This is a genomic window from Pantoea sp. SJZ147 (assembly GCF_007828605.1).
Taxonomy (GTDB): domain Bacteria; phylum Pseudomonadota; class Gammaproteobacteria; order Enterobacterales; family Enterobacteriaceae; genus Pantoea; species Pantoea allii.
In genome coordinates this window covers 29,602-87,272 of the sequence record NZ_VIVB01000005.1, presented here as the reverse complement: position 1 = coordinate 87,272, position 57,671 = coordinate 29,602, and the positions used below count along the sequence as shown (strand labels likewise).

The 57,671-nt window shown below is 53.6% G+C and carries 45 protein-coding genes and 2 pseudogenes (1 of these 47 running past the window's edge); 29 read left to right on the top strand and 18 right to left on the bottom strand.

All coding sequences use genetic code 11. The annotated features are described in order from the left end of the window. From FBY13_RS08985 to FBY13_RS08970, 4 genes are all read right to left on the bottom strand, one after another. Positions 1 to 756, bottom strand: partial view of an ABC transporter permease gene (locus FBY13_RS08985; RefSeq protein ID WP_145394076.1) — the 5' portion only. 69 nt of this gene lie to the left of the window's left edge; the window shows 756 of its 825 coding nt (coding positions 1-756); it begins with the start codon at positions 754 to 756; its stop codon lies off the left edge, out of view. Between the two features lie 10 nt (positions 757 to 766). Then, positions 767 to 2,032 carry an ABC transporter permease gene (locus FBY13_RS08980; protein WP_145393987.1) on the bottom strand — a complete coding sequence of 422 codons (1,266 nt, stop codon included), beginning with the start codon at positions 2,030 to 2,032 and terminating at the stop codon, positions 767 to 769. A 44-nt stretch (positions 2,033 to 2,076) separates the two neighbouring features. After that, entirely contained in the window at positions 2,077 to 3,102 is a 1,026-nt protein-coding gene (locus tag FBY13_RS08975) for a polyamine ABC transporter substrate-binding protein (RefSeq protein ID WP_145393986.1), read from the bottom strand. Between the two features lie 117 nt (positions 3,103 to 3,219). After that, positions 3,220 to 4,482 (bottom strand): 4-aminobutyrate--2-oxoglutarate transaminase, encoded by a 1,263-nt coding sequence (locus tag FBY13_RS08970; RefSeq protein ID WP_063880308.1) that lies wholly within the window; start codon positions 4,480 to 4,482, stop codon positions 3,220 to 3,222. Between the two features lie 118 nt (positions 4,483 to 4,600). Here FBY13_RS08970 and FBY13_RS23895 point away from each other — a divergent pair. After that, positions 4,601 to 4,840, top strand: a pseudogene (locus FBY13_RS23895) (GntR family transcriptional regulator); the annotation flags it as partial. Here the strand turns inward: FBY13_RS23895 and FBY13_RS23890 are convergent. Further along, entirely contained in the window at positions 4,816 to 4,896 is an 81-nt protein-coding gene (locus FBY13_RS23890; protein ID WP_367303086.1) for a chaplin family protein, read from the bottom strand. The pseudogene FBY13_RS23895 and the gene FBY13_RS23890 overlap by 25 nt on opposite strands. 16 nt (positions 4,897 to 4,912) lie before the next feature. Here FBY13_RS23890 and FBY13_RS08965 point away from each other — a divergent pair, with 16 nt between their 5' ends. Both FBY13_RS08965 and FBY13_RS08960 read left to right on the top strand, forming a co-directional pair. Further along, on the top strand, positions 4,913 to 6,094 hold the full coding sequence (locus tag FBY13_RS08965; RefSeq protein WP_370513152.1) for a PLP-dependent aminotransferase family protein: 1,182 nt from the start codon (positions 4,913 to 4,915) through the stop codon (positions 6,092 to 6,094). 264 nt (positions 6,095 to 6,358) lie between these two features. Beyond that, entirely contained in the window at positions 6,359 to 7,444 is a 1,086-nt protein-coding gene (locus tag FBY13_RS08960; RefSeq protein ID WP_063880306.1) for an ABC transporter ATP-binding protein, read from the top strand. A 49-nt stretch (positions 7,445 to 7,493) separates the two neighbouring features. Here the strand turns inward: FBY13_RS08960 and pta are convergent, their stop codons facing one another. Both pta and ackA read right to left on the bottom strand, forming a co-directional pair. Beyond that, the gene (gene pta, locus FBY13_RS08955) at positions 7,494 to 9,623 is read right to left on the bottom strand and encodes a phosphate acetyltransferase (RefSeq protein ID WP_063880305.1); all 2,130 of its coding nucleotides are present in this window, start codon (positions 9,621 to 9,623) and stop codon (positions 7,494 to 7,496) included. A gap of 84 nt (positions 9,624 to 9,707) precedes the next feature. After that, the gene (gene ackA, locus FBY13_RS08950) at positions 9,708 to 10,910 is read right to left on the bottom strand and encodes an acetate kinase (protein WP_063880304.1); all 1,203 of its coding nucleotides are present in this window, start codon (positions 10,908 to 10,910) and stop codon (positions 9,708 to 9,710) included. A gap of 334 nt (positions 10,911 to 11,244) precedes the next feature. Here ackA and yfbV point away from each other — a divergent pair, with 334 nt between their 5' ends. The 3 genes from yfbV (at position 11,245) to FBY13_RS08935 (ending at position 13,006) form a co-directional block, all read left to right on the top strand. Further along, positions 11,245 to 11,694 carry a terminus macrodomain insulation protein YfbV gene (gene yfbV, locus FBY13_RS08945; RefSeq protein WP_063880303.1) on the top strand — a complete coding sequence of 150 codons (450 nt, stop codon included), beginning with the start codon at positions 11,245 to 11,247 and terminating at the stop codon, positions 11,692 to 11,694. A 144-nt stretch (positions 11,695 to 11,838) separates the two neighbouring features. Continuing rightward, the gene (locus FBY13_RS08940; protein WP_096010884.1) at positions 11,839 to 12,333 is read left to right on the top strand and encodes a YfbU family protein; all 495 of its coding nucleotides are present in this window, start codon (positions 11,839 to 11,841) and stop codon (positions 12,331 to 12,333) included. Between the two features lie 13 nt (positions 12,334 to 12,346). Then, a complete protein-coding gene (locus FBY13_RS08935; RefSeq protein ID WP_096010883.1) occupies positions 12,347 to 13,006 on the top strand; it encodes a sugar phosphatase in 660 nt (219 codons plus the stop codon). A 30-nt stretch (positions 13,007 to 13,036) separates the two neighbouring features. On the opposite strand, the gene yfbR is transcribed toward FBY13_RS08935, so the two are convergent. Then, positions 13,037 to 13,636, bottom strand: a complete 600-nt coding sequence (yfbR, locus tag FBY13_RS08930; protein ID WP_096010882.1) for a 5'-deoxynucleotidase — start codon at positions 13,634 to 13,636, stop codon at positions 13,037 to 13,039. Positions 13,637 to 13,706: 70 nt separating this feature from the next. After that, positions 13,707 to 14,924 carry a pyridoxal phosphate-dependent aminotransferase gene (locus FBY13_RS08925; RefSeq protein WP_063880299.1) on the bottom strand — a complete coding sequence of 406 codons (1,218 nt, stop codon included), beginning with the start codon at positions 14,922 to 14,924 and terminating at the stop codon, positions 13,707 to 13,709. Between the two features lie 966 nt (positions 14,925 to 15,890). On the opposite strand from FBY13_RS08925, the gene lrhA reads away from it, so the two are divergent. The 16 genes from lrhA (at position 15,891) to FBY13_RS08845 (ending at position 34,249) form a co-directional block, all read left to right on the top strand. Then, complete coding sequence (lrhA, locus tag FBY13_RS08920; protein ID WP_013026515.1) at positions 15,891 to 16,814, top strand: transcriptional regulator LrhA; 924 nt, start codon at positions 15,891 to 15,893, stop codon at positions 16,812 to 16,814. A 645-nt stretch (positions 16,815 to 17,459) separates the two neighbouring features. Further along, positions 17,460 to 17,897 (top strand): NADH-quinone oxidoreductase subunit A, encoded by a 438-nt coding sequence (locus FBY13_RS08915; RefSeq protein ID WP_063880298.1) that lies wholly within the window; start codon positions 17,460 to 17,462, stop codon positions 17,895 to 17,897. 15 nt (positions 17,898 to 17,912) lie between these two features. Further along, the gene (locus FBY13_RS08910) at positions 17,913 to 18,590 is read left to right on the top strand and encodes an NADH-quinone oxidoreductase subunit B family protein (RefSeq protein WP_063880297.1); all 678 of its coding nucleotides are present in this window, start codon (positions 17,913 to 17,915) and stop codon (positions 18,588 to 18,590) included. Positions 18,591 to 18,707: 117 nt separating this feature from the next. Further along, positions 18,708 to 20,507, top strand: a complete 1,800-nt coding sequence (gene nuoC / locus FBY13_RS08905) for an NADH-quinone oxidoreductase subunit C/D (protein WP_096010881.1) — start codon at positions 18,708 to 18,710, stop codon at positions 20,505 to 20,507. 2 nt (positions 20,508 to 20,509) lie between these two features. Beyond that, positions 20,510 to 21,025 (top strand): NADH-quinone oxidoreductase subunit NuoE, encoded by a 516-nt coding sequence (gene nuoE, locus FBY13_RS08900; RefSeq protein WP_013026512.1) that lies wholly within the window; start codon positions 20,510 to 20,512, stop codon positions 21,023 to 21,025. 2 nt (positions 21,026 to 21,027) lie between these two features. Then, on the top strand, positions 21,028 to 22,368 hold the full coding sequence (gene nuoF / locus FBY13_RS08895) for an NADH-quinone oxidoreductase subunit NuoF (protein ID WP_172823930.1): 1,341 nt from the start codon (positions 21,028 to 21,030) through the stop codon (positions 22,366 to 22,368). 111 nt (positions 22,369 to 22,479) lie between these two features. Beyond that, the gene (nuoG, locus tag FBY13_RS08890) at positions 22,480 to 25,203 is read left to right on the top strand and encodes an NADH-quinone oxidoreductase subunit NuoG (protein ID WP_145393984.1); all 2,724 of its coding nucleotides are present in this window, start codon (positions 22,480 to 22,482) and stop codon (positions 25,201 to 25,203) included. Beyond that, complete coding sequence (gene nuoH, locus FBY13_RS08885) at positions 25,200 to 26,177, top strand: NADH-quinone oxidoreductase subunit NuoH (protein WP_096010880.1); 978 nt, start codon at positions 25,200 to 25,202, stop codon at positions 26,175 to 26,177. The genes nuoG and nuoH overlap by 4 nt, the downstream gene beginning before the upstream one ends. Before the next feature lie 11 nt (positions 26,178 to 26,188). After that, positions 26,189 to 26,731 (top strand): NADH-quinone oxidoreductase subunit NuoI, encoded by a 543-nt coding sequence (nuoI, locus tag FBY13_RS08880; RefSeq protein WP_006120020.1) that lies wholly within the window; start codon positions 26,189 to 26,191, stop codon positions 26,729 to 26,731. Positions 26,732 to 26,741: 10 nt separating this feature from the next. Continuing rightward, positions 26,742 to 27,293 (top strand): NADH-quinone oxidoreductase subunit J, encoded by a 552-nt coding sequence (gene nuoJ, locus FBY13_RS08875; protein WP_063880292.1) that lies wholly within the window; start codon positions 26,742 to 26,744, stop codon positions 27,291 to 27,293. Continuing rightward, positions 27,290 to 27,592: an NADH-quinone oxidoreductase subunit NuoK gene (gene nuoK / locus FBY13_RS08870; RefSeq protein WP_013026506.1), complete on the top strand. Its 303-nt coding sequence runs from the start codon at positions 27,290 to 27,292 to the stop codon at positions 27,590 to 27,592. The genes nuoJ and nuoK overlap by 4 nt, the downstream gene beginning before the upstream one ends. Further along, the gene (gene nuoL / locus FBY13_RS08865) at positions 27,589 to 29,424 is read left to right on the top strand and encodes an NADH-quinone oxidoreductase subunit L (RefSeq protein WP_063880291.1); all 1,836 of its coding nucleotides are present in this window, start codon (positions 27,589 to 27,591) and stop codon (positions 29,422 to 29,424) included. The genes nuoK and nuoL overlap by 4 nt, the downstream gene beginning before the upstream one ends. Before the next feature lie 208 nt (positions 29,425 to 29,632). Beyond that, positions 29,633 to 31,153, top strand: coding sequence for an NADH-quinone oxidoreductase subunit M (nuoM, locus tag FBY13_RS08860; RefSeq protein ID WP_063880290.1), 1,521 nt, complete (start codon positions 29,633 to 29,635; stop codon positions 31,151 to 31,153). A 6-nt stretch (positions 31,154 to 31,159) separates the two neighbouring features. Next, complete coding sequence (gene nuoN / locus FBY13_RS08855; RefSeq protein WP_063880289.1) at positions 31,160 to 32,617, top strand: NADH-quinone oxidoreductase subunit NuoN; 1,458 nt, start codon at positions 31,160 to 31,162, stop codon at positions 32,615 to 32,617. Positions 32,618 to 32,815: 198 nt separating this feature from the next. Further along, complete coding sequence (locus FBY13_RS08850) at positions 32,816 to 33,721, top strand: alpha/beta hydrolase (RefSeq protein ID WP_109717407.1); 906 nt, start codon at positions 32,816 to 32,818, stop codon at positions 33,719 to 33,721. Between the two features lie 60 nt (positions 33,722 to 33,781). Beyond that, positions 33,782 to 34,249, top strand: a complete 468-nt coding sequence (locus tag FBY13_RS08845; protein WP_145393983.1) for a GNAT family N-acetyltransferase — start codon at positions 33,782 to 33,784, stop codon at positions 34,247 to 34,249. Positions 34,250 to 34,398: 149 nt separating this feature from the next. Here the strand turns inward: FBY13_RS08845 and FBY13_RS08840 are convergent, their stop codons facing one another. Continuing rightward, positions 34,399 to 36,057 carry a glucan biosynthesis protein D gene (locus FBY13_RS08840; protein WP_145393982.1) on the bottom strand — a complete coding sequence of 553 codons (1,659 nt, stop codon included), beginning with the start codon at positions 36,055 to 36,057 and terminating at the stop codon, positions 34,399 to 34,401. Between the two features lie 343 nt (positions 36,058 to 36,400). On the opposite strand from FBY13_RS08840, the gene elaB reads away from it, so the two are divergent. Together elaB and FBY13_RS08830 are read left to right on the top strand one after the other, a co-directional pair. Continuing rightward, a complete protein-coding gene (gene elaB / locus FBY13_RS08835) occupies positions 36,401 to 36,712 on the top strand; it encodes a stress response protein ElaB (protein ID WP_063880285.1) in 312 nt (103 codons plus the stop codon). 217 nt (positions 36,713 to 36,929) lie between these two features. Beyond that, positions 36,930 to 38,126: a nicotinamide mononucleotide deamidase-related protein YfaY gene (locus tag FBY13_RS08830; protein WP_145393981.1), complete on the top strand. Its 1,197-nt coding sequence runs from the start codon at positions 36,930 to 36,932 to the stop codon at positions 38,124 to 38,126. 73 nt (positions 38,127 to 38,199) lie between these two features. Here the strand turns inward: FBY13_RS08830 and FBY13_RS08825 are convergent, their stop codons facing one another. Next, positions 38,200 to 38,817: a TetR/AcrR family transcriptional regulator gene (locus FBY13_RS08825; protein ID WP_063880283.1), complete on the bottom strand. Its 618-nt coding sequence runs from the start codon at positions 38,815 to 38,817 to the stop codon at positions 38,200 to 38,202. A gap of 144 nt (positions 38,818 to 38,961) precedes the next feature. Here FBY13_RS08825 and FBY13_RS08820 point away from each other — a divergent pair, with 144 nt between their 5' ends. Continuing rightward, complete coding sequence (locus FBY13_RS08820; RefSeq protein ID WP_063880282.1) at positions 38,962 to 39,351, top strand: RidA family protein; 390 nt, start codon at positions 38,962 to 38,964, stop codon at positions 39,349 to 39,351. A gap of 71 nt (positions 39,352 to 39,422) precedes the next feature. On the opposite strand, the gene yfaE is transcribed toward FBY13_RS08820, so the two are convergent. The 4 genes from yfaE to ubiG form a co-directional block, all read right to left on the bottom strand. Further along, entirely contained in the window at positions 39,423 to 39,683 is a 261-nt protein-coding gene (yfaE, locus tag FBY13_RS08815; protein WP_063880281.1) for a class I ribonucleotide reductase maintenance protein YfaE, read from the bottom strand. Positions 39,684 to 39,685: 2 nt separating this feature from the next. Beyond that, positions 39,686 to 40,816: a class Ia ribonucleoside-diphosphate reductase subunit beta gene (gene nrdB / locus FBY13_RS08810; protein ID WP_063880280.1), complete on the bottom strand. Its 1,131-nt coding sequence runs from the start codon at positions 40,814 to 40,816 to the stop codon at positions 39,686 to 39,688. A gap of 78 nt (positions 40,817 to 40,894) precedes the next feature. Next, positions 40,895 to 43,180: a class 1a ribonucleoside-diphosphate reductase subunit alpha gene (gene nrdA, locus FBY13_RS08805; RefSeq protein ID WP_063880279.1), complete on the bottom strand. Its 2,286-nt coding sequence runs from the start codon at positions 43,178 to 43,180 to the stop codon at positions 40,895 to 40,897. Between the two features lie 454 nt (positions 43,181 to 43,634). Next, positions 43,635 to 44,363, bottom strand: coding sequence for a bifunctional 2-polyprenyl-6-hydroxyphenol methylase/3-demethylubiquinol 3-O-methyltransferase UbiG (gene ubiG / locus FBY13_RS08800; protein WP_145393980.1), 729 nt, complete (start codon positions 44,361 to 44,363; stop codon positions 43,635 to 43,637). Between the two features lie 1,103 nt (positions 44,364 to 45,466). Between ubiG and gyrA the strand changes: the two genes are divergently transcribed. Beyond that, positions 45,467 to 48,109: a DNA topoisomerase (ATP-hydrolyzing) subunit A gene (gene gyrA / locus FBY13_RS08790; protein WP_063880274.1), complete on the top strand. Its 2,643-nt coding sequence runs from the start codon at positions 45,467 to 45,469 to the stop codon at positions 48,107 to 48,109. A 220-nt stretch (positions 48,110 to 48,329) separates the two neighbouring features. Further along, complete coding sequence (gene rcsC / locus FBY13_RS08785) at positions 48,330 to 51,179, top strand: two-component system sensor histidine kinase RcsC (protein ID WP_096010872.1); 2,850 nt, start codon at positions 48,330 to 48,332, stop codon at positions 51,177 to 51,179. A 40-nt stretch (positions 51,180 to 51,219) separates the two neighbouring features. On the opposite strand, the gene rcsB is transcribed toward rcsC, so the two are convergent. The 3 genes and pseudogenes from rcsB to FBY13_RS08770 all read right to left on the bottom strand — a co-directional run bounded on the left by rcsB (position 51,220) and on the right by FBY13_RS08770 (position 55,703). Beyond that, positions 51,220 to 51,870 (bottom strand): response regulator transcription factor RcsB, encoded by a 651-nt coding sequence (gene rcsB, locus FBY13_RS08780; protein WP_014605387.1) that lies wholly within the window; start codon positions 51,868 to 51,870, stop codon positions 51,220 to 51,222. Position 51,871: 1 nt separating this feature from the next. Then, positions 51,872 to 54,530, bottom strand: a pseudogene (gene rcsD / locus FBY13_RS08775) (phosphotransferase RcsD). 18 nt (positions 54,531 to 54,548) lie between these two features. Then, on the bottom strand, positions 54,549 to 55,703 hold the full coding sequence (locus FBY13_RS08770) for an MFS transporter (RefSeq protein ID WP_145393979.1): 1,155 nt from the start codon (positions 55,701 to 55,703) through the stop codon (positions 54,549 to 54,551). Positions 55,704 to 55,808: 105 nt separating this feature from the next. Here FBY13_RS08770 and FBY13_RS23425 point away from each other — a divergent pair, with 105 nt between their 5' ends. Together FBY13_RS23425 and FBY13_RS23710 are read left to right on the top strand one after the other, a co-directional pair. Beyond that, complete coding sequence (locus FBY13_RS23425; protein ID WP_186440805.1) at positions 55,809 to 56,084, top strand: hypothetical protein; 276 nt, start codon at positions 55,809 to 55,811, stop codon at positions 56,082 to 56,084. A gap of 312 nt (positions 56,085 to 56,396) precedes the next feature. Beyond that, the coding region (locus FBY13_RS23710) for an Ig-like domain-containing protein (RefSeq protein WP_255474478.1) at positions 56,397 to 57,671 on the top strand (1,275 nt) is incomplete at its 3' end.

Genomic DNA, 57,671 nt, shown 5'->3' with positions numbered 1-57,671 from the left:
GAGCGAAGCCGCAATCATGATAGTGGCGGCCGCTGCAATGGTGGGATCGAGATTTTCGCGGATACCGGCAAACATCTGAATCGGCAATGTCCGCTGCGTTGGGCTGGCAAGGAATAGCGTCACGACCACTTCATCAAATGAGGTCGCAAACGCGAATAACGCGCCGGAAAATACGCCGGGTGCAATCAGCGGCAGGGTGACTTTACGAAACGCCAGCAGCGGCGAGGCACCGAGGCTGGCGGCGGCCCGCGTCAGATTTGTGTCGTAACTTTTCAGCACGGCAACTACCGTGATCACCACAAAGGGCACGCCCAGCAGCGCATGGGCCAGTACCAGCCCAAGATAGCTGTTCAGCAGTGACAGTTTGGCGAAGAAGAAAAACATGCCAACGGCGATGATCACCACGGGCGCAACCATGGGAGAGATAATGATCGCCATCACCAGGGCTTTTCCGCGAAACTCACCGCGTACCAGGCCCATAGCGGCCAGCACCCCGAGGACGCTGGCCAGCAGCGTCGCCAGTGGGGCAACCAGCAGGCTGTTCATTAGCGCACCGATCCACTCCTTCGAGTGAAAAAAGGCCGCATACCAGCGCAGCGAAAAGCCACTTAGCGGATAGCTCAGAAACGAACTTTCGTTAAATGACAGCGGCACGATGACCAGAACAGGCACAATCAAAAACAGCAGTGCCGCTGCGCCGTAGAAATTAAACAGGTAGCGCCAGACCCGCAGCAACGTTGAACCTTCTTGTCTCATCATTCGCTCCTTAACGCACCGCAACTTCGGATGAAGTCCGGGTGACACGTGAATACACCACATACAGCAACGTCACGATAATCAACAACTGGCTGCCTAAGGCGGCGGCCATGCCCCAGTTCATGGTGCTGTTGGTAAAGAAGGCGACAAAGTAGCTGACCATCTGATCGTCCGGCCCGCCTAACAGGGCAGGTGTCACGTAGTAGCCAATCGCCATCATGAACACCAGCAGCGCACCTGCGGTAATCCCGGCAAACGTCTGTGGCACATAGACGCGCCAGAAGGCCACAAAGGGATGCGCACCCAGCGACACGGCAGCACGAACATAGCTAGGGGAAATGCCTTTCATTACCGCATACAGAGGCAGCACGATGAAGGGCAGTAGGATATGTGTCATTGAGATGTAGACGCCGACCCGGTTAAACACCAGCGTGAGCGGGCTGTCGATGAGACCTGTTGCCATTAAGGTCCGGTTAATTAATCCTCCAGACTGCAGCAACACAATCCAGCTCGCGGTACGCACAATTAATGAGGTCCAGAAGGGCAGCAGCACCATAATCATCAGCAGGTTGGCCCGGTTAGACGGCTGTTTCGCCAGCCAGTAAGCCAGCGGATAGCCCAGGCCGACGCACAATAAGGTGACGACGGTCGCCATCCACAACGTGCGTAGCAGGACATTCACATAAAGCGCCTGGTCGGGCGACTGTGGTGTGATGTCGCCGGTTTTGGCATCGACCTTATGGTCAAACACCGACAGCAGATAATAACTGGTATAAGGTTTGGCGACGCGTTTCAGGGTTTGCCAGGTGGCCAGCTCTCCCCACATCGGCTGCTTGTCGATCAACGTTTGTTTGACGTTCAGGCCATCCTCGGGAGCCTGGCGAGGGACGGCCAGGATCAGCCGACGAAAGGTGCTGTCTTCATAACTTAACCGCTTAGCAATGCCGGAAATCTGGCCCTGTTCACGCGCCGCGCTGACTTCTTTTGCCATAGTGGCAAACAGGCTTTCATCCGGCAGCGCCTTGCCATCCCACTTGGTCAAGGCCTGGCTGGTTTGCGGGAGCCCATCTTTAAGCTCAGGGTTATTCACGCTCATACTGAGAATCGAGCCGATGGGAAATAAAAAACACACCACGACGAAAATCAGTAAAGGGGCAACTAAAAGCAGGGAGCGTTGCGTTTTGATCCAACCAGCCCGGTTGAATTTGTGACGCAGACTGAATGCGCCTTCCGTGCGTCTGACGGGCGCTGAATCCATAACGGGGTTTTGACTCATGCCGACCTCCTCAATGGTGCTGCCGGAGCGGGTCCGGCAGAGGGTTATTTCGCGGCCCAGGCGTTAAAGCGCTGTTCCAGTTCTTCACCATGTTCCAGCCAGAACGTCGCGTTAACCTGAACCGCCTTGGCCATATTGTCAGGCGCGGTGGGCAGTTGGGCTAAACGATCGGCAGCCAGCAGCTTGCCAGCCTGGATATTGGCAGGGCCATAAGGAATATTTTCGGCATAGACCTTTTGGTTTTCCGGCTTCAGCGTGAAGGCAATAAACTTTTCCGCCAGCGCTTTGTGTTTTGAGCCTTTCACAATGGCCCAGTTGTCGAAGTCGTACAGGTTGCCATCCCAGACGATTTTAAAGTTATGGCCTTCTGCCTGGGCGGTGCCGATGCGACCGTTATAGGCCGACGCCAGCGTTACGTCGCCTGAAACCAGCCACTGCAGGGGCTGTGCGCCCGATTCCCACCACTGAATGTTCGGCTTGAGCTGATCCAGCTTCTTAAAAGCACGATCCACGCCCGCCGGGGTTGCCAGCACTTTATAAACGTCTTCGCGCTTCACGCCATCCGCCATCAGCGCAATTTCCAGCGTGTATTTCGCGCTCTTACGCAAGGCGCGTTTGCCCGGGAATTTTTTCACGTCCCAAAAATCCGCCCAACTGGTTGGGGCCGTTTTTAGCTTGTTGCCATCGTAGGTCAGTACGGTAGACCAGACGAAGAAGCCTGCGCCACATTCGCTTACGCTGCCCTTGGCAAAGTCGGCTTTGTTACCCAACTTGCTCCAGTCCAGCGTTTCAAGCAGCCCTTCTTCACAGCCACGTTCCAGTTCCGGAGTTTCGAGCTCGACCACGTCCCAGCCGACCTGTTTGGTTTCGACCATGGCACGGATACGCGCCATCTCACCGTTATATTCACCCGCTTCTATGCCGTCATGACTTGAGGCCATAAAAGGCTTATAAAACGCTTTATCCTGCGCGTCTTTGTTGGTACCACCGAAAGAAACCACCGTAAGGTTTTCGGCCTGCGCCTGGACAGCCACCGCCGCCAGAACCAGTGCCGCTATATTTTTCATCATCCCCGGACTCCTGAATTATTATGTTTGGGCAGAATCCTCTGCCCGGTGTTTGCTTTGCAATCTTAATGCCAGGGTACTGCCACGCTGCGGAACGGGCTGCGTGGCAGAACGCGAAACTCAATACTTGCCCAGAATACGGTTCAGCAGGTTCAGTGCCGTGCGGAACTGCGCGTCCGGGATGGTGAGCGGGTAGAGGAAGCGGATCACGTTGCCGTGCACGCCGCAGGTGAGCAGCAGCAGCCCCTCGTCCAGCGCCTGTTGCTGAATTGCTTTGGCGATGTCCGCACTCGGCTTGCCTGCGCCATCCATGAATTCAGCGGCGATCATTGAACCATGACCGCGCACCTCTGCCAGCGCTTTACAGCCTGCACCTTGCAGGGTTTCAACCAGTTGTCCACCCAGTTGCAGGGCTCGCTCGCTCAGGTTCTCATCGCGAATCACCTCAAGCACGGCCAGCGCGGCGGCAATGGCCGGTGGGCTGCCGGCGTAGGTGCCGCCCAGACCGCCGGGCAGCGGCGCATCCATCACCTCAGCCCGTCCTGATACCGCCGACAGCGGCATACCGCCCGCCAGGCTTTTTGCCATTGTGATCAGGTCTGGCTGCACGTCGGGATAGTACTCACTGGCAAACAGCTTGCCGGTGCGGGCGAAGCCACTTTGAATCTCATCGGCGATGAGCAAAATGCCATGCTGATCGCACAGCTTACGCAGAGCGGTGACGAAGGCGGGCGGTGCCACATTAAAGCCGCCTTCACCCTGAATCGGTTCATAGATAATGGCCGCCACCTGTTGTGGGCTGATATCGCAGCGGAAAATGGCCTGCAAACTTTCCAGTGCATCATCCACGCTGCAGCCATGCAGTGCATTCGGGTAGCGGGCGTGAAATACTGAGCTGGCAAAAGGGCCAAAACCGGTTTTATAGGGGACCACTTTGCCGGTCAGCGACATCGTCATGTTGGTGCGACCGTGGAAAGCCCCGGTAAAGGCGATAACGCCAGGACGGCCCGTGGCGGCGCGTGCAATTTTCACCGCATTCTCAACGGCCTCCGCCCCGGTGGAGAAAAAAGTGGTTTTGGCGGGCCCATTCACCGGCACCAGCGCATTCAGTTTTTCTGCCAGGGCGATGTAGTTTTCGTAGGGCACGACCTGAAACGCGGTATGGGTAAAATGGTCAAGCTGTTCTTTGATGGCGGCGATGACTTTGGGATGGCGATGTCCGGTATTCAGCACGGCAATGCCTGCGCTGAAATCGATAATTTCGCGCCCCTGATGATCCCATAACGTGGCGTTTTCTGCTTTCACCGCATAGAAATCGCACATCACGCCCACGCCGCGCGGCGTAGCATTGAGACGACGAACCTGAACTTCACTGTTACTCATAACGCGACCTCATGGTGTTTGTTGCCATATTGTTACAGTGGAATCTGCCTCCTTGCTTTTTAGCGTTTTCAGGGTTTTATAATCCAGAGCCAGTTTTTTTTATTTTGAGGTACCAATTTTGCGAAGCTTACTCGGTGACCTGCTTGCACAACGTCTGGCCTCGCTTTCCGGCGGTACGCTGAATAAGCGATTGTATGATGTTTTGCAGGCAGCCATTCAGGATGGAGCCATTGCCACCGCGACGCGACTGCCCGCCAGCCGCGACCTTGCTCGTGAACTCGCAGTCTCACGTAACACCGTGCTGGCAGTTTATGAACAGCTTCAGTCTGAGGGTTACTTACAAACCCGTACCGGAAGCGGCACCTTCGTCAGTGCGGTATTACCGGAACAGGCACCGGGAGAGCCGCTGGTCAGGCCGGTAACGCCGCCGATGAAACCCGTCCGGCTGTCGCGACGGGGTTCACGTCTGCTGGCGAACAGCGGTGCCGGGAGCCATCAGTGGGGCGCGTTTATGCCCGGCGTACCGGACGTCAGCCATATGCCGCACGACATCTGGCGAAAAATACAGCTTCGCCTCAGCCGGCGGCTGCCGGTTGAGAATCTGAGCTATGCCAGCCACGGCGGCTGCGTCGAGTTACAACAGGCGCTGGCCGATTACCTGCGGGTGATCCGATCGGTGAACTGCAGCCCCGAGCAGATCCTGGTCACCGCCGGAACGCATCAGTCGCTGGATCTGCTGGCGAAAATGCTCTGCGATCCCGGTGACAGGGCTATCGTGGAAGAGCCGGGATACTGGGGAATTCGTAATGTGCTGGTGGTGAATGGGGTGACGCTGATTCCCACTCAGGTTGACGACCAGGGGCTGGTTTTGCCCCCTGAGCAACCGGACAGCCCGGTACCGCGCCTGATCTGTGTGACACCTTCCCACCAGTACCCACTGGGTGCGGTGATGAGTCTGCAACGGCGCCATGAATTACTGGAGCGCGCGAAAAGCAGCGGCAGTTGGGTGGTGGAAGATGACTACGATGGCGAGTTTCGCTTTACCGGTAGCCCGATCCCGGCGCTACAGGGCCTGGCGGCGGATGCACCGGTGATCTATCTGGGCACCTTCAGCAAAACGCTGTACCCGGGCATCCGGCTCAGCTACATGGTGGTGCCTAAATCCATGGCCGCACGCATGAAAATGGCACACTCAGAGCTGTATCGTGGCGGCTACGGCCTGGTGCAGCTCACCCTGGCGGAGTTTATTCGGGAAGGGCACTATGCGGCCCACGTTCGGCGCATGCGGCAGATTTACAGCCGTCGCCGGGCCGTGCTGGTGGAGGTGATTAGCACCTCGCTGGGCGCTGACTGGATTGTGCACCACAGCAATGCAGGTTTGCATCTGGTGCTCAGGCTGCCCGACAGCATCGACGATGTGGCCTTCAGCGCAGAGTTAGAACAGTGCGGTGTGTTAACGCGTCCGCTTTCATCCTACTACCTGCAAGGGACGCCGCAGCGAGGCTTGCTGCTGGGCTACGCCTGCGTTAACGAGGCAGATATCCCCGCCGCCTTTGCGCCTGTCCTTGCCCGATTGGAACATCATCTGCAAATTGCCTCAGTTTCGCCCTGAGGCACCATCAGCGTGCATCATCCTGGATTGCCTGATTCTGTGAGCAATCTCACGTTAAATTAATGTTAAATATAAAAAGACAATAAAATACAATGGCCTGCAAAGTGATTTTGTAAGCCGTTTCTTTTCCTGTTGTCAAATTCTGCTTGTGCAAATCAAAGGCGTTGTGGTAGTGCTAAAAAAGGCCCGCCAGAATTCGCACGTCAAAAGGATGATGCATGAATCGTGCCGACACCTTTTTTATCCTGTTTACGAGAGTACGCCATGAGAAATTTTGTCAGTTTTCGCAACATCAAAAAGAGCTACGACGGCGACAAGCTGGTGGTGCGCAACCTCAATCTGGATGTGGCAGAAGGGGAGTTTTTGACTCTTTTAGGGCCATCTGGCTCCGGGAAAACCACCAGCCTGATGATGCTGGCCGGATTTGAAACGCCCACCGATGGTGAAATCCTGCTGCGTGATAAACCCCTTCACACCTTGCCGCCGCATCAACGTGATATCGGTATGGTATTCCAAAACTATGCGCTTTTTCCCCACATGACGGTGGCGGAAAATCTGGCGTTTCCGTTGTCGATTCGCCGTTTGAGCAAAGCCGATATCAGTGTGCGGGTTAAGCGGGTGCTGGATATGATTAAACTCACTTCGCTGGCAGACCGCTATCCAGCGCAGATGTCTGGGGGGCAGCAGCAGCGCGTGGCCCTGGCGCGGGCGCTGGTCTTTGAACCCAAACTGATCCTGATGGATGAGCCGCTAGGCGCGCTGGATAAACAACTGCGCGAGCACATGCAGATGGAGATCAAGCAGCTCCACAGCATGCTCGGGCTGACCATTGTCTATGTCACGCATGACCAGAGTGAAGCCATGACCATGTCAGACCGGGTGGCGGTCTTCAATGATGGAATGATCCAGCAAATGGACAGCCCGCATAAACTTTATGAGCAGCCCGATAACGCCTTTGTGGCGCAGTTTATCGGCGAAAATAACAGCCTGTTGGCCACGCAGTCGGGACAGCATGGCGATTATTATCAGGTGACGCTGGATAACGGTGTTCAGCTGGATGCGCTGAAGGTGCGCCCGAGCTCGCCTGGTAAGAAAATACAGCTCAGTATTCGCCCAGAACGCATCAATGTGAACGCCGCCAAACCGGGCGAACAGTCTGTTCAGGCCAGGATACAGCAGTTTATCTATCTGGGGGATCACGTGAGAATGCTCACTGAGGTTGCCGGGCAGGGGAATTTTATGGTGAAAATGGCCGCATCTGAGGTGTCACCCGACTGGAAGGCCGGCAGTGAAGTGAGGCTGTCCTGGCAGCCTCAGCACCTGCGCGCGCTTGACGTTACGCTGCAATAAGCAAAAAAAAGAGCATGCAGTCTGCATGCTCTTATTCAGCCATGGAAACTTAGCCTTCAGCCTGCTGCGACTGAATTGCCGTCAGGGCGATGGTGTAGACAATGTCATCCACCAGCGCGCCACGTGACAGGTCGTTGACCGGTTTACGCATGCCCTGCAGCATTGGCCCGATTGAAATCAGGTCAGCTGAACGCTGTACCGCTTTATAGGTGGTATTACCGGTATTGAGATCCGGGAAGATAAACACCGTTGCGCGCCCGGCAACCTGCGAGTTGGGGGCTTTGGATTTTGCCACGTCTTCCATAATCGCCGCGTCATACTGCAACGGACCATCAATCACCAGATCTGGACGTTTTTCCTGGGCAAGTCGCGTTGCTTCGCGCACTTTCTCCACGTCGCTACCTGCACCTGAGTTACCGGTTGAGTAGGAGATCATCGCGACGCGCGGATCGATGCCGAAGGCTTTGGCGGAATCGGCGGACTGAATGGCAATTTCTGCCAGCTGTTCAGCGGTGGGGTCCGGGTTGATCGCGCAGTCGCCGTAGACCAGCACCTGCTCCGGAAGCAGCATAAAGAACACCGATGAGACCAGCGAACTGTTGGGTGCGGTTTTGATCAGCTGTAACGGCGGACGGATGGTGTTTGCAGTGGTATGTACTGCGCCGGAGACCAGCCCGTCGACTTCACCACTTTCCAGCATCATGGTGCCCAGCACCACGTTATCTTCCAGCTGTTCCTGAGCAACCACTTCGGTCATGCCTTTGCTTTTACGCAGTTCGACCAGACGTGGAACGTAGTTCTGGCGAACCACTTCGGGATCAACAATCTCAATCCCTTTGCCCAGCTCAACGCCCTGAGCTGCCGCAACGCGCTGGATTTCATCCGGATTGCCTAACAGAACACAGGTCGCGATGCCGCGCTCGGCGCAGATGGCTGCCGCTTTGACGGTGCGGGGTTCATCCCCTTCCGGCAGCACAATGCGTTTGCCTGCCTTGCGTGCCAGCTCGGTCAACTGATAGCGGAACGCCGGCGGTGACAGGCGACGGCTGCGTTCAGACGTGGCCGTCAGGGATTCAACCCAGTCAGCATTGATGTAGCTGGCAACGTACTCCTGGACTTTCTCAATACGCTGCGTGTCGTCCACGGGCACTTCAAGGTTGAAGCTTTGCAGGCTGAGCGAGGTTTGCCAGGTATTGGTTTTCACCATAAATACCGGCAGGCCGGTCTGGAAGGCACGTTCGCACAGTTTGGCGATGCGCTCATCAATTTCATAGTTACCGGTTAAGAGGATGGCACCAATCTCAATACCGTTCATTGCCGCCAGGCAGGCAGCAACCAGCACATCAGGACGGTCGGCAGAGGTGACCAGCAGCGAGCCTGGACGGAAGTGCTCAAGCATGTGCGGAATGCTGCGTGCGCAGAACGTCACTGATTTTACGCGGCGCGTCTGAAGTTCACCCTCGTTAATGACCCGGGCGTTAAGGTGGCGGCACATATCAATGGCGCGGGTGGCAATCAGGTCGAAGCTCCAGGGCACACAACCCAGGATGGGCAGTGGGCTATTGGCAAACAGCTGGTCAGGATTGATGTTGGCAATGCTGGCCTTTGACGAATCATCGAAAATTTCTGACAGGTCGGGGCGCGTGCGGCCCTGTTCGTCGACCGGCGCGTTCAGTTTGTTAATGATCACGCCAGTGATGTTTTTATTCTTTGACCCGCCAAAGCTGCTTTGCGTCAGTTCAATACGCTCTTTAAGCTGTGCAGGCGAATCGTTACCCAGCGCGGTCACAAAGACGATTTCAGCGTTTAACGTTTTGGCGATTTCGTAGTTCAGAGCGTTGGCAAACTGGTGCTTGCGCGTGGGGACTAAGCCCTCGACCAGGACCACTTCAGCATTCTGGGTATTGGCGTGGTAGCGGGCAATAATCTCTTCCATCAGCACATCTTGCTGATTTGACCCCAACAGCGATTCCACGCGGGACATTGGCAACGGCTCTGCGGCCGGAATGCCTGAACTCTTGCGCACAATGCTGGTGGTCTGGTCTGGTGCATTGCCGCCCGCACGCGGTTGAGCAATGGGTTTGAAAACGCTCAGTCGAACGCCTTTACGTTCCATGGCGCGAATGACGCCAAGGCTAACGCTGGTCAGACCGACGCTGGTGCCGGTCGGAATGAGCATAATTGTACGTGACACGATTGAACCTCTCAGATTTCACTGGGTGTCAAAACAACGCCGTCAGCATGGGCTGACGGCGAAAGGAGATCAGGCGGTAAGACGTGCGGCGTCGCGGGCAATCACTAACTCTTCGTTAGTCGGAATCACCACAGCCGGGCGGGTGCCTTCTTTATTGATAAAACCTGACTTGCCAAAGCGTGCCGCCAGGTTGCGGTCGTGGTCAACCTCAAAGCCAAGCAGCGCCAGTTTATTTAAGGTCAGCTCGCGCACCATTGCCGCATTTTCGCCGATACCACCGGTAAAGATCACACCATCAAGACGGCCGTCCATCAGCGCCGTATAGCTGCCAATGTATTTGGCAAGACGATGGCAGAAGACATCCATCGCGCGTTTGGCATCCGCTTTCGTTGCATAGTTATCTTCGACATAACGGCAGTCGCTGGTGACTTCGGTGAGCCCTAACAGGCCGGACTCTTTGGTCAACATTTTGTTGATGGCGTCAACGCTCATGCCTAAGGTGTCGTGCAGGAAGAAAATAATCGCGGGATCGATGTCGCCACTGCGGGTACCCATCACCAGGCCTTCCAGCGGTGTCAGGCCCATCGAAGTATCCACACATTCGCCGTTGCGAATGGCAGAAACAGACCCACCGTTACCGAGGTGACAGGTAATAATGTTCAGCGTTTCCAGCGGCTTGTTGAGCATTTTTGCCGCTTCGTGGGTCACATAGTAGTGACTGGTGCCGTGCGCGCCATAGCGACGAACGCCATGTTCTTTATAAAGCGCATACGGCAGCGCATAAAGATAGGACTCTTCCGGCATTGTCTGATGGAAAGCCGTGTCGAAAACCGCCACATTCTTGTCGGACAAATGCGGGAAGTTTTTCATGGCTTCATCAATACCGATCAGGCCGGCTGGGTTATGCAGTGGTGCAAAAGATGACGCATCTTTGATACCCTGCACGACAGACTGAGAAATGACCACTGACTGCGTGAGTTTTTCGCCGCCGTGAACAATACGGTGACCTATTGCTGCGATTTGTGCTGAAAGCTCTGGTTTTTGTGCCAGAATTGTTTTAACAATGAAATTCAGCGCTTCGCTGTGGGCAGCGCCAGCACCCAGAGGGGCTTCCTGCTTCTGGCCCTCAAGTTTCCATTTAATCCGCGCTTCGGGAAGGTGGAAGCATTCTGCCAGGCCAGACAGGAATTCTTCACCGCTGGTGGGATTAAGGATGGCAAACTTAAGGGAAGAGCTGCCGCAGTTCAGAACCAGTACTAACTTACTCGACATGGAAGTACCTATTTGTTAAAAGTGGCTAAAAATAACGCAATCAGACTTACAGCGTAGCCCATTGAAGCAGCCAGATTAATGACAGAAGTCATACCCAGGTCAAAATAGTGCGTTTTTACGCAAAAAAATTTGAGTTTTTACGCATAAATTTGAAAATTCGCTTAAAACGGGCCTTGTCGTCTCTGTTACAAGGAAAGTTGCGGCAGGGACGTTGTTAAATCGGCGACAGAATAGCCGGAGTCACCTTTAAAGACAAAAACATTTGAAGGATGTTACGTAAAGTTGTGTCGTTATAATTATTTTTCAAAAAATACAGCATTAGTTGAGGCGAGCCATGGCGAATGAATCCCACACCGGCTGGTTCCGGATGTTTCAACGCGGACAGCATTATATGAAGACCTGGCCCAACGATAAACGCCTGGCGCCAGTCTTTCCTGAAAATCGTGTCTCTTCGGCGACACGGTTTTCAATTCGCTTTATGCCGCCGCTGGCGGTCTTTACGTTAACGTGGCAAATCGCGATGGGTGGCCAACTTGGCCCAGCGGTCGCGACGGCCCTGTTCGCCTGCAGTTTGCCCATGCAGGGTTTATGGTGGTTAGGTAAGCGTTCGGTCACGCCATTGCCGCCCACGCTGCTGCGCTGGTTTCACGAGGTGCGCACGAAACTGGAAGCCGCAGGGCAGGCGATTGCCCCGGTTGAGGGGAAACCCACATACCAGGCACTGGCCGATCTGCTTAAGCGTGCCTTTAAGCAGCTGGACCGGACATTTCTGGACGATCTTTAATCTGCGCCGTGCGGCAAATTATTGCACCCAAACCCGCGCTTAAATCAATGAAAAGCGATGTGGCAACGCCCACATCGTTTCCCCTGTGTAATTATCTTTCCATCGTATAAAACCTGAACGGCCAGCGGGCTTGAGGAAGAGATGATGGAAATGACCCATGCACAACGTTTGATCCTGACAAACCAGTACAAAATCATGGCGATGCTGGAGCCGGAGAACGCCGAACGTTTTCGTCGCTACCAAACCATCATTGAGCGTGGTTACGGCCTGCAGATGCGTGAACTGGATAAAGAATTTGGCAAACTACCCGAAGAAACCTGCCGTACGCTCATCGACATTATGGAGATGCACCATGCGCTGCAGGTTTCCTGGTCAAACCTTAAAGCCGAAGGCGACATCGATCCACGACGTCTGGCGTTCCTGGGTTTTGATGCCGCCACGGAATCGCGTTATCTGGGCTACGTGCGTTTTATGGTGAATACCGAAGGGCGCTATACCCATTTTGATGCCGGCACGCACGGCTTTAATGCGCAAACGCCGATGTGGGAAAAGTATCAACGGATGCTGGCTTTGTGGCAGACTTGTCCTCGCCAATACCATTTAAGCGTAAACGAGATTGCGCAAATCATTAACGCCTGATGAGGAGTGACGCGTGGAGTACAGTGGTTTTTTATTTGATTTAGATGGCACCTTAGTTGATTCACTACCGGCGGTAGAACGCGCCTGGAGCAACTGGGGTGCACGTCATGGCATTGCGGCTGATGAAATTCTGGACTTCATTCACGGTAAGCAGGCTATTACTTCACTGCGCCACTTCATGTCGGGCCAGTCAGAAGAAGCGATACAGGCTGAGTTTCTGGCGCTGGAAAAAACAGAAGCAGAAGACACCGACGGCGTGCAGGCGCTGCCAGGCGCAAAAGCGCTGCTCACGCAACTGGATGCGTTGCAGATCCCCTGGGCGATTGTCACCTCAGGTTCCGTGCCGGTGGCACATGCGCGCCATAAAGCAGCAGGATTACCGCAGCCTGCCGTGTTTATTACGGCTGAGCAGGTGGCAAAGGGCAAACCGGAACCCGATCCTTACTTACTTGGGGCAAAAATGCTGAAACTCTCTCCGGCCGACTGTGTCGTGGTCGAAGACGCGCCTGCTGGTGTGATGTCAGGATTGGCGGCAGGCTGTGCTGTCATTGCCGCCAATGCGCCAGATGATACACCACGCATCGATGAGGTGGCGCTGCGCCTGACCTCACTGACATCGCTGGTGGTCACCCAACAGACGACGGGCAAGTTTGCTTTTCACAGTAAAGACTAAGCAGAACGTGGCGGCGTGAAGCCGCCCGTATCAGAGCGGCGAATCCTGCGAAATTTCATCCAGAGACAGGCTAAAGCTGGGAATAAACACCTCGACGAAATAGCTCATTTCGGGTGAGCGACGTTGGCTCAGGGTTTTTTCCAGCCGCGCCTTTGCTAATAAAAATTCATTGTTGCCGGCCGACAGCTCTTCAAGGCATTTTACGTATGCGCAAAGTGCATCGGCCTGCTTCACCACGGCTTTCTCTTCTTCACTGTGCAGGTGCTCATCAATCAGCGGGCGGTAAATATCCTGCAGTTCTTCCGGCAGCATCTCAATCAACTTCTGCTGCGCAATCTTTTCAATCTTTTTGTATTCGTGGGCTATCTGCGCGTTGTAGTACTTCACCGGCGTCGGTAAATCGCCGGTCAGCACTTCACTGGCATCGTGATACAGCGCCATCATAGCGATGCGCTCGGCATTGAGATTGCCATTGAACTTCTTGTTCTTAATGGCGGCCAGAGCATGGGCAACCATCGCCACCTGCAAACTGTGTTCCGAGACGTTTTCGGTGCGTACGTTACGCATCAGCGGCCAGCGGTTGATCAGTTTGAGACGGGAAAGGTGGGCGAAGAAATGGCTTTGAGTCATGGTGGTTCCTGTTTGCAACAGGGGAGAGGCGAGCTCTCCCCGACATCACATCAGTATAGGCGCAACAGGACTACTGGCGGTAGCCTTGCAGGAAACGGCCAAACTTATTGATCGCCATCTCCAGATCGTCAACGCGTGGCAGCGTGACGATTCGCAGGTGATCGGGCCACGGCCAGTTAAACGCCGTGCCCTGTACCAGCAGGACCTTCTCCTGCAACAGGAAATCCAGCACCATTTTCTGATCGTCGTGAATATTGAATTTTTTAGCATCAATACGCGGGAACATGTAGAGCGCGCCCTGCGGCTTCACACAACTGACGCCGGGGATCTCGTTGATCAGTTCCCAGGCACGTTGGCGCTGCTCATAGAGCCGTCCACCGGGCACAATGAATTCGCTAATGCTTTGGTAGCCACCCAGCGCAGTCTGAATCGCGTGCTGCGCCGGTACATTGGCACACAGGCGCATGGATGCCAGCATTTCCAGGCCTTCGATATAGCCTTTCGCATGCTTTTTAGGTCCGTTCAGCACCATCCAGCCCTGGCGGAAACCCGCGACGCGGTAGGTTTTAGACAGGCCATTAAAGGTGACGGTCAGTAAATCCGGTGCCAGCGCAGCGATAGAATGGTGCTGTGCCGCGTCGTACAGAATTTTGTCGTAGATTTCGTCAGCAAAAATAATCAGGTTATGCTGACGGGCAATCTCAACCACTTCCATTAACAGCTCTTTGCTGTAAACCGCACCGGTGGGGTTATTGGGGTTGATAATCACAATGCCACGGGTGCGCGGCGTGATTTTACTGCGGATATCATCAAGATCCGGGAACCAGCCTGCGGATTCATCACACAGATAGTGCACGGCCTTGCCGCTCGACAGGGAGACGGCGGCGGTCCACAACGGATAGTCGGGCGCAGGCACCAGCATTTCATCACCGCTGTTCAGTAACGCCTGCATAGCCTGGACAATCAGTTCTGACACACCATTGCCGATGTAAATGTCCTCGACCGTAACGTCGCGCATATCGCGCGCCTGGTAGTGCTGCATTATGGCTTTGCGGGCAGAATACAGCCCTTTGGAATCACAGTACCCTTGTGCACTGGGGAGGTTGCGGATGACATCAACCAGAATCTCATCCGGCGCTTCGAAACCAAAAGGTGCCGGATTGCCGATGTTCAACTTAAGAACTTTATTACCTTCTTCTTCAAGGCGTTTAGCCTCTTTTAAAACCGGCCCACGAATGTCGTAACAGACATTGTCCAGTTTGCCGGATTTATCAATTTGAAAAGTCATTGTGGCCGCCTTAATGTGCAGAATCCTTTTGCCTGCCGCTGAAAACAAACCTGCACAATGTACTCTCCTCAGGCCTACAAAAGAAGGGCAAGAAACGGTTTTGGCGTGTTCAGCATCTTTGTCTTCGGGCAGACGACGTAATGCATATTGGTTATCATGCAGTCCGGTTGAAACGTTTGGTTTATAAGGCTTTCCTGGTTTATTGTTCTGTGAGTAAAAGTTGAGCGCTGGGTAATGTCTGCTTTTATTATGCCGATAATGAACCTGAAGGCCGTGACACAATCTGAGTATGCGCAATGCGTCATGAGCGAAATAGTTTAATTATGCTTTATTAATGCATAAAATTTGCGCGGCTTTGACCGCAGTTAATCAGAGTAACCTGAAAAACAACGGTTGCTCTTGATGTTAACGCATTTATATCTAAGGTTTTTTTAACGATTATTAAGGCCGACAGAAATAATGCAGAGCATCTTCAATGCATGTTTCGACAATGAAAAGTCGTATTTACTGTTTTCCGGCAGGTTACGTCCGCTCAGGAGGGACAAGGATGGATGGGATGTAAGATGCGATTTGATCAAAATATGCAATGCTTTTCATAAAAACATTTCCATTTTGCGGTCAAAAATGATTAAGTATAATTTACTATTTGATGAGATTAAACGCTACACACCGTTAGCGTATTCCAGACCTGTTTACCCCTGCTTAACCGCATTTTGGGGGTAGAAAAAAGACAACTACACAGCTTCCCGCATTTTTGCATCCCGTGCCCTCGGCACAGAAGTTGTCTCTGTCTTCAGGAGCCGGTTTCCTTGTTTTGCAGGGAAGTTCCGTCTTCCTCCGTAAGTAAATTTTATGTCGGCCCTTTGCCGGGACGCCATGAAGCATCATTACCGCTTATCGCTTTGATAAGCATGTAATAACACCAGGATAGTAGTTCTTAAAAATCTAATAAGTGAAGAAAAAAACATGACTAATGCAAATCGTCCGATACTTAATCTCGATCTCGATCTGCTCCGAACTTTTGTTGCTGTTGCTGATTTGAACACCTTTGCAGCCGCTGCTGCTGCGGTGTGCAGAACGCAATCGGCAGTAAGTCAGCAGATGCAACGTCTGGAACAACTGGTTGGTAAAGAGTTGTTTGCCAGACATGGCCGCAACAAGTTGTTAACAGAACACGGTATTCAGCTTCTGGGCTATGCCAGGAAAATCCTGCGTTTTAACGATGAAGCCTGTACTTCCCTGATGTACAGCAACATCCAGGGCGTACTGACGATTGGCGCTTCTGACGATACGTCCGACACCATTCTGCCGTTCCTGTTAAACCGCGTGACCTCTGTCTATCCAAAACTGGCGATTGATGTTCGCGTGAAACGCAATCCCTTTATGATGGAAATGCTGAACCAGGGCGAAGTCGATTTAGTTGTCACGACCTCCAGCCCGGGTAACTTTACTCACCAGGTCCTGCGCACGTCGCCGACCTTATGGTACTGCGCGGCGGATTACGTGTTCCAGCGTGGGGAAGCGATTCCGTTGGTATTACTCGATGAGCCAAGCCCGTACCGCGATATGGCGATTGACCATCTTAATGAAGCCGGTATTCCGTGGCGTATCTCCTACGTTGCATCAACCCTGGCGGCCGTGCGCGCTGCGGTGAAAGCAGGATTAGGTGTAACGGCGCGTCCGGTAGAAATGATGAGCCCGGAATTGCGTGTCATGGGTGCCGCTGAAGGCTTACCGGTATTACCTGATACGCAATACCTGCTGTGTCGCAATGCTGACAGTGATAACGAGCTGGCGCTGGCGATCTTTAATGCTATGCAGTCTACGCACGATCCTTACAACATGGTGGCCAATGCCGATGGCACATTGTTGTTGGATGATGAAGAGTAAATACCGCATTCTTTTGCAAAAAATGCGCAATTTAGCAGCACGATAACCTCTGTAAATACGCCTCTTGTCCTGTAAAAAGGACAGGGGGCTTTTTTTTAGGCTTTTTCTTGCGCAATAAAACCGATTTTCGAGGGGTTGTCTTTACTTGCTGTCAGCCACCCGCAATCGAGCGGACGTGAGAGAAGGACGCCTGTAAAATGTGAAATAGTTGATTCGAATCAGTCTGATAACTGCTGAAATTTAACACAAAAAAGATAATTCTGTGTTCTGGATCAACAAAATAGCCATTCCAAAGGGAAGGAAAAGCCTGAAAATCCTGTCAAAATATGGGGGTTAAATGCACGATCCATGCGCGCAAATACCCGCTACACTAAAATTACCCTTACAGACTGAAGCGATTTAGCTGGAAACACGCGCATCATATGTTAATAATATGATGCAGGTGTAAAATAAAGTTTGGATACTTTTGTCTAAGTTGACAAAAGGTTATAGAAAGGAGTAAAAAACCCCATAAAATTGCTGCTTATTCCAGAGTAACAGCAAAATTTGTAAGGTTTTTATCCTTCCCTTTGAATCGATGTGGTGAGTTTGCTGCCAGAACCCGAGCAGGATGCCAGCGCCACTTTTGATGAGTAAGCAAAGAGTATGTCAACTACCACCGAAATCATCGCTCAGCATTGGGCATTCGTCGTTTTTATCGTCATTGCATTTGGCCTCTGTGCGTTTATGTTAACCGGAGGATGGCTGCTTGGCGGCAGAGCGCGTGCCCGTTACAAAGACACACCTTTTGAGTCCGGCATTGAATCTGTCGGTGATACTCACCTCCGCTTGTCAGCAAAATTCTACCTGGTGGCGATGTTCTTCGTTATCTTCGACGTAGAAGCTCTCTTTTTATACGCATGGGCGACTTCAATCCGCGAAAGTGGATGGATCGGCTTTGCGGAAGCCGCAATTTTCATTTTGGTGCTCCTGGCGGGCTTGGTTTATCTGGTGCGCATTGGCGCGTTGGACTGGACGCCTGCACGCCGCCGAATCGTGGTTAAAACTCCCACGGTAAGTCACACCAATCCTCACAAGCAGTAAAAGAGAGGCAATAAGATGGACTATACGCTCACCCGCATAGACCCAAACGGTGGTGAGAACGACCGTTACCCTCTGCAAAAGCAGGAAATCGTCAGCGATCCGCTGGAGCAGCACGTTCATCGCAGCGTTTACATGGGCAAGCTCGAACATGCCCTGCACGACATGGTGAACTGGGGACGTAAAAATTCCCTGTGGCCGTACAACTTTGGTCTTTCCTGCTGCTACGTTGAGATGACGACCTCTTTCACCGCCGTGCACGATGTGGCGCGCTTTGGTGCTGAGGTTATGCGTGCTTCTCCACGTCAGGCTGACTTTATGGTGATCGCTGGTACGCCATTTACCAAAATGGCCCCGGTGATTCAGCGTTTGTATGATCAAATGCTGGAGCCGAAATGGGTCATTTCCATGGGTGCCTGTGCCAACTCAGGCGGCATGTACGATATCTATTCTGTCGTGCAGGGCGTGGATAAGTTCCTGCCGGTTGACGTTTATATCCCAGGCTGCCCGCCGCGTCCTGAAGCCTATATGCAGGCGCTACTGCTGCTGCAGGAGTCGATTGGCAAAGAGCGTCGTCCCCTGTCGTGGGTGGTCGGTGATCAGGGCGTTTATCGTGCCAATATGCAGCCTGAGCGTGAACGTAAGCGTGGTGAACGTATTGCAGTAACCAACCTGCGTACACCAGACGAAGTTTAAGTTAACCGTATGGATGGAATTCGTGCCTGCAGCAGACAACATCACAAATTAATGCATGGCACCATCCTGACGCCTTCATTTGAGCGCCTGTTATCAGGCCGGAATGGTGAGTAACGTATGACAGATTTGACCACGCAAGATCTCGCTCAGCCACTATGGCAAACCCGCGATCACCTGGATGATCCGGTGATTGGCGAGCTGCGTAATCGTTTTGGGCCGGATGCCTTTACCGTTCAGGCCACCCGCACCGGTATTCCGGTGGTGTGGATAAAGCGTGAACAGCTGCTGGAAATCATTACATTCCTGCGTAAATTACCTAAGCCGTACGTCATGCTCTATGACCTGCACGGCATGGACGAACGTTTACGTACCCACCGCGCAGGTTTACCTGACGCGGATTTTTCCGTTTTCTACCACCTGCTGTCGATTGAACGCAATCGCGACATCATGCTCAAGGTGGCTTTATCTGAAAACGATATGCATGTGCCGACCATCACCACTATTTTCGCCAATGCCAACTGGTACGAGCGCGAAACCTGGGAGATGTTTGGCATCACCTTTGATGGTCACCCGCATCTGACGCGCATTATGATGCCGCAGACCTGGGAAGGGCATCCGCTGCGTAAGGATTATCCCGCGCGCGCGACCGAGTTCGATCCTTTTACGCTGACTAAGCAAAAAGAAGATCTGGAAATGGAAGCGTTGACGTTCAAGCCTGAAGACTGGGGCATGAAACGCAGCACCGCCAATGAAGACTTTATGTTCCTCAACCTCGGTCCAAACCACCCCTCCGCGCACGGTGCTTTCCGCATCATTTTGCAGCTGGATGGTGAAGAGATCGTCGACTGCGTCCCGGACATTGGTTATCACCACCGTGGCGCGGAGAAGATGGGCGAGCGTCAGTCCTGGCACAGCTACATTCCTTACACCGACCGTATCGAGTACCTCGGTGGCTGCGTCAACGAAATGCCTTACGTACTGGCGGTAGAAAAACTGGCCGGTATCGTTGTCCCTGACCGCGTTAATGTGATTCGCGTTATGCTCTCCGAGCTGTTCCGCATTAACAGTCACCTGCTGTACATCTCCACCTTTATTCAGGACGTCGGTGCCATGACACCGGTGTTCTTTGCCTTTACCGACCGCCAGAAAATCTATGACGTGGTTGAGGCGATTACCGGTTTCCGTATGCACCCGGCCTGGTTCCGTATTGGCGGTGTGGCACACGATCTGCCGAATGGCTGGGAACGCTTACTGCGTGACTTCCTGGACTGGATGCCGAAGCGCCTGAAAGAGTATGACAAAGCGGCGCTGCGCAACACGGTACTGATGGGACGTTCACAAGGCGTGGCGGCCTACAATATGGAAGAAGCGCTGGCATGGGGCACCACAGGTGCGGCTCTGCGCGCGACCGGTCTTGATTTTGACGTGCGTAAATGGCGGCCATATTCAGGCTATGAAAACTTCGACTTCGACGTGCCCGTGGGTGCCGGCATCAGTGATGCCTACACGCGCGTGCAGCTGAAAATGGAAGAGATGTGGCAGTCGCTGCGTATTCTTGAGCAGTGCCTGAACAACATGCCGGCAGGGCCGTTTAAAGCGGATCATCCGCTGACCACGCCGCCGCCGAAAGAGCGCACGCTGCAGCACATTGAAACCCTGATCACTCACTTCCTGCAGGTGTCATGGGGCCCGGTTATGCCGGCCAATGAATCCTTCCAGATGATTGAGGCGACCAAAGGGATTAACAGTTACTACCTGACCAGCGATGGCAGCACGATGAGCTATCGCACACGTGTGCGTACGCCGAGCTTCCCGCATCTGCAACAGATTCCTTCGGTAATCCGTGGCAGCCTGGTATCCGATTTAATCGTGTACCTCGGTAGTATCGACTTTGTTATGTCAGACGTGGACCGCTAATTATGCACGATCAACACATTGCTATTAAAACGATCGACCCCAACGAGGTCTTCGTGCTGAGTGCGGAAGAGCACCATGCGATTGAGCACGAAAAACACCATTACGAAGATGCACGCGCCGCGTCAATTGAAGCGCTGAAAATCGTGCAGAAGCAACGCGGCTGGGTACCCGACGGCGCAATTCACGCCATTGCAGACGTGTTAGGTATTCCTGCCAGCGACGTAGAAGGTGTTGCCACTTTCTATAGTCAGATTTTCCGTCAGCCGGTTGGCCGCCACGTGATCCGCTATTGCGACAGCGTGGTATGCCACATTACGGGTTTTCAGGGAATTCAGGCTGCACTGGAAGAAAACCTGAATATCAAGCCGGGTCAGACGACAACCGATGGTCGCTTTACGTTGCTGCCAACCTGCTGCCTGGGTAACTGCGATAAAGGCCCAACCATGATGGTGGATGAAGATACGCACGTTCATCTGACGCCGGAAGGCATCGCCTCTTTGCTGGAGCAGTATCAATGACAATTAAACAGATCATTCGTACTGCCGAAACCCATCCCCTGACCTGGCGCATGCGTGACGATCAGCAGCCCGTTTGGCTGGATGAGTATCGCAGTAAAAACGGTTATGCCGGTGCAGAAAAAGCCCTGAAAGGCATGGCACCGGATGAGATCGTGGCGCTGGTGAAAGATTCCGGCCTGAAGGGACGCGGTGGTGCAGGCTTCTCTACCGGTTTGAAGTGGAGCCTGATGCCGAAAGACGAATCCATGAACATCCGTTACCTGCTGTGTAACGCCGATGAGATGGAGCCGGGCACCTATAAAGACCGCCTGTTGATGGAGCAAATGCCCCATCAATTGGTGGAAGGCATGCTGATCAGTGCGTTTGCCCTGAAAGCTTACCGTGGCTATATCTTCCTGCGTGGCGAATACATTGAAGCTGCGGTGCACCTGCGCCGCGCTATCGCCGAAGCCACCGAAGCCGGTTTACTGGGTAAAAATATCCTGGGCTCAGGGTTCGATTTCGAACTCATCGTGCACACCGGTGCCGGCCGCTATATTTGTGGTGAAGAAACGGCCTTGATCAACTCGCTGGAAGGGCGTCGTGCTAACCCACGTTCTAAGCCACCTTTCCCGGCGAGCGCGGGCGTCTGGGGTAAACCGACCTGCGTTAACAACGTTGAAACGCTGTCAAACGTGCCAGCTATTCTGGCCAACGGGGTTGAATGGTATCAGGGCCTGTCAAAGAGCGATGATGCCGGTACGAAACTGATGGGCTTCTCAGGTCGGGTAAAAAACCCCGGCGTCTGGGAGCTGCCGTTTGGTATCACTGCTCGTGAAATCCTTGAAGACTATGCGGGCGGCATGCGCGATGGCCTGCGCTTCAAAGCCTGGCAGCCGGGCGGTGCAGGAACAGACTTCCTGACCGATCAGCACCTGGATCTGCCGATGGAGTTCGCCAGCATCGGTAAAGCAGGCAGCCGCCTGGGTACTGCCCTGGCTATGGCCGTCGACCATGAAATCAATATGGTTTCACTGGTGCGCAACCTGGAAGAGTTCTTTGCTCGCGAATCCTGCGGCTGGTGTACGCCATGCCGTGATGGTTTGCCGTGGAGCGTGAAGATCCTGCGCGCGCTGGAGCAGAAAAAAGGCCAGCCGGGGGATATCGAAACCCTGGAGCAGCTTTGCCGCCAGCTCGGCCCGGGCAAAACCTTCTGTGCTCACGCACCTGGTGCCGTCGAACCGCTGCAAAGCGCCATTAAATATTTCCGTGAAGAGTTTGAAGCCGGCATCGCGCCGCAGGTGTTTGGTAATACCCGAGCTATCGGTGGTATTCAGCCAAACCTGCTGAAAGCGCGCTGGTAATTCGCCGTTATCCACGGGAGCTGGCCCTGTGCCGCCGTTCCTGCTGCAGTGTGCAGGGACAAGAATTTGATTAACGCTCGTTTATGACGAGCCTTACGGAAGCATGTCACTATGGCTACAATCCATGTAGACGGTAAAGAATATGATGTGAACGGAGCGGACAACCTGCTACAGGCATGTCTGTCTCTGGGCCTTGATATTCCTTATTTTTGCTGGCATCCGGCGCTGGGAAGCGTGGGTGCCTGCCGCCAGTGTGCGGTAAAGCAATTCCAGAACGCTGAAGATACCCGCGGCCGCCTTGTCATGTCCTGTATGACGCCGGCGTCTGATGGCACCTTCATCTCTATTGATGATGGCGAAGCGAAAGAGTTCCGTGAAAGCGTGGTCGAGTGGTTGATGACGAACCACCCGCACGACTGTCCGGTATGTGAAGAGGGCGGTAACTGTCATCTGCAGGATATGACGGTGATGACCGGCCACAGCTTCCGTCGCTATCGCTTTACCAAACGCACCCATCGCAATCAGGATCTTGGCCCGTTCATTTCGCATGAAATGAACCGCTGTATTGCCTGCTATCGCTGCGTGCGTTACTACAAAGATTATGCTGATGGCACCGATCTGGGCGTTTATGGTGCCCATGACAACGTTTACTTCGGCCGCCCGGAAGACGGCACGCTGGAAAGCGAGTTTTCCGGTAACCTCGTTGAAATCTGCCCAACCGGCGTCTTCACCGATAAAACCCACTCTGAACGCTATAACCGTAAATGGGATATGCAGTTCGCGCCAAGCATCTGCCAGCAGTGCAGCGTAGGTTGTAACACCAGCCCGGGTGAGCGCTATGGTGAACTGCGCCGCATAGAAAACCGTTATAACGGCAGTGTTAACCACTATTTCCTGTGTGACCGTGGTCGCTTTGGTTACGGCTACGTGAACCTGAAAGATCGTCCTCATCATCCGGTGCAGTTACGGGGCAGCGACCGCGTAACGTTGAATGCAGAGCAGGCGGTGAACGTCGGTGCTGACGTTCTGCGTCAGGCGAAACGCGTGATTGGTATTGGCTCACCGCGCGCCAGCATCGAGAGTAACTTTGCGCTGCGTGAACTGGTCGGAGCCGAAAACTTCTCTACCGGTATGCCTGCGGGTGAGCAGGAGCGCCTTGAGCTGCTGTTAAAAGTGCTGCGCGAAGGTGGGATTTATACGCCGTCGCTGCGCGAAATTGAAAGCTATGACGCGGTGCTGGTGTTGGGTGAAGACCTGACGCAGGTCGGCGCGCGCGTTGCCCTGTCTGTTCGCCAGGCGGTGAAAGGCAAGGCCCGTGAAATGGCCGCTGCGCAGAAAGTCGCAGACTGGCAAATCGCGGCCATCATGAATATCGGTCAGCACGCTAAGCATCCACTCTTTGTTACCAACGTCGATGAAACGCGTCTCGATGATATTGCCGCATGGAGCTACCGTGCCCCAGTGGAAGATCAGGCACGTCTTGGATTTGCCATCGCCAATGCGCTGGACGAAACCGCCCCGGCCGTAAGCGATTTCGACCCTGCGCTGAACGGCAAGCTGGATGTGGTGGTACAGGCTCTGGCGGGTGCGAGAAAGCCGCTGATTATCTCCGGCGTCCACTCCGGCAGCCGCGCCATGATTGAAGCCGCAGCAAACGTGGCGAAAGCGCTTAAAGCACGCGGCGCAGAGGTGGGTATTACCTTACTGGCAAGCCATGCGAACAGCATGGGGCTGGGCCTGATGGGCGGAAACACCCTGGACCACGCGCTGGAGCAGCTGCAAAGCGGCGAAGCCGATGCGGTCGTCGTGCTGGAAAACGATCTTTATCGTCATGCGCCAAAAGCGCAGGTCGATGCCGCGCTGAATCATGCCGCTAATGTGATCGTGGTTGATCATCAACGCACCGCCACGCTGGAAAAAGCCGGACTGGTTCTTTCCGCTGCCAGCTTCGCAGAAAGTGACGGCACCTCGATTAACCATGAAGGCCGCGCACAGCGTTTCTTCCAGGTCTACGATCCTGCCTATTACGACAACAGCATCGTGATGCTTGAAAGCTGGCGCTGGCTGCATTCACTGCACAGCGCGCTGGAAAGCCGTCACGTTGACTGGACGCAGCTCGATCATGTTATTGACGCCGTGGTCGCCAGCCTGCCACAGCTTAAAGGCATTAAAGAAGCTGCACCGGATGCCAGCTTCCGTATTCGTGGTCAGAAACTGGCGCGTTCACCGCATCGTGCCAGTGGACGTACCGCCGCGCGCGCTAATATCAGCGTGCATGAGCCGCGTCAGCCACAGGATCAGGACACCATGTTTGCCTTCTCTATGGAAGGGAACAACCAGCCGAGCGCACCGCGTTCGCAGATTCCGTTTGCCTGGGCACCCGGCTGGAACTCACCTCAGGCATGGAACAAATTCCAGGATGAAGTGGGCGGTAAACTGCGTCACGGCGATCCCGGCGTTCGCCTGTTTGAGGCCAGCGAGGCGCAGTTAGCCTGGTTCAGCAGCGTACCAGGTGCTTATGCTACCACCGGTCAGTTCCGTGTCGCCCCTTACTACCAGTTGTTTGGTAGTGAAGAGATGACGCAGCGTGCGCCGGTAATCCAACAGCGTATGTCGGCACCGACTCTGGTGCTGAACCCGGGTGATGCGGCTAAGCTGGGCGTGAACAGCGGCGCATCCGTGGAATTAACCTGTGCCGGTGAAACCGTTCGCTTACCTGTGCGCTTCTCTTCTTCGCTGCAGGCAGGGCAGGTGGGCCTTCCACTCGGTCTGCCAGGCGTGCCGCCATTCCTGGCGAATGCAAAAATTGATTCTCTGCAGGAGGCGGCGCAATGAGCTGGTTAACTCCGGGTGTTATCGACATTCTGATCGCCGTGGGTAAAGCGCTGGTGATTCTGCTGGTTGTCGTGGGCTGTGGTGCGTTTATGAGCTTCGCCGAGCGTCGTTTGCTTGGCCTGTTCCAGAACCGCTACGGACCAAACCGCGTAGGCTGGGGCGGCTCCTTGCAGCTGGTTGCGGACATGATCAAGATGTTCTTTAAAGAGGACTGGGTTCCCCCCTTTACAGACCGCTTTATCTTTACCCTGGCGCCGGTAATTGCTTTTGTGTCACTGCTGCTGGCGTTTGCCATCGTACCGGTATCACCGACCTGGGTCGTCACTGACCTGAACATCGGGTTACTGTTCTTCCTGATGATGGCAGGCCTGGCGGTCTATGCGGTGCTGTTTGCTGGCTGGTCGAGTAACAACAAATACTCGCTGTTAGGTGCCATGCGTGCTTCTGCCCAGACGCTGAGTTATGAAGTGTTCCTGGGGCTGTCGCTGATGGGCGTAGTGGCGCAGGCGGGCTCGTTCAATATGACCGATATCGTCAACAGCCAGACGCACCTGTGGAACATCATCCCGCAGTTCTTTGGTTTTCTGACCTTCTGTATTGCGGGCGTCGCAGTGTGCCACCGTCATCCGTTTGACCAGCCAGAAGCTGAGCAAGAACTGGCCGACGGTTACCACATTGAATATGCCGGTATGAAGTTTGGCCTGTTCTTTGTGGGCGAATACGTTGCGATTACCACCGTTTCAGCGCTGATTGTTACGCTGTTCTTCGGTGGCTGGCATGGGCCTTTCCTGCCGCCATTCATCTGGTTCGCCCTGAAAACGGCGTTCTTTATGATGATGTTCATCCTGATTCGTGCTGCGCTTCCGCGTCCACGCTATGACCAGGTGCTGTCGTTCGGCTGGAAAGTGTGTCTGCCGTTGACGCTGTTGAACCTGCTGGCAACCGCCGCAGTCATTCTGTATACAGCGCAGTAAGGGGTAAACAAATGACATTAAAAGATATTGTCGTAGGCTTCGGCACGACAGTGCGCAGTATCTGGATGATAGGCATGCATGCCTTCGCGAAACGCGAAACCCAGATGTATCCGGAAGAGCCGGTCTACCTGCCACCACGCTATCGTGGTCGTATTGTACTGACCCGAGATCCCGACGGGGCAGAGCGTTGCGTTGCCTGTAACCTTTGTGCAGTAGCCTGCCCGGTAGGCTGTATTTCACTGCAAAAGGCCGAAACAAAAGACGGTCGCTGGTATCCAGAGTTCTTCCGCATTAACTTCTCACGCTGCATTTTCTGCGGTCTGTGTGAAGAGGCCTGCCCAACCACCGCTATCCAGCTGACGCCGGATTTCGAACTGGGCGAGTTCAAGCGTCAGGATCTGGTGTATGAGAAAGAAGACCTGCTGATCTCGGGGCCGGGTAAATATCCGGAATACAACTTCTACCGCATGGCAGGTATGGCGATTGACGGTAAAGATAAAGGTGACGCTGAAAACGAAGCGAAACCAATCGACGTCAAAGGCTTATTACCTTAAGGAGCAAGGCATGGAATTTGCGTTTTATCTTTGCGGACTGGTGGCGGTAGTGACGACGTTACGCGTTATCACCCACACTAATCCGGTACATGCGTTGCTGTACCTGATCGTTTCGCTGTTATCGGTGGCTGGCGTCTTTTTCTCCCTGGGTGCCTATTTTGCCGGTGCGCTGGAAATCATCGTTTATGCCGGTGCCATTATGGTGCTGTTCGTGTTCGTCGTGATGATGCTCAATCTGGGCAAAGCCACTGAAAAACAGGAACGCGAATGGCTGAGCCCGTCATTGTGGATTGGTCCCGGACTGGTTTCGTTTCTGCTGCTAGCGGTCATGATTTACGCCATCATGACAGCGCATGACCAGGGCATTGACGGTAAAATCATCGACGCAAAAGCGGTCGGTATTAGCCTGTTTGGCCCTTATGTCCTGGCGGTTGAACTGGCGTCAATGCTGCTGCTGGCCGGTCTGGTTGTGGCCTTCCATCTGGGACGCGAAGAGCGTCAGGGTGAAGTGCTGAGCAACCGTTCAAACGAAGCCGCGCAGGCGAATAAGGAGCAAGCATGATTCCGTTACAACATGGATTGATTCTGGCCGCGGTGCTGTTTGTCCTTGGACTGACCTCGCTGGTACTGCGCCGTAACCTGCTGTTTATGCTGATCAGCCTTGAAATCATGATCAACGCTGCGGCCCTGGCACTGGTCGTCGCGGGCAGCTACTGGGGACAGGCCGATGGTCAGGTGATGTATATTCTGGCAATCAGCCTCGCCGCAGCGGAAGCCAGTATTGGTCTGGCCTTGCTGCTTCAGCTCTATCGTCGTCGTCAGACGCTGAACATTGATATTGTGAGCGAGATGCGCGGATGAATCTTCTCTATTTAACTGTCTTGTTTCCGCTAATCGGCTTTTTGCTGTTAGCGTTTTCCCGTGGTCGCTGGTCAGAAAATTTATCGGCTGCTGTGGGAATGGGATCGGTGGGGTTAGCCGCACTGACGACCGTTTTTGTTGGCTTCGACTTCTTTGCTAACGGGCAGCAGGTCTTCACTCAGGCGCTGTGGACCTGGATTCACGTGGGCAATTTCAACATCCAGGTCAATCTGACCCTGGATGGCCTGTCACTGACCATGCTGTCGGTGGTCACCGGCGTCGGTTTCCTGATCCATATGTTCGCCTCCTGGTACATGCGCGGAGAAGAGGGCTATTCCCGCTTCTTCGCCTATACCAACCTGTTTATCGCCAGCATGGTGGTTCTGGTGCTGGCGGATAACCTGATGCTGATGTATCTGGGCTGGGAAGGGGTAGGGTTGTGCTCCTACTTACTGATTGGCTTCTACTACAGCAATCCAGAAAACGGCAAAGCGGCGATGAAAGCTTTTATCATCACGCGCGTCGGCGATGTGTTTCTGGCTTTTGCCCTGTTCATTCTTTACAACGAACTGGGTACGCTCAACTTCCGCGAAATGGTTGAACTGGCACCGGCACACTTTGCCGCCGACAATCACATGCTGCAGTGGGCGACCCTGATGCTGTTAGGCGGTGCGGTCGGTAAATCTGCCCAGCTGCCTTTACAGACCTGGCTGGCGGATGCAATGGCAGGTCCAACACCGGTATCGGCACTGATTCACGCCGCGACCATGGTGACGGCGGGTGTGTACCTGATTGCCCGCACACATGGCCTGTTCCTGCTGACGCCTGAAGTGCTGCATCTGGTCGGCATTATCGGTGCCATTACCCTGGTGCTTGCCGGTTTTGCCGCGCTGGTTCAGACGGACATCAAACGTGTTCTCGCTTACTCCACCATGAGCCAGATTGGCTATATGTTCCTGGCGCTGGGCGTACAGGCGTGGGATGCCGCGATTTTCCACCTGATGACTCACGCCTTCTTTAAAGCCTTACTGTTCCTCTCTTCAGGTTCGGTTATTCTGGCCTGCCACCACGAGCAGAACATCTTTAAGATGGGCGGACTGCGTAAAAGTATCCCGCTGGTTTATACCTGCTTCCTGGTCGGCGGCGCGGCGCTGGCGGCACTGCCGCTGATTACCGCAGGTTTCTACAGTAAAGATGAAATCCTGTTTGGTGCGCTGGCTAACGGTCATCTTAACCTGATGGTTGCGGGTCTGGTGGGGGCGTTCCTGACCTCAATCTATACCTTCCGCATGATCTTCATCGTGTTCCACGGCGAAGAGAAAATTCATGCTCATGCGGGTAAAGGCATTACCCATCATCTGCCGCTGATTGTACTGCTGGTGCTCTCCACCTTTATTGGCGCATTAATTACTCCACCGCTGGCGGGTGTTTTACCGGCTAATGAGTTTGGTGAAAACGGTAAAGTGACGCTGGAGATCGCTTCTGGTCTGGTCGCCGTTGCCGGCATCGTTATTGCTGCCGCGCTCTGGCTGGGCAAGCGTCAACTGGTTACCCGCATCGCCAATAGCGGCCCGGGCCGGTTCTTTGGCACCTGGTGGTTCGCCGCCTGGGGCTTCGACTGGCTCTACGATAAAGTGTTTGTCAAACCTTACCTGGGCATTGCGTGGCTGTTGAAACGCGATCCGCTTAACGGCTTGATGAACCTGCCTGCGTTGCTTTCACGTATCGCCAATAAAGGTCTGGTGGTGAGTGAAAACGGTTATCTGCGCTGGTACGTGGCGTCGATGAGCGTGGGTGCTGTCGTGGTTCTGGCCCTGTTGCTGGTAATTTAAAGATTGATGAGCGGGTAGGTGTGAAAACTTACCCATTAAGAATGTCAAAGATTGTCTGATGTAAGGGCGTAATCGGCGCAGTCCGTTTCGCCACCGCCAGCGCACAGCAACCGGAGCGTACTGAAGTACGTGAGGATGCGAGCACTGCCGGGGGCGAAACGGGCAAGTGAGATAGCCCGAGCCAGGACAAAAAAAAGGGAAGTATGCCGTGTTATTACCTTGGCTAATTTTCATACCCTTCTTCGGTGGTTTTATCTGCTGGCTCACCGAGCGCTTCGGCGCGAAGGTGCCACGCTGGATTGCCCTGATCACCATGGGGCTGACGTTGGCGCTTTCACTGCAGCTCTGGTTGCAGGGTGGCTATTCACTGACGCAGGCAGCGGGTATTCCGCAGTGGCAATCGAGCTTCTCAGTACCCTGGATTCCTCGTTTCGGCATTAATTTCCATTTAGCGCTTGATGGCCTTTCGCTGTTAATGGTGGTGCTGACTGGACTGCTCGGCCTGATGGCTGTGCTGTGTTCATGGAACGAGATCGAGAAGTATCAGGGATTCTTCCATCTTAACCTGATGTGGATTCTGGGCGGCGTTATCGGTGTGTTCCTTGCCATCGACATGTTCCTGTTTTTCTTCTTCTGGGAAATGATGCTGGTGCCGATGTACTTCCTCATTGCACTGTGGGGACATAAGGCATCGGACGGTAAGACACGTATCACCGCCGCCACCAAATTCTTTATTTATACCCAGGCGTCAGGTCTGGTGATGCTGATTGCGATTCTGGCGCTGGTGTTTGTTCATTACAACGCTACCGGCGTCTGGACCTTCAACTACGAACAGTTGTTGAAAACGCCAATGTCGCACACCGTTGAATATCTGCTGATGCTGGGCTTCTTTATCGCGTTTGCGGTGAAAATGCCGGTGGTGCCACTGCACGGCTGGCTGCCGGATGCGCACAGTCAGGCACCGACAGCCGGTTCAGTGGACCTGGCGGGTATTCTGCTGAAAACCGCAGCCTATGGTTTGCTGCGCTTCAGCCTGCCGCTGTTTCCCAACGCCTCGGCTGAGTTTGCACCTGTCGCGATGTGGTTAGGTATTATCGGTATCTTCTACGGCGCATGGATGGCGTTCTCGCAGACTGATATTAAACGACTGATTGCCTACACCTCGATTTCACACATGGGCTTTGTGCTGATTGCGATTTACACCGGTAGCCAGCTGGCTATGCAGGGCGCAGTGGTACAGATGATTGCGCACGGTTTGTCGGCGGCGGCACTGTTCATCCTGTGTGGACAGTTGTATGAGCGTCTGCACACGCGTGACATGCGTCAGATGGGCGGTCTGTGGTCGCGTATCAAATGGATTCCGGGTTTATCACTGTTCTTTGCTGTCGCCAACCTGGGGATGCCGGGCACCGGTAACTTCGTGGGTGAGTTTATGATCCTCACCGGCAGCTTCCAGATCGTCCCTGTCATTATTGTGATTGCGACCTTTGGTCTGGTTTTCGCTTCGGTTTATTCGCTGGTAATGATGCAGCGTGCCTATTACGGTGAAGCGAAATCTAAAGATCCACTGCCGGGAATGTCGGCACGTGAATTCATGACCATTGGCGTGCTCGTGGTTCTGCTGGTGCTGCTGGGTATTTATCCACAGCCGATTCTGGATACCTCACATGCTGCAATGAGCAATATTCAGCAGTGGTTTACCGCTTCAATTTCAACTACAAGGCCGTAATTCGCCATGACAATAACTCCTCAACAATTGATCGCGTTGCTGCCGCTGTTAATCGTCGGATTGACGGTGGTGGTTGTGATGCTGTCCATTGCCTGGCGACGCAACCACTTTGTTAACGCCACGCTAACGGTGGTTGGCCTGAACCTGGCTCTGCTGTCACTCTATTTTGTGGGCCATGTCGGGGCGATGGACGTCACGCCGCTGTTGCGCGTCGACGCTTATTCGATGTTCTATACCGCACTGGTGATGCTGGCCAGCCTGGCAACCTGTACCTTCGCCTATCCGTGGCTGGCAACATTCCCGGATAACAAGGACGAGTTCTATCTGCTGGTATTGATTGCCGCGCTGGGCGGTATTGTGCTGTCAGCCTCTAACCACCTTGCGTCGCTGTTTATTGGTATTGAACTGCTGTCTCTGCCGCTGTTTGGGTTGATTGGTTACGCGTTCCGCCAGAAACGTTCTCTGGAAGCGGCCCTGAAATATACCATCTTGTCGGCGGCAGCATCGTCTTTCCTGCTGTTTGGTATCGCGCTGATTTACGCTGACTCCGGCAACCTGGGCTTTGTCAGCCTGGGCAAAAGCCTCACTGACAGCATGATTCAGGAACCGCTGTTGCTAGTGGGCCTGGGTATGCTGATTATCGGCCTGGGCTTTAAGCTGTCGCTGGTGCCGTTCCACCTGTGGACGCCAGATGTGTATCAAGGCGCGCCTGCACCTGTGTCAACCTTCCTGGCAACCGCCAGTAAAATTGCCATTTTTGGTGTTGTCATGCGTCTGTTCATGTACGCGCCGGTCACGGACAGCGAAGCCGTGCGGACGGTACTGGGCATTATCGCCTTTGTTTCCATCCTGTTCGGTAACCTGATGGCGATTTCGCAGAGCAACATCAAGCGTCTGCTGGGTTACTCGTCTATCGCCCATTTGGGTTACCTGCTGGTCGCGCTGATCGCGGTTAAAGATCATCAGCTGTCGCTGGAAACCTCTGGGGTTTACCTGGCGGGTTATCTGTTCAGCAGCCTGGGTGCGTTTGGTGTCGTGAGCCTGATGTCGAGCCCGTATCGTGGCCCGGACGCCGATTCACTCTACTCCTACCGTGGCCTGTTCTGGCATCGTCCGATTCTGTCTGCGGTAATGACCGTAATGATGCTGTCACTGGCCGGTATTCCAATGACGCTGGGCTTTATCGGTAAGTTCTACGTTATTGCCTCAGGTGTCAGTGCTCACCTGTGGTGGCTGACCGGTGCGGTCGTGGTCGGTAGTGCGATTGGCCTGTATTACTATCTGCGCGTTACTGTCAGTCTGTACCTCAGTCCACCAGAACTGCTGAGCCGCGATACGCCAGCGAACTGGGCTTTCACCGCCGGTGGTGTTGTGGTGCTGATTTCTGCGATTCTGGTGCTGCTGTTGGGTGTTTATCCACAGCCGTTAATCAGACTGGTACAAATGGCCCAGCCGCTGATGTAAGTTTACGCCGTTACACTGAATCAGGCCTCCGGGCCTGATTTTTTTTGCCTTGATCCTGTCCCGTCAGTCCTTTGGTCAGTTCAAACCCGCTTGCTTCTAATGATGCGTCCACCTTCCCGTTATAAAATGCCTATCTTCATTCTGTTTCCATAGTTTCCTGCTGAAATGGGCCATACCTTGCTATCAGGAGTATCCGCTATGGATCGTCGCCGTTTTCTGACAGGTTTGGCAGCTGCATGGGTTGCCGCCAGGAGTACCGTTTCCCAGGCTCAGCCATCCGCTTACTCACAAAGGGTGGTGCCGCTCTGGCCTGGCACACCGCCGGGCGGCGGCGGACCGGAAGGCCAGATCGAGACGCTGCCTTCAGGGGCGCAACGTCATATCGCCATTCCGACCTTAACGGTGTTAAGTCCCAGCGTGTCGAACGGTCATGTTGTTCTGATAGCCGGGGGCGGCGGCTATCAGCGCATTGAGATGGCAAAAGAGTCCTGGCCTGCAGCGCGCTGGTTAACCGCACGCGGCTATACCGCAGCGGTGCTGCGCTACCGTCTTCCCGGTGAGGGCTGGACTGATGGGAATGAAGTGGCCTTACAGGACGCCCAGCGCGCGCTGCGGCTGTTAAGACCGCAGGCAAAGCGGTTAACGGTGCTGGGTTTTTCAGCCGGTGCGCATCTGCTCGGGATGGCAGTGACCCGGCATCAGCTTCACAGCTACCCAGCCATGGATGCCCTGGACAGCACGCCCGCTTATGCTGATGCTGCTGCGTTGATCTATCCGGTCATCACCCTGGAAGCGCCTTATACGCACACGGCAACGCACCGTATGTTAGTCGGTGCGCATGCCACGGCGGCAGAAGATGCAGCCTGGTCAGTGCAGAATTATGTGACATCAACATCGCCCCCTTTTTTTCTGGTCCAGGCCGAGGACGATCCGGTTTCCGATCCCCATAACACACTGATTATGGCTCGTGCCTGCCAACAGCATCAGGTTGACGTGGAGATGTATCGTTATCTCACGGGCGGTCATGGGTTTGGCATGGGAAAACCCGGAACGCCCACCGTCGCCTGGCCTGGGCATTATCAACGCTGGCTGCAGAAAGGGTAGCATTGTAGATTAGTATTATTGCGCCGCCGGGCAGTCAGCCCATTGTGATAAGGATAAGAGATGCAAATCAGTTGGCTGGATCTTCACCAGCAAGCCATAACCGTACCGCAGCTTTATGCGGCGCTGGTCCTGCGCTGCAAGGTGTTCGTGGTGGAGCAAAACTGTGCCTATCTGGACGTCGATGGCCTGGATTTGCAGGCCGATAACCGCCATGTGTTGGGCATGGCGCAGGATGATCTGCTCGCGTATGCCCGCATTTTGTCACCGGATAGCCCGCAGGCAGACGTCACCATCGGGCGCGTGATCGTTTCTGATAAGGCGCGTGGTCTGAATCTGGGAAACCAGCTCATGGCGCAGGCGATAGCCAGTTGTGAGCAGCACTGGCCGGGACATTCGCTGTTTCTTTCCGCCCAGGCGCATCTCCAGGCTTTCTATCAGCGACATGGCTTTGTTGCGGTCAGCGACAGCTATCTTGAAGATGGCATTGCCCATATTGATATGCGCAGAGCAGAACAGGCTGGCGAATGAGTCTGACTGTACACTGGGCGAAACGGAGCAGGTTTGAAAAGAGAGGCGTGCTGACGGGTGCGCATTCACCACGCGCTGCAGGAGATGATGGGCAAAAAAAATGCATCCCGGCAGAGCGCCTGGGATGCATTTAGGTCAAGCCTGAACGATTAACTCACCGTCATCTGACGGTCATCAACGTATTTACGCTGATCCGGCGGCGGCGGAACGTACTGATAGAGCCAGGTTTCACTCAGGGTTTCCTCTTTTGTTCGCAGGAACAGACGCATTTCAACCGGTTTGACGGCGTCGCTGTTGGGATACCAGTCGAACAGAATGCGGTAGCCCTTGATGGGTTCGACATAGAGAATCTCAACCTGTTTGAAGGTACCGGATGAAACGGTAATTACCGGCTCAATCCCTTTCGCTGCGGCGGCCTGCAAATCACCACCGATGAAATCGATAGCAAAGCGACGGCACCAGACATCCGGGAAGTGCTCGCCGGGTGCCCAGCCTTCAGGGAAACCACCGATGCCGGTACGGGTTGCATCCACGCGCGCCAGATCGCTCTGTACAGGCGGCAGGGCACTCCAGTAAAGCTTGTAGGCAAAACTGTATTCGCTGCCGGCTTTAATGGGCTCAGCGGGCTGCCAGAAGCAAACAATGTTATCGAGCGTTTCACCGGTCGTCGGAATTTCCATCAGGTTGATGGCGCCTTTGCCCCATTTGCCTACTGGTTCAACCCACAGGCTCGGACGTTTGTTATACCAGCCGATAACGTCCTGATAATTCTCGAAGTCATGGTCAAGCTGCAGCAGACCAAAACCGCGTGGGTTTTCATCTTCATAGGCGTTGAACTGCAAACGCTGAGGATTATTCAACGGACGGGCAATCCACTCCCCTTTACCGCTCCACATCGCCAGGCGATCGGAGTCGTGAATCTGTGGGTGATAGGTATTACACATGCGACGTTCGTTAGTGCCGCAGCTGAACATACTGGTCATCGGCGAAATGCCTAACTGGCGAATGTCCTTGCGGGCAAAGAGATGGTTTTCAATCTCCATCACTACGCGTTCGGCTTCGCAGTGAATGACAAACTTATAGGCGCCGGTGATGCTGGCTCCGTCCAGTAAGGCATAGCAGGTAAACGTGGTGTCCTCGGCTTTCGGCGTTTCAAACCAGAACGCCGTAAAGTCGGGGAACTCTTCCTGACCATTACTGAACGTGTTGATTGCCACGCCACGGGCGGACAGGCCGTACTGATAAGTGTCATCGACCGCACGGAAGTAACTGGCACCCAGGAAAGAGACGATATCCCGGCGGGCCAGCTCAGGCTTTTTAAACGCGCGGAAGCCCGCAAAGCCAAGATCGGTTTTGCCTTCCAGCTGTTTGGTGTCGACTTTGGCATCGTTGTAATTAAACAACTCAGGACGGAAATGAATTTCACGTGCTTCACGGCTGGCGCTGTCCACGGAGAACATGCGGATGCGGCGTTTGAATCCCATTCCTACGTGAAAGAACTGCACATCCAGTTCGCGATTGGGAATATTGTTCCACAGAGAGTGGCTGGCATCATACTGAATGTCGTTGTATGCCTGCGGTGTCAGGGTCGCCAGCGTGGGTGGAAGAGGGCCGGGTGCGCCGCCCCAGGGTTTTTTAGCCAGCGCGGCCGCACTCTTCTTCAACTCATCGAAATCGAAGCGTACTGCGGTTCCGTCAGCAATGCCATCGTCTGCCCAGGCGGATTGCGCGAACAGCGTCGATAAGCCTGTCATCCCGCTTACTGCGGAGAAGGCCATTGACGCTTTCATAAACATTCTTCGATTCATGCCAGAGATCATTCCTTAGCTGTTCGAGTTTGTTGTGACTGTCGTGTCAGCACATTGTTATGCACATGGCCTGATTATTACAGGCAACAGCAGGGTACGACAGTCGGCGTAGAGAAAAATTCAGTTCGCTAAAAATTTATCAGATAAATCAAATAAGCGAAGCGAAATTACGGCCAGCAGGCCATCTCTTACACTTCTTTGCGTAGCGCTCAGCGTGACACAGATTGACTCGCGTTCGGTTTACTTATGCTGATTTTCAGGCGATTCCTGGTCGGGTTCCGCGCAAAGCCCTATTTTATGGCTATAGTTACCTTTGTGCTTTGCAATTCACATGGAGGAAATGATGGTAAAACAGACTGAACCTTTCGAAACAGGCTATGACGACGATATCGCACTGCTGACCGAAACGCTGGAAGAAGTGCTGAAGTCATCAGGCGATCCGGCCGACCAGAAATATATCGAACTCAAAACCAAAGCTGAACGAGCGCTGGAAGATGTAAAGTCACGTGTTAGTCAGGCATCCGATAGCTACTACTATCGTGCTAAGCAGGTGGCTTACCGTGCTGATGACTACGTACATGAGAAACCGTGGAAAGGCATCGGCATCGGTGCGACTGCGGGACTGATTTTAGGCTTGCTGCTGGCTCGCCGTTAATCGTAACGTGCACTACATCACGTACAACGGGCAGGCTTCGTCCTGTCCGTTTTGTTTTTGAATTCCGGCTTCTTCGCACCCGCATTGTTAGTCTCGCTGTTTTACTCTCCCGCCTGTCCCGCCAGAAAAGGGCTTATTCCGTGCTAAATCCGCCTTACAGATTGTGTTTTACGCAGGGGCTTCCTAAAGTGAAGTGACTGGCACAAGGAGAAAGAACGTGATTAGAGTTGAAATGCTGTCCACGGGCGATGAAGTGTTACATGGTCAAATCGTCGATACCAACGCGGCCTGGCTGGCTGATGTGTTATTTCAGCACGGGCTGCCGATGACCAGCCGTACGACGGTCGGTGACTCCCTGTCATCGCTGGTGGAGACGCTACAGGCGCGTAGCCTTGAGGCGGACGTTCTCATCGTCAACGGCGGTCTGGGCCCTACCAGCGACGATCTCAGTGCTCAGGCGGCGGCCAAAGCGAGCGGGGTAGCGCTGGTCATGCAGGAAGACTGGCTGGAAACCATGGAGGCCTGGTTCGCCAGCCGCGGACGGGTGATGGCAGACAGCAATCGCAAGCAGGCAGAAATCCCCGCTAACGCTGAAATGCTGGATAACCCGGTCGGTACCGCCTGTGGGTTCGCCATGCAACTCAACCGCTGCTGGTTGTTTTTCACCCCTGGCGTGCCTTCAGAATTTAAAGTGATGGTTGAGCAACAAATCATTCCCCGCCTGAGAGACAAATTTGAACTGCCCGAGCCGCCGCTTTGTCTGCGCCTGACCACTTTTGGTCGTGGGGAAAGTGACATTGCCAATGAGCTGGAGCCGCTGCCCCTGCCAGAGAACGTGTTAATGGGCTACCGCTCGTCGATGCCCATTATCGAAATCAAACTGACCGGACCGGCCGCCCAGCGTGTTGCAATGGAGCAGGTCTGGCAACAGGTGCGTTTGCTGCTGGCGGAGTGCACGATTTTTGAAGGCACCGAGGGGCTGCCTGCACTGTTGGCGCGTGAGCTGCATCAGCGTAACTGGCGCCTGGCGATTAGCGAGCAGTACACCGCAGGTTTACTGAACTGGCAGCTGGCTTCAGCTGAGGTTCCCCTGAGCGCCACCGAAATTTTACCGCAGCAGGACGAAAGTCTTGAAGTACAGGTAATGCGTACTCAGGCGCTGGCGGCGAGGCTTCAGACACCGTTAGCCCTGTCGGTAGGCAATCTACACGAAGGCGAAATCTCCGTTGCGCTCCATACGCCAGAGGCCACATGGGGGCAACGCGTGAAGTTCAGCCACGGTCGCCACAACCTGGAAACCCGGCAAAAAGTCGTGGCGATGATGGCGATGAATATGCTGCGGCGCTGGTTGCACGGCAGTGAGGTAAGCACAGGCCACGGCTGGATTGACGTAATCGAAACGGTTAAGCATTAAGGATTACAGGGCCGCATTGCGTGAAGGCGGCCCTGCACATCCGGGCTGTTTGTTCGGCTCTTCTGCACGAACGCTACTCCGGTCTCGGCTGGCATGATGCCGTAGGCTGCAGTAATCCCCCCGCCAGCACGTTAAATGTCGCCGTCACTTTCGCTAAGGTCGCCTGAGGATCATCACTGGCGGCCACCCACAATGCGGCAGTAAAAGCGGCACCGTTGAGCAAGCGGGCTGCCGCTTCGACGTCCACCGGCTTCACTACTCCGTTCTTAACCATCTCACTCAGCGCGCTTTGCGTGGCAGCCAGGCAGGCGTTCTGGCTGGGCCAGAGAGAGGGATCGCCAAGAAAGGCCGGGCCATCCAGTAACACAATGCGCTGGACTTCAGGGTCGAGCGCCATGTGAATGTACGCGATCCCTTCCTCCAGTAGCTGGTTCCAGCTGTCTTTTATACCCGCCGCTCTCTCTTTGGCCCGATGGGCTATTTCGCTATCGACTTCCGCTACAACGGCGGCGAGCAGGCCGCGCTTATCGCCAAAGTTGTGGTAGAGCGCTCCCCGGGTTAACCCGACGCTGGCAGTAAGCTCATCCATAGAAGCGGCTGCAAAGCCTTTTTCTGCAAACGCTTTGCGTGCTGCGGATATCAGTTTGACGCGATTCTCTTCCATCGTGACCGCGCGTGGCCGTGCTGTCATCTCTCCTCCTTTTCAGATACGTACCGTATTTGGCTTTGACATACGACGCGTATCTGTGTTCTATTTCATATACGCCATGTATCTTAAATCAAGCAGGTGATGCGTGCATGACTTACTGACCGTAAATCGATTAAAGGTGATTGTATGATGACTCGTGAGGCCGTATTTCCCGAAGGACGCCATGCGCTGTATGACATGCATGGGTATTCTGCTGCCATCCGCTCTGGTGACCTGCTGTTTGTCTCCGGCCAGGTCGGCAGCCGCACAGACGGCACGCCAGAGCCGGATTTTGCCGCTCAGGTAGCGCTTGCCTTTGATAACCTGCGGCAAACCCTGGCGGCGGCGGGCTGCACATTGGACGATCTTATCGACGTCACCACCTTTCATACCGATCCTGAACATCAGTTTGAAACCATCATGCAGGTAAAGAATGCCCTGTTTCCTCAGGCACCTTATCCCAACTGGACGGCGGTCGGCGTGACCTGGCTGGCGGGGTTTGATTTTGAAATTAAGGTGATTGCGCGTATTCCCTGAACTATCCGTGGATATAAAAAAAACCGCAACCCGGTCGGGATTACGGTTTTTAAACGCGGACGGCTCAGGCGTTAAAGCTCAAGCTCAATGTCGCCTTTCGCCTTACAGCAGCAGGGCAGAATCTCGCCCTGTTCAATGAAAGCCAGCGGCGTTTCCGCATAGTCGACCTCACCGCTCAGCAGCCGCATACGGCAGGAGCCGCAGTAGCCTTCGCGGCACTGGAATTCAACACACAGATTGTTGGCTTCCAGCATGGTCAGCAGGTTAGGGTGATCGTCTGCGCACTCCAGTCGGGTACCGGAGCTGCGCAGAATAACAACAGAACGGCTCATTATTACAGCTGGAAGTCGTCGAAGTCGTTTTCACCCACTTCGGAGTCAATCTGACCGACCAGGTAAGAGCTGACTTCCACTTCCTGCGGGGCCACCTGAACGTTGTCCGACACCAGCCAGGCGTTAATCCAGGGAATCGGGTTCGAGCGTGTTTCAAACGGCAGGTCGAGGCCAACTGCCTGCATACGAATATTAGTGATGTATTCAATATACTGGCACAGGATATCTTTGTTCAGGCCGATCATTGAGCCGCCGCTGAACAGGTATTCCGCCCACTCTTTTTCCTGCAACGCCGCTTTCTTAAACAGCTCAAAACACTCCTGACGACACTCAGCGGCAATCTCTTTCATTTCAGGATCGTCTTCGCCCGTGCGCAGCAGGTTCAGCATGTGCTGGGTGCCGGTCAGATGTAAGGCTTCATCGCGGGCAATCAGCTTGATGATTTTCGCATTCCCTTCCATCAGCTCACGCTCGGCGAACGCGAATGAACAGGCAAAGCTAACGTAGAAACGAATCGCTTCCAGCGCATTGACACTCATCAGGCAGATATAAAGCTGCTTTTTCAGCGCACGCAGGCTGACGGTAACGGACTTACCCGCGACCTGATGTGTGCCTTCACCTAACAGATGCCAGTAGCTGGTCATCTCAATCAGGTCATCGTAGTACTTCGAGATATCCTGGGCACGCGCCAGAATCTGCTGGTTGGTGACGATATCGTCAAACACCACAGCCGGATCGTTGACGATGTTGCGGATGATGTGCGTATAAGAGCGCGAGTGAATCGTCTCTGAGAACGCCCAGGTTTCGATCCAGGTTTCCAGTTCAGGAATGGAGATCAGCGGCAGGAGCGCCACGTTCGGGCTGCGTCCCTGAATCGAATCCAGCAAGGTCTGGTACTTCAGGTTGCTGATGAAAATGTGTTTTTCATGATCGGGCAGTGCCTGGTAGTCGATGCGGTCACGTGAAACATCAACCTCTTCAGGACGCCAGAAGAAGGAGAGCTGCTTTTCGATCAGTTTTTCAAAGATGTCGTATTTCTGCTGGTCAAAACGCGCCACGTTAACGGACTGACCGAAAAACATCGGCTCTTTCAACTGGTCATTTTTGTTCTGTGAAAAAGTGGAGTAAGCCATAAAAACTGTCCAAAGTAGACGAGGCTCAGCACCGGCCTCGCGGGAAAATGTGGGCGGGAAAGGCTTCCCGCCCGACCGTCAGATCTTACAGGCGCCGCTCTCGCAGCCATCATCCTGAATAGAAGGTGCCAGATCATCCTGTGCATCTTCCGCACCATCACGGGTGTTTTGATAATAGAGTGTCTTCACGCCAAACTTGTAGGCGGTCAGCAGATCTTTTAACAACTGCTTCATCGGCACTTTGCCGTTGGCAAAACGTGACGGATCGTAGTTGGTGTTAGACGAAATCGCCTGGTCGACGAATTTCTGCATCACGCCGACCAGTTGCAGGTAACCATCGTTCGACGGCATATCCCACAGCAGTTCGTACTGATCTTTAAGGCGCTCATACTCCGGCACAACCTGACGCAGGATACCGTCTTTGGATGCCTTGATGCTGATATGACCACGCGGTGGCTCAATACCATTGGTTGCGTTTGAAATCTGCGATGAGGTTTCAGACGGCATCAGCGCGGACAGCGTCGAGTTACGCAGACCGTGGGTTTTAATCTGCTCACGCAGGGTTTCCCAGTCCAGGTGCAGCGGCTCATTACAGATCGCATCCAGATCTTTCTTGTAGGTGTCGATCGGCAGCACGCCCTGCGCATAAGTGGTTTCATTGAACCACGGGCAGGCACCTTGCTCTTTCGCCAGCTCATTGGACGCTTTCAGCAGGTAGTACTGAATGGCTTCAAACGTTTTGTGCGTCAGACCATTGGCACTGCCGTCGGAGTAACGTACACCGTGTTTCGCCAGGTAGTAAGCAAAGTTAATTACGCCAATACCCAGCGTACGGCGACCCATAGCACCGCGTTGTGCGGCCGGGATAGGGTAGTCCTGATAATCGAGCAGGGCATCCAGTGCACGCACCGCGAGTGTTGCCAGCTCTTCCAGGTCGTCCAGGCTTTCGATGGCACCCAGGTTAAAGGCTGACAGCGTGCACAACGCGATTTCACCGTTGTCGTCGTTAACGTCGCTCATCGGTTTGGTTGGCAGTGCAATTTCCAGGCACAGGTTAGACTGGCGCACGGGAGCAATGCTGGCGTCAAACGGGCTGTGCGTGTTGCAGTGATCGACGTTCTGGATATAGATACGGCCCGTTGAGGCGCGTTCCTGCATCATCAGCGAGAACAGGTCAACCGCTTTGACACGCTGCTTACGAATGCTGCTGTCTTTTTCGTATTTGGTATAGAGACGCTCAAATTCGTCCTGATCGGCAAAGAACGCATCATACAGGCCAGGCACGTCTGACGGACTGAACAGCGTGATGTCTTCGCCTTTAAGCAGACGCTGGTACATCAGTTTGTTGAGCTGCACGCCATAGTCCATATGACGAACGCGGTTGCCTTCAACGCCACGGTTGTTCTTCAGAACTAACAGGCTTTCGACTTCCAGATGCCACATGGGATAGAACAGTGTGGCTGCACCACCACGGACGCCGCCCTGCGAACAGGATTTTACGGCGGTCTGGAAGTGTTTGTAGAACGGAATACAGCCGGTATGGAAGGCTTCACCGCCGCGGATAGGGCTACCCAACGCGCGGATACGGCCGGCGTTAATCCCAATGCCCGCACGCTGAGAAACGTATTTCACAATCGCACTGGAAGTGGCATTGATGGAGTCCAGACTGTCGCCGCACTCAATCAGCACGCATGAGCTGAACTGACGCGTAGGCGTACGCACACCGGACATGATGGGCGTCGGCAGTGAGATTTTAAAGGTCGAGATCGCATCATAGAAACGCTTGATGTAATCCATGCGGGTCGCACGAGGATAAGCTGAGAACAGGCAGGCTGCGACCAGGATATACAGGAACTGTGCGCTTTCATAGATTTCACCGGATACACGGTTCTGAGCCAGATATTTGCCTTCTAACTGCTTCACCGCCGCGTAGGAAAAATTCATGTCACGCCAGTGGTCGAGAAAGCCGTCCATCTGCTCGAACTCTTCACGGCTGTAGTCTTCCAGCAGATGGCGGTCGTACTTACCCAGATCGACCATCTTAACAACCTGATCGTACAGGGCTGGGGGTTCAAACTGACCGTAAGCTTTCTTGCGCAGGTGGAAAATAGCCAGTCGCGCAGCCAGATACTGATAGTCAGGGGCATCGCGAGAAATGAGGTCTGCAGCGGCCTTAATGATAGTTTCATGGATGTCAGACGTTTTGATGCCATCATAAAACTGAATGTGGGAACGCAGCTCTACCTGTGAAACCGACACATTGTTCAGCCCTTCGGCCGCCCAGTCGAGGACACGGTGAATTTTGTCGAGATCAATGCGCTCCTGGCGGCCATCGCGTTTAGTAACGAGCAGACTTTGGTTCATGTCGCGTTTTTACCTTTGCGTGAGTATCCAATAATTAAAAGAAATCCCGATTTATGCACAGCATATTCATTGTGAATAATGTTGTGGATAAACACTACATCTTGGGGTTGTCGAAGATATGTATAACAATATGGAGGCTTATTCTAGTATTTTGCTGGCGCTTAACAAGAGGAAAAAATGATGTCTACGGGGGTTGTATTTTCTAAGGGTTTTCTTAAGCCGCGTCTCGTAAGGCCGCAGGTCATGTCAACCATCCAGAGAAAATATTGCAATTTATGATCGACCGCTGATTTTTCAAACATTGCGCAAGTTTTTCAAACACCAGAAAGCAGGCATCAGCAAAATGTGCAAATGTCACGGCTCCGATGACACAGAACTGCCCCATGGGAAAATTAGCGCGAGCAGATGACAACAGGATGACAGCAGCGTGGGCAGAGCCGCACGCTGCGGCGGATCAGGCGTCGCCGTAGTGGGCGTGTATCATGTAGTTCACATCAACACCGTTACCCAGACGAAACTTATCGGTGATGGGGTTGTAGTGCAGGCCAATCATATTGCGCTCACGCAGTGGCGTTTCATCGACCCAGCCCAGCAGTTCGGAAGGGCGGATAAATTTTTTCACATCATGCGTGCCGCGCGGCACCATGCGCAGAACATACTCAGCGCCAAAAATAGCCATCAGCCAGGCTTTGGGATTACGGTTAATGGTAGAAAAGAACACCTCACCGCCGGGTTTCACCAGCTGCGCGCAGGCGTGCACCACCGAACGCGGATCGGGCACATGTTCCAGCATTTCCATGCAGGTCACCACATCGTATTCGCCCGCGTGTTGGCTGGCGTGCTCTTCCACCGTCTGCTGCACATAGCTGAGCGTGACGCCGCTTTCCAGCGCGTGCAGACGCGCGACTTCCAGCGGTTCAGCGCCCATATCCAATCCGGTGACCACTGCGCCTTCCCGTGCCATGCTTTCGGCCAGGATACCGCCGCCACAGCCGACATCCAGCACCTTCTTGCCAAACAGCCCGTTGCTGTGTTGTGCAATATAGCCCAGCCGCAGAGGGTTAATACGGTGCAGCGGTTTAAATTCGCCCTCCAGATCCCACCAGCGCGAGGCAACGGCCTCAAACTTGGCAATTTCCTTATGGTCAACGTTCTGACCGCTTTCCTGTGAAGTTGAAATCATAACCTTGTTACTCCGGCTAATAGCGTTGATGGTTGGGAGTATACCTCAAGCTGAACCAGGCCGTAGGCTGAAGAGTCAGCAGTCATAGCCAAACCTGGCTTAAATCGAAAGGCACGATGACAAAAGAGAATGTTTCACTGGCAAGCCGAAAGGAGGGAGCAACTGAAATGTGATTATGTTATCAGCACTATCAGAATGATGACCGGAAGCTAAAGATGGCCTGATCGCAGTTGGCGTAAGGGTAAAACGGCGAGACAAAAAACGCGCTTACGTTATGTGTTTTCTGGTTAGCAACAAAGGGATTAAAGCCATGAAATAGGGAAAGGGTATCCACAAAAAACCAATCGCACGGCTTCTGTTCAGATAGTTAAGGCACCGCAAACTGCTGGAAATAAGAGGCATAATAAATGCAATGATCAGCAGGATTGAAAGGGAATCGTCCGCCAGAAAGGACAGGTAGAGCGAAAACCAGACTAGCTGGAAAACCAGGAAGATGAAGTATTCGAGTTTCGAATCTTTTTCTTCGTAATTCATGCAGAGTCTGAACCCTTTTTTTATGGTTTTAAAAATCAAGACCACCTCTTTTTTGGAACAAATATCAGGTTAACCAACCGGCTCAGTTGGCTTGCATCAGGGGCATGCAAGCGGTGAAGACCTCTTATCTCAACGCGAAAACAGGCGTTCATTGAGCGTTTCAATACGCGGAATAATGTAATGAATTTATAGAGTAAGGGCCAGAAAGATATCCCGGTACTGAACGTCGTACACACACTTAGGGATTTTTCGTGGCTAAAACTCTTATGGCGGGTGCAGAGGCAATCAGGTGCTGATTAGGTTGTTTTATCCTGATTACTGAGGAGTGAGAGTAACCGCTGCTGATACCAGAACCTATTTGTGATCATGAATGCAAATTATGCGTTTCCTCTCCAGCCGGGTATCGCCTGTAAGGTGCATTTTCGTGTGGTACCTGTCTGGGTTAAATTTGTGCCAGTAAGGGATGAAAAACCTCGTGGTTGTCGTTGCTTTACTTTTCCCTCACGTGCGGCTCTATGATATACTTTCGCACCTTTAAAATCCGGGATTAGTAGAGGGATAGCGGCTCCATGAGCGACCTTGCGAGAGAAATTACACCGGTTAATATCGAAGAAGAGTTAAAAAATTCTTACCTCGATTACGCCATGTCGGTCATCGTTGGCCGAGCTTTACCCGATGTGCGTGATGGCCTGAAGCCAGTGCATCGCCGCGTACTTTTCGCGATGAGCGAACTGGGTAATGACTGGAACAAACCCTATAAAAAATCTGCCCGCGTCGTCGGTGACGTTATCGGTAAATATCACCCGCATGGTGATTCTGCCGTTTACGACACCATTGTACGTATGGCCCAGCCTTTCTCCCTGCGTTACATGCTGGTGGACGGTCAAGGCAACTTCGGCTCCATCGACGGCGACTCCGCTGCGGCGATGCGTTATACCGAAGTGCGCATGTCCAAAATCGCCCACGACCTGTTAGCTGACCTGGAAAAAGAGACCGTCGATTTCGTTCCGAACTACGACGGTACAGAGCAGATCCCTGAAGTTCTGCCCACCAAAATCCCTAACCTGCTGGTAAACGGCTCGTCCGGTATTGCAGTCGGTATGGCAACCAACATTCCGCCGCATAACCTGCGCGAAGTGATCAACGGCTGCCTCGCTTATATCGAAGATGAAAACATCAGCATTGAAGGGCTGATGGAACACATTCCGGGGCCTGACTTCCCGACAGCGGCAATCATCAATGGCCGCCGCGGCATTGAAGAAGCCTATCGCACCGGCCGTGGTAAGGTTTATATCCGTGCCCGTGGCGAAGTAGAAGTGGATGCCAAAACCGGGCGTGAAACGATCATCATTCACGAACTTCCGTATCAGGTGAACAAAGCTCGCCTGATCGAGAAAATCGCCGAGCTGGTGAAAGAAAAACGCGTCGAAGGGATCAGCGCCCTGCGTGATGAGTCCGATAAAGACGGCATGCGCATCGTCATTGAAATCAAACGCGATGCAGTTGGTGAAGTGGTTCTCAACAACCTCTATTCACTGACTCAACTGCAAACCTCTTTCGGCATCAACATGGTGGCACTGCATCAGGGCCAGCCGAAGATTATGGCGCTGAAGGAGATTCTTGAAGCCTTCGTTCGCCATCGTCGTGAAGTGGTGACGCGTCGTACTATTTTTGAACTGCGTAAGGCGCGCGATCGCGCACATATCCTTGAAGGACTGGCGATTGCGCTGGCTAACATCGATCCGATCATCGAACTGATCCGTCGTGCACCGACGCCAGCGGAAGCCAAAGCGGGCCTGATTTCACAAGCGTGGGATCTGGGCAACGTGTCAGCCATGCTGGAGCGCGCAGGTGACGATGCAGCCCGCCCGGAGTGGCTGGAGGCGCAGTTTGGTATTCGTGACGGCCAGTATTATCTGACCGAGCAACAGGCTCAGGCCATTCTGGACTTACGTCTGCAGAAACTGACCGGTCTTGAGCATGAAAAGCTGCTGGACGAGTACAAACAGCTGCTGGATCAAATTGCCGAGTTACTGCACATCCTGGGAAGCTCAGAGCGCTTGATGGAAGTCATCCGCGAAGAGCTGGAACTGATGCGCGATCAGTTTGGTGATGAGCGCCGCACGGAAATCACCGCAAACAGTGCTGACATCAACATCGAAGACCTGATCAATCAGGAAGACGTGGTGGTTACGCTGTCGCATCAGGGTTATGTGAAATATCAGCCACTGACGGATTATGAAGCGCAGCGCCGTGGTGGCAAAGGCAAGTCAGCCGCACGCATTAAAGAAGAAGACTTTATCGATCGTCTGTTGGTGGCTAACACCCACGATACCATTCTGTGCTTCTCCAGCCGTGGCCGACTCTACTGGATGAAGGTCTACCAGTTGCCGGAAGCCAGCCGTGGTGCACGTGGACGTCCCATCGTCAACCTGCTGCCGCTTGAAGCCAACGAACGTATCACGGCGATTCTGCCAGTGCGCGAATATACCGAAGGCTTCAACATCTTCATGGCAACCGCAAGCGGTACAGTGAAGAAAACGGGTCTGCAAGAGTTTAGCCGCCCACGCAGCGCCGGTATCATTGCCATTAACCTGCGCGATGATGATGAGCTGATTGGTGTCGCGCTGACCAACGGTAACGATGAAGCGATGTTGTTCTCGGCTGCCGGTAAAGTGGTGCGCTTCGCCGAATCTGCCGTGCGTGCCATGGGCCGTACCGCCTCGGGCGTTCGTGGTATCAAGCTGGCGCAGAACGATCGGGTAGTTTCACTCATCGTGCCGCGCGAAGAGGGCGCTATCCTGACGGTCACCCAGAACGGCTATGGTAAGCGTACAGCTAACAGCGAATACCCGACCAAGTCGCGTGCTACGCAGGGCGTTATCTCTATCAAAGTGACCGAGCGTAACGGTCCGGTGATTGGCGCAGTGCAGGTGGTCGACAGCGATCAGATCATGATGATCACCGATGCAGGCACCCTGGTGCGTACGCGGGTATCTGAAGTCAGCATCGTGGGCCGTAATACCCAGGGTGTGATTCTGATTCGTACTGCAGAAGACGAGAACGTGGTCGGACTGCAACGCGTTGCGGAGCCGGTGGAAGAAGAAGAGCTGGATTCCATCGACGGCAGTGTCGCGGAAGGGGACGAAGATATCGTGCCTGAAGTCGACAACGACGACGACGATGTCCCCGCAGCGGACGACGACGTGTAAGTCATCCAACGCACGTGAGTCATGAACGGCAGGTCAGGGGCAACCCGACCTGCCGTTTTTTTTGCGGTGGTGTTTTAGCAAGGATGATTTCCGGTAAGGTCAAACATTCCCAAACTGCGGTCGCGCTCCGCAGCCGACTGGCTTTTTTGCTGCGATAAAGCTAGTGTATGAGCATTAAAAATCCAACGATGCGACTAACCTTGCCACCTGCGAGTCACCTTTGAAATATCTAGTCTCTTTCCGCACGACGCTTCGCATTTCGCGCTATCTGTTTCGCGCGCTGGCGCTGCTAATCTGGTTACTGGGCGCGGTGCTGACCACCTTCTATATCATCAGCGTACTGCACGATAAAGAGAATAAGGTTCGTCAGGAATTCGCCAGCAACTACGGGACCATTGACTGGTACGTGCGCCACTCGGCGGGCATGATGCGTGAGCTCAAGTACATCGCTGAAAACCATTTAACCAGTGGCAGTAGCGGGGCCGATCCCTCAGGTCGGTTACCGGCCGGCAAAACCATTCAACCGCAGTTTACGCCACTGTATTCAGGCGACGACTGCGCCTCCATGAGCACCACCTGGCGCACCTCACTGGACTCACTTGGCAACTATATCAATTACTGGAAAAGCAACTTTGCCTCATCTTATGATTTGAGCCGGGTTTTCCTGATTAGTGGGGATAGTAAGTGCCTGGCGGATTTTGCTATCGGCAATAACGTCAGTCGCGATCGCAGTCTGAAACTGCTGCAAGAAAACCTGCAACGCTACCGCAACAGCTCGGAAGAGGACCGGCGCAATCCCGCTTACTGGGTAAACAGTAGCGCGCAGCCTGGCGTGGGTAGCTTCTCTGTTGTGATGCCGATATACGTTGCCGATAAGCTTCAGGCCTTGCTGGGGGTGGAACAAAACATTCAGCTTGAGGAGTTTATTCAGCCCGGTAGCCTGCCCGTAACAGCCACGATCACGGATGAAAACTATTATCCGCTCCTGACCTCGCGCCGGGGTGGTTTAGGTTTTTCACTAAATGAATTGCCCGATGACAAAACCTGGTTTGGCTATCTTGACGGTTATCGTCAACTGGTGCTGAAAAAACCGCTGCCGCCCTCGAATCTTAACGTGGTGTGGTCGGTATCGACCGATGTACTGGTCGATCAGCTTAAGCTGATGATGATTAATGCCTTATTGCTTAATATCCTGAGCGCGATTGTGCTGTTTACGCTGGCCTGGCTATTTGAGCGGCGCATGTTTCTGCCAGCGGAAGAAAATGCCCACCGGCTGGAAGAGCATGAGCAGTTTAACCGTAAAATTGTGGCCTCGGCCCCGGTCGGGATTTGTATTCTGCGCACCAGCGATGGCACCAACATTCTCAGTAATGAGCTGGCGCACAACTATCTCACGCTGCTGACGCAAGAAGATCGTAAGCGATTGAATGAGATTATCGGTGGTCAGCAGGTCAACTTTGTCGATGTGCTGACGGGCAGCAACACTAACCTGCAAATCAGCTTCGTGCATTCCCGCTATCGAAATGAGAACGTAGCCATCTGTGTGCTGGTGGACGTGTCCGCGCGTGTCCGTATGGAGCAATCGCTACAGGAAATGGCCCATGCTGCTGAACAGGCCAGCCAGTCGAAATCGATGTTCCTCGCGACGGTCAGCCACGAACTTCGTACGCCGCTGTATGGCATCATTGGCAACCTGGATCTGCTGCAGACGCGCCAGTTGCCGAGCGGGATAGCGTCGCTGGTCACTGCAATGAATAACTCCTCCAGCCTGCTGCTGAAAATCATCAGCGACATTCTCGATTTCTCCAAAATTGAGTCGGAGCAGCTGAAGATAGAACCGCGTCCTTTCTCGCCGCGTGAAGTGATTACCCACATTGTTGGTAACTACCTCTCCCTGGTAGTAAAGAAACGTCTGACGCTTTACTGCTATATCGAGCACGATGTGCCGCAGGCGCTTGATGGCGATCCACTGCGCCTGCAACAGGTGATCTCTAACCTTTTGAATAATGCCATTAAATTTACCCATACGGGCTGCATTATCCTGCATGCCTATGTCACACAAGGCTATCTGGCGTTCCGCACGCGGGATACCGGCGTCGGCATTCCGGCAAAAGAGTTAACCCGACTGTTCGATCCTTTTTTCCAGGTGGGTAATGGCGTACAGCGTAATTTCCAGGGCACCGGGCTGGGTTTAGCGATTTGCGAAAAGCTTATCAATATGATGGACGGTGATATTGAGGTTGAGTCTGAGCCAGGAATGGGAAGCCAGTTTATTGTGCGCATTCCCATCTATAACGGTAAGCAGCCATCAATCCCGCTGCTGGATGGGTTACAGGATAAGAAAATCTGGCTGGCGATGCGTAATGAATACCTGGCGCAGTATCTTGAGCGGTTGTTAAAGCAGCATGGTATTCAGGTCGCCGAATATCAGGCTGATCCCGGCAGTGATGATGTGGTGTTAACGGATTATTCGTTAGACGTTAGCTCTCCGGTTCGCGCAGTTATCACCGTTGACGGCTCACACGTGGACATGCCGCGTGAGCCCCAGGCCGGGCGCTGGATTCACAGCACCGCCACCCTGCATGAGCTGCCAACCCTGCTGGCGCGCATTTACCGCATTGCGGTTGAATCCGACGTGAACGATGCGTTGTCGCTGGCCAGTCCGGTAGAAGAGAAAATTCATAACGACGACATTATGGTGCTGATCGTTGACGATCATCCTATCAACCGTATGTTGCTGTCAGAGCAGCTTGGCACGCTGGGTTATCAGGTTAAAACGGCACAGGATGGCGTTGATGCGTTAAATGTCCTCAGCCGTAACAGCATTGATATTGTGCTGACCGATGTGAACATGCCGAATATGGATGGCTATCGCCTGACACAGCGGTTGCGTCAGCTTGGGCACGTATTCCCGGTGGTGGGCGTGACGGCGAATGCGCTGGCGGAAGAAAAACAGCGTTGTATGGATGCCGGAATGGACAACTGTCTGTCGAAGCCAGTGACGTTAGACGTGCTGAAAACGACGCTGGGTATTTATGCGGAGCGGGTACGTAAAACGCGGGAAGGATAGCCGGGAAGAGAGGCGGTGCGTAAACGCACCGCCTGCGGACTTAATCTTTATCGATTTGGGTCGCACTGACCGATGACAGGTAGTTGAGCAGGGCGATATCGTTATCCACACCCAACTTCATCATGGCTGATTTTTTCTGGCTACTGATGGTTTTAATACTGCGGTTCAGCTTCTTGGCAATTTCTGTGACCAGGAAACCTTCAGCAAAGAGGCGCAATACTTCGCTCTCTTTTGGCGACAAACGTTTGTCGCCATAACCGCCCGCACTGATTTTCTCCAGCAGTTTAGCCACGCTTTCTGGCGTATATTTCTTGCCTTTCTGCAGGGCTGCCAGCGCTTTTGGCAGATCGGTTGGCGCACCCTGTTTCAGTACGATCCCTTCAATATCCAGATCCAGTACCGAGCTCAGAATCGCCGGGTTATTGTTCATGGTAAGAACAATAATGGACAGGTCGGGATAGTGACGTTTGATATATTTAATCAGCGTAATACCGTCACCATACTTTTCACCTGGCATGGAGAGGTCGGTGATCAGAACATTCGCATCAAGCTTGGACAGGTTGTTGATCAGCGCCGTTGAATCTTCAAATTCGCCTACAACGTTAACCCACTCAATTTGTTCCAGAGATTTTCGGATACCGAAAAGAACAATTGGGTGATCATCCGCAATAATTACATTCAAGTTATTCATCTTATTGGTTACCTTGCTGCAGCAGTTGATTGACATAAGCGTCAATATTACTGGTGGTATTTGTAATGTTTGAATCGTCACACACTTTAATGTGGTGTTCTAACTCTTCACAAAGCTGTTTGCCCGGTGTCAAATTGAGCATAGCAAACACGCCTTTAAGGCGATGAGCTGTCTGAGCAAGCGAGGCATAATCTGATATCGCTGACTCAGTATACAATCTCTTTACATCATCCGGTACTGTCTCAGTAAACAGCTGGAAATAGCCACCACTTAACAGTGGCGTGCTGGCGTCATCGTCGGTGTCATCCTCCATCACATCGTGGGACAATTGCTTCTCAATCAGTGCCAGTAATGCATCAAGTAGTGCATTGCTGAGATTGAAATTGACGCGATACTGTTGATCGTTTAAAGCATGATGGCCGGGTTCATCTTCCGCCAGCAATAAAGCCCAGCCACATAATTTGCTGGGGTCGTCAGTAATTTGTACATCATGATCCTGGCCTGAGATGCGTTCATCTGGCGTCAGGCAGCGTGCGCCCCAGTTCTCCAGATGGCGACAGACGATCTTGTGGACGTCTTCAACCGCGATCTCCACCAGGGCGGTAATCCCTTCGAGAATTTTCTCTTCATCCTCTTCGCGCTTTTCTTCAAGCGTAAGCGGAAGCTGAATATTATAGCGAGTGCCAATATCCGCTTTGGCGACGATTTCCAGACTGCCGCCCATCTGCTTGCACAGCTGTTTACACAGGAAAAACGCCATGCCGGAAGCCTGACCATAACGATCCTGGCTGGTATCGCCCAGGAAAGGGAAGTCGACATTCGCCAGTTCATCCACGGTGAGTCCGGCACCGGTGTCCACCAGCTCGATATAAAGGCGGTCGGGATGGTGCTCCGCCGTTTTCACTTCGAGCGTTATCTTGCCCCAGCGCGTCGTGATCAAGGCATAATGCATCAGCGTCGTCAGCACTTTGCGCAGGGCACGGCGATCGCCAAACCGCATTTCATCATTCGCCTGATGATTATTCACCACGAGCGATAATCCCTTGCGACGCAGCAGCGGCAGACTTTCCAGAGTGATCTCGTCCAGCAGTTCCTGCAGGTTAAACACCGAGGCATCCGGGGACCAGTCATGCGCTTCAAGGCGATTGAGCAGCACGATATCGTCAACCAGGCGGGCCAGTGACTGACTCTCATCCAGAATATCCAGCACGCTCTCGTCGTTCTCACGCTGGCTCAGGTGAACCAGCTGCGAAACGATCTTTTCCAGCGGCTGGTTTAACGCGTGACCAAGGTGATGAAGCAACTGCTGACGCATCTGGTGGTTACGATCTAACACCTGTTGCGCTTTCTGCAGCTTCTTGTTCACCAGTAGCTCACGATCCTGATCGCGCATCATAAACAGCTGAGTATGCGGTGATAAGACGCTACGCGCGTGGCGGATTTCATACACCTCATTGTTAATCGTGGCTTGCAGTACGCCCTGATGCTGATCGGACATATTGATGATCTTCTGCAAATTAAGGTGAGGCAAAAGATGCTCAGCGATTTTATTGCTTAATAAGGTGCGATTGCTGGCGAAGTCATAGACCAGCAAGCCAACCGGTAAACTGGCGACAATCTCCTGATTGAGCACACGGAGCGAATCCAGCTCGGCGCTCTGGTTTTCACTCGGGCGCAGAGACTGTTGACGTAATAACAACATTCCGCCAAGTGACAGCAAGAACAGCACCAGGTTAATCAGCAACGGCCACATCAAATTATGCGCGCTGTCGAGCAACAGGCGTAAGAAGGGCACCTGATAGACCAGCTGTAACGATGTGCTCGGGAGCGTTGCGGCTATTTCGATATTGTGACTGACCAACGAAACCTGCGTGGTTTCGACATCTTCCTGGTTGCTGCTGGCGCTGTTATTCAGCGGAGCATCCTGACGCAACTGGAAGTTTTCCACCGGCATATTGAGTGGAATCAAGTCATTAACAGGTAAATCAAATGCCACCACGGTGGCCAGATGGCCCGGCTGATTGAACGTCGTACGCAGGGTAAAATAGTGGTCATTCTGGAAAGCGAGATGACGCAGCGGTGAAAAGCTTTCACGCTCATCCAGCGCATTAGCCTGTTGCAGCATTTCTGCACGCCGTGCCTCAACCAGAGAACTGATGGCGTTCTCTGTAGCGCGTGGTCATGTCTTTCAGGGGCAGGGTGGAAATCATGATCAGGCTGTTGTCCTGACCATTTAAAAAATACATTGACCATGTCGGCGTTTCTGCACCCCATAACGTATCCAGGTAACTGGACATCCGCATCGACATATCCAGCGTGCTGCTGTCATGCGAACCGAAAATCAGCGCTTCGGTTTTGCGGCGGGTTTTTTCCAGATAGTAGACATCCGGACGCAGGCGCGTCTCTTGTAAATTCGTGGCGGGTGTCGATCCGGCGGCGCTGGTCGACAGGTTTTCATAGATCTGCCAGGTCACAAAGCGATAGGCATCAATGCGTTTTTGAATATCACGCGCCATATCCGCCATGGCATAACGTTTATCTGTCAACCAGGCATTGACGGAATTTTGCACCATAAAGCCCAGCGCCAGTAACAGCACCAGATTAAATACGATAAAAAAGCGAGTGACATTACCGGATGTCAGCGGAAACTTATACAACATAGCGCTCAGATACCTGAATTATCGCGCAACGTTGCGCGCACTGACAGCCACAGCTAACAATAACAGTGCAATAAGCAAAAATGCACCGCTAAGGCTAATCCATTGAGAAATGAACCCGATCAACGCCGGACCAGAAAGAATACCTGCATATCCCAACGTTGTCATGGCAGAAATCGCCAGGTTCGCCGGCATATCATGCTGATTACCTGCCGAATTAAATAACATGGGCACGGTATTCGATAAACCAAAACCCACCAGTAAGAAAGCCAGCAGTGAGGCTTCTGGCCAGGGCAGGAGCACGGCTAAGGTCATGCCTGAAGCCGCCGCCAGCGCGCCCATCAACATGACCGGGTAGCGGCCAACGCGGTGAATGATTTTATCGCCGCTAAAACGTCCAATCGTCATGGCGACGGAAAACAGGGCATAACCCAGCCCGGCATGCGCCGTTGTCATTGAGGGGTTTTGTAACAGCAGAAGTGCGCCCCAGTCGAGCACGGCTCCTTCCGCTAAAAACAGAATAAAACACAGCATGCCCAGAAAGGCGACGCGTCCACGCGGAATCACCAGCCACGACTGAGCGGGCTGATGTAAGCGCTGATTCATATAGGTTGGCAGACGCCAGAGCAACAGTACCCCCATCACGGCCATAATGATTAACACGGCTATTAACGGGGTAAACGTCAGGCTTAACAGCAGGCTAACCGCACCGGCACCCAGAATACCGCCCAGGCTAAAAAAAGCATGGAAGCCCGACATCATCGGTCTGCCGGCTGCTTTTTCCACTTCTACCGCCTGATAGTTCATGGCGACGTCCAGCATGCCCAGTCCGGCACCAAACAGCATCAATGTTGCTGCCATTAACAGATGTGTTTGCACTGTGGCGAGCAGCGGCATCATGAATAACACCACTAACGTCGAACAGACCATCACTCTGCGGCAGCCAAAGCGCGCCACTAAGGTGCCGGTCACCGGCATGGCAAGGAGTGAGCCAATTCCCAGACACAGCAAAAGCGCACCCAATGAAGCGCCATCTAAGTGCAATCGATCGCGTGCATAGGGCACCAACGGAGCCCAGGCAGACATCCCCAATCCGTTGATCAAAAAAATAGTACGGGTGCCCCCGCTCAGGCGGCTGTCAGATTGGCTTGATTTTGCGGCATCCAGTGCTGTCATGGCTCTAATTCATCAGTAGCAAAGCAGAAAAGTGTAGCATCAATTTCCTGTAAAACGCTGTGAGAACACAGGTTTAACAGGTTAACCGGCCTGCTGTAACAGGTCATGAGAAAAGCCAGTGTACCGACTTTTATCCTGATGGATGTGTTTTCCAGAACTTTCCTGGCACAGCCCGCGAATAAACCCCAAACAGCTCCCTTTCCAGGACGATCTTCATCACAAATTCGCAAGGTGAATAGCTTAGCTGAATTTGAGTATCTGGCAGAAAGCAAAGAACCCAAAAAAGAGAGTCTTTTCCGTCACTTTTGCTCTTTACTGGAAACATTTAGCAATGTTTTGACATGGGAGATCATCTTTCCCACCCTGTGCTCTGCTGATTAATCACAAATATGGCTAATGTTATTTTGATTAATTCATAAATAAAACTGCATCTTATGATTGATTTTTAAACGCGATAAGTTAACTATTGATTGCATGGTGTTGCTGTTTATGAACATCGGTTAACAAGAATTTTAAAAAATAAAGTAAATGCTTAGGGCATGGACGGTTTTCTGTGTCTTTTTCTTGCACTGCCCACACCAGACTGAAACGTTTTCTGATACACGGCATGAAAAAACGTCAATGTGAAATCATAACTTATTTTTATGGTTTTACATTTCAGCTAATTAGATATTCTGGTGGAGCAAGGTCAAGATGGCAGAACTCACTCAAAGTCGCGTCGATATCATTTCTCGTGCAAATGGTACGCTCACGTCTCAGGTCAACGGCGGCTTAACACAAACGATTACGCTCAGTGAACCCAGCGTTGTACGCATCAACGGGACACGTGAGGCCGTCGTACAATACCAGCGTCAGGGCGACGATCTTATCGTCCAGATGCGTGACGGAAGTTCTGTTCGCTACAAAAAATTCTTCCTGGATGATGCCGCAGGCGATCACAGTGAACTTGTCTTTGACGATGGCGTGAACCCGCCCGATCATGCGCTCTTTCCCACCACGGCTGGTGCAACCGATTTAGCCACGACAACCGTGACGCCCAGCTATGAGTCGCTGGATAGCGTGGAGCCGCTTCTGCTGGCAGATAACAGCAATATTTCCACCGGCCTGATGACGGCGAGTGGTGTCGGCTTGCTGGGTCTTGCGGGCGCTGCACTTGGCACCCGCCGTGGCGGTGGTGGTGGCGGAGATGACAACGCGGCTACGCCAGGTACACCGGGAACGCCAGGCACACCCAATACACCTTCCCTTAGCGTTAATCCGTTTGCCGGTGACAACGTACTGAACAATACCGAGAAGGCCAGCGATCAGCCGGTGTCGGGCACCACCACCAACGTCGAGGCGGGGCAGACCGTTACCGTGACGCTGGGCGGGCAGACGTATACCACCACCGTCGGGCCAGACGGCAGCTGGAGCGTAACGGTGCCGTCGGCGGCGCTGACCGCGCTGGCGGCAGGCACCACCACGCTTAATGTCACCGTCAGCAATGCGGCGGGCACTACCGCCAGTGCAGAGCAGGTTGTGACGGTGGATGCTCCGGTTACCACGCCGGGCGCACCAACGCTGACCGTTGATCCGTTTGCCGGTGACAACGTTCTTGATAATACCGAGAAGGCCAGCGATCAGCCGGTGTCGGGCACCACCACCAACGTCGAGGCGGGGCAGACCGTTACCGTAACGCTGGGCGGGCAGACGTATACCACCACCGTCGGGCCAGACGGCAGCTGGAGCGTGACGGTGCCGTCGGCGGCGCTGACCGCGCTGGCGGCGGGTACCACCACGCTTAACGTCACCGTCAGCAATGCGGCGGGCACTACCGCCAGTGCAGAGCAGGTCGTGACGGTGGATGCTCCGGTTACCACGCCGGGCGCACCGACGCTGACCGTTGATCCGTTTGCCGGTGACAACGTTCTTGATAATACCGAGAAGGCCAGCGATCAGCCGGTGTCGGGCACCACCACCAACGTCGAG

Bases quoted from the DNA above. Each gene is read 5' to 3' on its own strand.
- FBY13_RS08980 (WP_145393987.1), bottom strand. From the start codon at position 2,032: ATGAGTCAAAACCCCGTTATGGATTCAGCGCCCGTCAGACGCACGGAA.
- FBY13_RS08975 (WP_145393986.1), bottom strand. From the start codon at position 3,102: ATGATGAAAAATATAGCGGCACTGGTTCTGGCGGCGGTGGCTGTCCAG.
- FBY13_RS08970 (WP_063880308.1), bottom strand. From the start codon at position 4,482: ATGAGTAACAGTGAAGTTCAGGTTCGTCGTCTCAATGCTACGCCGCGC.
- FBY13_RS08965 (WP_370513152.1), top strand. From the start codon at position 4,913: ATGAAACCCGTCCGGCTGTCGCGACGGGGTTCACGTCTGCTGGCGAAC.
- FBY13_RS08960 (WP_063880306.1), top strand. From the start codon at position 6,359: ATGAGAAATTTTGTCAGTTTTCGCAACATCAAAAAGAGCTACGACGGC.
- pta (WP_063880305.1), bottom strand. From the start codon at position 9,623: ATGCTCATTCCGACCGGCACCAGCGTCGGTCTGACCAGCGTTAGCCTT.
- ackA (WP_063880304.1), bottom strand. From the start codon at position 10,910: ATGTCGAGTAAGTTAGTACTGGTTCTGAACTGCGGCAGCTCTTCCCTT.
- yfbV (WP_063880303.1), top strand. From the start codon at position 11,245: ATGGCGAATGAATCCCACACCGGCTGGTTCCGGATGTTTCAACGCGGA.
- FBY13_RS08940 (WP_096010884.1), top strand. From the start codon at position 11,839: ATGGAAATGACCCATGCACAACGTTTGATCCTGACAAACCAGTACAAA.
- yfbR (WP_096010882.1), bottom strand. From the start codon at position 13,636: ATGACTCAAAGCCATTTCTTCGCCCACCTTTCCCGTCTCAAACTGATC.
- FBY13_RS08925 (WP_063880299.1), bottom strand. From the start codon at position 14,924: ATGACTTTTCAAATTGATAAATCCGGCAAACTGGACAATGTCTGTTAC.
- lrhA (WP_013026515.1), top strand. From the start codon at position 15,891: ATGACTAATGCAAATCGTCCGATACTTAATCTCGATCTCGATCTGCTC.
- FBY13_RS08915 (WP_063880298.1), top strand. From the start codon at position 17,460: ATGTCAACTACCACCGAAATCATCGCTCAGCATTGGGCATTCGTCGTT.
- FBY13_RS08910 (WP_063880297.1), top strand. From the start codon at position 17,913: ATGGACTATACGCTCACCCGCATAGACCCAAACGGTGGTGAGAACGAC.
- nuoC (WP_096010881.1), top strand. From the start codon at position 18,708: ATGACAGATTTGACCACGCAAGATCTCGCTCAGCCACTATGGCAAACC.
- nuoE (WP_013026512.1), top strand. From the start codon at position 20,510: ATGCACGATCAACACATTGCTATTAAAACGATCGACCCCAACGAGGTC.
- nuoG (WP_145393984.1), top strand. From the start codon at position 22,480: ATGGCTACAATCCATGTAGACGGTAAAGAATATGATGTGAACGGAGCG.
- nuoH (WP_096010880.1), top strand. From the start codon at position 25,200: ATGAGCTGGTTAACTCCGGGTGTTATCGACATTCTGATCGCCGTGGGT.
- nuoI (WP_006120020.1), top strand. From the start codon at position 26,189: ATGACATTAAAAGATATTGTCGTAGGCTTCGGCACGACAGTGCGCAGT.
- nuoJ (WP_063880292.1), top strand. From the start codon at position 26,742: ATGGAATTTGCGTTTTATCTTTGCGGACTGGTGGCGGTAGTGACGACG.
- nuoK (WP_013026506.1), top strand. From the start codon at position 27,290: ATGATTCCGTTACAACATGGATTGATTCTGGCCGCGGTGCTGTTTGTC.
- nuoL (WP_063880291.1), top strand. From the start codon at position 27,589: ATGAATCTTCTCTATTTAACTGTCTTGTTTCCGCTAATCGGCTTTTTG.
- nuoN (WP_063880289.1), top strand. From the start codon at position 31,160: ATGACAATAACTCCTCAACAATTGATCGCGTTGCTGCCGCTGTTAATC.
- FBY13_RS08850 (WP_109717407.1), top strand. From the start codon at position 32,816: ATGGATCGTCGCCGTTTTCTGACAGGTTTGGCAGCTGCATGGGTTGCC.
- FBY13_RS08845 (WP_145393983.1), top strand. From the start codon at position 33,782: ATGCAAATCAGTTGGCTGGATCTTCACCAGCAAGCCATAACCGTACCG.
- FBY13_RS08840 (WP_145393982.1), bottom strand. From the start codon at position 36,057: ATGAATCGAAGAATGTTTATGAAAGCGTCAATGGCCTTCTCCGCAGTA.
- elaB (WP_063880285.1), top strand. From the start codon at position 36,401: ATGGTAAAACAGACTGAACCTTTCGAAACAGGCTATGACGACGATATC.
- FBY13_RS08825 (WP_063880283.1), bottom strand. From the start codon at position 38,817: ATGACAGCACGGCCACGCGCGGTCACGATGGAAGAGAATCGCGTCAAA.
- FBY13_RS08820 (WP_063880282.1), top strand. From the start codon at position 38,962: ATGATGACTCGTGAGGCCGTATTTCCCGAAGGACGCCATGCGCTGTAT.
- yfaE (WP_063880281.1), bottom strand. From the start codon at position 39,683: ATGAGCCGTTCTGTTGTTATTCTGCGCAGCTCCGGTACCCGACTGGAG.
- nrdB (WP_063880280.1), bottom strand. From the start codon at position 40,816: ATGGCTTACTCCACTTTTTCACAGAACAAAAATGACCAGTTGAAAGAG.
- nrdA (WP_063880279.1), bottom strand. From the start codon at position 43,180: ATGAACCAAAGTCTGCTCGTTACTAAACGCGATGGCCGCCAGGAGCGC.
- ubiG (WP_145393980.1), bottom strand. From the start codon at position 44,363: ATGATTTCAACTTCACAGGAAAGCGGTCAGAACGTTGACCATAAGGAA.
- gyrA (WP_063880274.1), top strand. From the start codon at position 45,467: ATGAGCGACCTTGCGAGAGAAATTACACCGGTTAATATCGAAGAAGAG.
- rcsB (WP_014605387.1), bottom strand. From the start codon at position 51,870: ATGAATAACTTGAATGTAATTATTGCGGATGATCACCCAATTGTTCTT.
- FBY13_RS08770 (WP_145393979.1), bottom strand. From the start codon at position 55,703: ATGACAGCACTGGATGCCGCAAAATCAAGCCAATCTGACAGCCGCCTG.
- FBY13_RS23425 (WP_186440805.1), top strand. From the start codon at position 55,809: ATGAGAAAAGCCAGTGTACCGACTTTTATCCTGATGGATGTGTTTTCC.